Annotated in this window: 51 protein-coding genes, 3 tRNA genes and 1 pseudogene (2 of these 55 only partly in view); 27 read left to right on the forward strand and 28 right to left on the reverse strand. The window is 44.0% G+C overall.

What is annotated here, in order from left to right:
• The 6 genes from NFS34_RS01300 to NFS34_RS01325 form a co-directional block, all read right to left on the reverse strand.
• Window positions 1-320 carry the 5' end (the start) of a ComEC/Rec2 family competence protein gene (locus tag NFS34_RS01300; RefSeq protein WP_251358033.1) on the reverse strand. Its footprint begins 1,078 nt before the window's first position, so only the first 320 of its 1,398 coding nucleotides appear in the window; its start codon is at window positions 318-320; its stop codon lies off the left edge, out of view.
• 242 nt (window positions 321-562) lie between these two features.
• Entirely contained in the window at window positions 563-1,651 is a 1,089-nt protein-coding gene (gene zapE / locus NFS34_RS01305) for a cell division protein ZapE (protein WP_251358034.1), read from the reverse strand.
• A 2-nt stretch (window positions 1,652-1,653) separates the two neighbouring features.
• Entirely contained in the window at window positions 1,654-2,280 is a 627-nt protein-coding gene (locus NFS34_RS01310; protein WP_251358035.1) for an alpha/beta hydrolase, read from the reverse strand.
• A gap of 115 nt (window positions 2,281-2,395) precedes the next feature.
• Complete coding sequence (locus tag NFS34_RS01315) at window positions 2,396-2,755, reverse strand: hypothetical protein (protein ID WP_251358036.1); 360 nt, start codon at window positions 2,753-2,755, stop codon at window positions 2,396-2,398.
• Between the two features lie 228 nt (window positions 2,756-2,983).
• Window positions 2,984-4,420 carry an aldehyde dehydrogenase family protein gene (locus NFS34_RS01320; protein WP_251358037.1) on the reverse strand — a complete coding sequence of 479 codons (1,437 nt, stop codon included), beginning with the start codon at window positions 4,418-4,420 and terminating at the stop codon, window positions 2,984-2,986.
• Between the two features lie 49 nt (window positions 4,421-4,469).
• On the reverse strand, window positions 4,470-6,119 hold the full coding sequence (locus NFS34_RS01325) for an acetolactate synthase large subunit (protein WP_251358038.1): 1,650 nt from the start codon (window positions 6,117-6,119) through the stop codon (window positions 4,470-4,472).
• 213 nt (window positions 6,120-6,332) lie between these two features.
• On the opposite strand from NFS34_RS01325, the gene NFS34_RS01330 reads away from it, so the two are divergent.
• The 3 genes from NFS34_RS01330 to NFS34_RS01340 all read left to right on the forward strand — a co-directional run bounded on the left by NFS34_RS01330 (window position 6,333) and on the right by NFS34_RS01340 (window position 8,733).
• On the forward strand, window positions 6,333-6,962 hold the full coding sequence (locus NFS34_RS01330) for a YhcB family protein (protein WP_251358039.1): 630 nt from the start codon (window positions 6,333-6,335) through the stop codon (window positions 6,960-6,962).
• Window positions 6,963-7,016: 54 nt separating this feature from the next.
• Entirely contained in the window at window positions 7,017-8,225 is a 1,209-nt protein-coding gene (locus NFS34_RS01335; RefSeq protein ID WP_251358040.1) for a S1C family serine protease, read from the forward strand.
• Window positions 8,226-8,370: 145 nt separating this feature from the next.
• Window positions 8,371-8,733, forward strand: a complete 363-nt coding sequence (locus NFS34_RS01340) for a hypothetical protein (RefSeq protein ID WP_251358041.1) — start codon at window positions 8,371-8,373, stop codon at window positions 8,731-8,733.
• Between the two features lie 50 nt (window positions 8,734-8,783).
• Here the strand turns inward: NFS34_RS01340 and murA are convergent, their stop codons facing one another.
• Entirely contained in the window at window positions 8,784-10,043 is a 1,260-nt protein-coding gene (murA, locus tag NFS34_RS01345) for a UDP-N-acetylglucosamine 1-carboxyvinyltransferase (RefSeq protein WP_251358042.1), read from the reverse strand.
• Between the two features lie 33 nt (window positions 10,044-10,076).
• The gene (locus NFS34_RS01350) at window positions 10,077-10,322 is read right to left on the reverse strand and encodes a BolA family protein (RefSeq protein ID WP_251358043.1); all 246 of its coding nucleotides are present in this window, start codon (window positions 10,320-10,322) and stop codon (window positions 10,077-10,079) included.
• 345 nt (window positions 10,323-10,667) lie between these two features.
• Here NFS34_RS01350 and NFS34_RS01355 point away from each other — a divergent pair, with 345 nt between their 5' ends.
• The 11 genes and pseudogenes from NFS34_RS01355 (at window position 10,668) to mgtE (ending at window position 20,066) form a co-directional block, all read left to right on the forward strand.
• Window positions 10,668-11,651 (forward strand): calcium/sodium antiporter, encoded by a 984-nt coding sequence (locus NFS34_RS01355; protein ID WP_251358044.1) that lies wholly within the window; start codon window positions 10,668-10,670, stop codon window positions 11,649-11,651.
• 92 nt (window positions 11,652-11,743) lie between these two features.
• On the forward strand, window positions 11,744-12,715 hold the full coding sequence (locus NFS34_RS01360; protein ID WP_285834435.1) for a KpsF/GutQ family sugar-phosphate isomerase: 972 nt from the start codon (window positions 11,744-11,746) through the stop codon (window positions 12,713-12,715).
• 33 nt (window positions 12,716-12,748) lie between these two features.
• Window positions 12,749-13,306, forward strand: a complete 558-nt coding sequence (gene kdsC, locus NFS34_RS01365; protein ID WP_251358045.1) for a 3-deoxy-manno-octulosonate-8-phosphatase KdsC — start codon at window positions 12,749-12,751, stop codon at window positions 13,304-13,306.
• Window positions 13,307-13,309: 3 nt separating this feature from the next.
• The gene (gene lptC / locus NFS34_RS01370; protein WP_251358046.1) at window positions 13,310-13,864 is read left to right on the forward strand and encodes an LPS export ABC transporter periplasmic protein LptC; all 555 of its coding nucleotides are present in this window, start codon (window positions 13,310-13,312) and stop codon (window positions 13,862-13,864) included.
• Window positions 13,861-14,655, forward strand: coding sequence for an LptA/OstA family protein (locus NFS34_RS01375; protein ID WP_251358047.1), 795 nt, complete (start codon window positions 13,861-13,863; stop codon window positions 14,653-14,655). Before lptC ends, NFS34_RS01375 begins: the two co-directional genes overlap by 4 nt.
• Before the next feature lie 21 nt (window positions 14,656-14,676).
• Window positions 14,677-15,402, forward strand: a complete 726-nt coding sequence (gene lptB, locus NFS34_RS01380) for an LPS export ABC transporter ATP-binding protein (protein ID WP_251358048.1) — start codon at window positions 14,677-14,679, stop codon at window positions 15,400-15,402.
• A gap of 159 nt (window positions 15,403-15,561) precedes the next feature.
• Window positions 15,562-16,932 (forward strand): RNA polymerase factor sigma-54, encoded by a 1,371-nt coding sequence (rpoN, locus tag NFS34_RS01385; RefSeq protein ID WP_251358049.1) that lies wholly within the window; start codon window positions 15,562-15,564, stop codon window positions 16,930-16,932.
• 21 nt (window positions 16,933-16,953) lie between these two features.
• Window positions 16,954-17,241 (forward strand): ribosome hibernation promoting factor, encoded by a 288-nt coding sequence (gene hpf / locus NFS34_RS01390; protein ID WP_251358050.1) that lies wholly within the window; start codon window positions 16,954-16,956, stop codon window positions 17,239-17,241.
• Window positions 17,242-17,249: 8 nt separating this feature from the next.
• Window positions 17,250-17,786: a PTS sugar transporter subunit IIA gene (locus NFS34_RS01395; RefSeq protein ID WP_251358051.1), complete on the forward strand. Its 537-nt coding sequence runs from the start codon at window positions 17,250-17,252 to the stop codon at window positions 17,784-17,786.
• A pseudogene (gene rapZ / locus NFS34_RS01400) lies at window positions 17,767-18,618 on the forward strand (RNase adapter RapZ). Before NFS34_RS01395 ends, rapZ begins: the two are co-directional and overlap by 20 nt.
• A gap of 71 nt (window positions 18,619-18,689) precedes the next feature.
• Window positions 18,690-20,066: a magnesium transporter gene (mgtE, locus tag NFS34_RS01405; protein ID WP_251358052.1), complete on the forward strand. Its 1,377-nt coding sequence runs from the start codon at window positions 18,690-18,692 to the stop codon at window positions 20,064-20,066.
• Window positions 20,067-20,086: 20 nt separating this feature from the next.
• Here the strand turns inward: mgtE and pmbA are convergent, their stop codons facing one another.
• Window positions 20,087-21,460, reverse strand: a complete 1,374-nt coding sequence (gene pmbA / locus NFS34_RS01410; protein WP_251358053.1) for a metalloprotease PmbA — start codon at window positions 21,458-21,460, stop codon at window positions 20,087-20,089.
• Between the two features lie 178 nt (window positions 21,461-21,638).
• Between pmbA and yjgA the strand changes: the two genes are divergently transcribed.
• Complete coding sequence (yjgA, locus tag NFS34_RS01415; protein ID WP_251358054.1) at window positions 21,639-22,157, forward strand: ribosome biogenesis factor YjgA; 519 nt, start codon at window positions 21,639-21,641, stop codon at window positions 22,155-22,157.
• A gap of 4 nt (window positions 22,158-22,161) precedes the next feature.
• Here the strand turns inward: yjgA and tldD are convergent, their stop codons facing one another.
• The 11 genes from tldD to hemA all read right to left on the reverse strand — a co-directional run bounded on the left by tldD (window position 22,162) and on the right by hemA (window position 36,588).
• A complete protein-coding gene (gene tldD, locus NFS34_RS01420; RefSeq protein ID WP_251358055.1) occupies window positions 22,162-23,601 on the reverse strand; it encodes a metalloprotease TldD in 1,440 nt (479 codons plus the stop codon).
• 3 nt (window positions 23,602-23,604) lie between these two features.
• Window positions 23,605-24,408: a carbon-nitrogen hydrolase family protein gene (locus NFS34_RS01425; RefSeq protein WP_251358056.1), complete on the reverse strand. Its 804-nt coding sequence runs from the start codon at window positions 24,406-24,408 to the stop codon at window positions 23,605-23,607.
• The gene (locus NFS34_RS01430; protein ID WP_251358057.1) at window positions 24,405-28,226 is read right to left on the reverse strand and encodes a YhdP family protein; all 3,822 of its coding nucleotides are present in this window, start codon (window positions 28,224-28,226) and stop codon (window positions 24,405-24,407) included. The genes NFS34_RS01425 and NFS34_RS01430 overlap by 4 nt, the downstream gene beginning before the upstream one ends.
• Window positions 28,227-28,229: 3 nt before the next feature.
• Window positions 28,230-29,717 carry a ribonuclease G gene (gene rng / locus NFS34_RS01435; RefSeq protein ID WP_251358058.1) on the reverse strand — a complete coding sequence of 496 codons (1,488 nt, stop codon included), beginning with the start codon at window positions 29,715-29,717 and terminating at the stop codon, window positions 28,230-28,232.
• A gap of 55 nt (window positions 29,718-29,772) precedes the next feature.
• Entirely contained in the window at window positions 29,773-30,372 is a 600-nt protein-coding gene (locus NFS34_RS01440) for a nucleoside triphosphate pyrophosphatase (RefSeq protein WP_285834436.1), read from the reverse strand.
• Between the two features lie 3 nt (window positions 30,373-30,375).
• The gene (gene mreD, locus NFS34_RS01445) at window positions 30,376-30,864 is read right to left on the reverse strand and encodes a rod shape-determining protein MreD (RefSeq protein ID WP_251358060.1); all 489 of its coding nucleotides are present in this window, start codon (window positions 30,862-30,864) and stop codon (window positions 30,376-30,378) included.
• On the reverse strand, window positions 30,861-31,712 hold the full coding sequence (gene mreC / locus NFS34_RS01450; RefSeq protein WP_309296421.1) for a rod shape-determining protein MreC: 852 nt from the start codon (window positions 31,710-31,712) through the stop codon (window positions 30,861-30,863). The genes mreD and mreC overlap by 4 nt, the downstream gene beginning before the upstream one ends.
• Before the next feature lie 108 nt (window positions 31,713-31,820).
• On the reverse strand, window positions 31,821-32,864 hold the full coding sequence (locus NFS34_RS01455) for a rod shape-determining protein (RefSeq protein WP_251358062.1): 1,044 nt from the start codon (window positions 32,862-32,864) through the stop codon (window positions 31,821-31,823).
• A 325-nt stretch (window positions 32,865-33,189) separates the two neighbouring features.
• Window positions 33,190-34,038, reverse strand: a complete 849-nt coding sequence (gene prmC, locus NFS34_RS01460) for a peptide chain release factor N(5)-glutamine methyltransferase (RefSeq protein ID WP_251358063.1) — start codon at window positions 34,036-34,038, stop codon at window positions 33,190-33,192.
• Window positions 34,039-34,090: 52 nt separating this feature from the next.
• Window positions 34,091-35,185 carry a peptide chain release factor 1 gene (prfA, locus tag NFS34_RS01465; RefSeq protein WP_251358064.1) on the reverse strand — a complete coding sequence of 365 codons (1,095 nt, stop codon included), beginning with the start codon at window positions 35,183-35,185 and terminating at the stop codon, window positions 34,091-34,093.
• Between the two features lie 65 nt (window positions 35,186-35,250).
• Window positions 35,251-36,588, reverse strand: a complete 1,338-nt coding sequence (gene hemA, locus NFS34_RS01470) for a glutamyl-tRNA reductase (protein ID WP_251358065.1) — start codon at window positions 36,586-36,588, stop codon at window positions 35,251-35,253.
• A gap of 231 nt (window positions 36,589-36,819) precedes the next feature.
• Between hemA and NFS34_RS01475 the strand changes: the two genes are divergently transcribed.
• From NFS34_RS01475 to NFS34_RS01520, 10 genes are all read left to right on the forward strand, one after another.
• Window positions 36,820-38,868, forward strand: coding sequence for a tetratricopeptide repeat protein (locus NFS34_RS01475; protein ID WP_251358066.1), 2,049 nt, complete (start codon window positions 36,820-36,822; stop codon window positions 38,866-38,868).
• A 17-nt stretch (window positions 38,869-38,885) separates the two neighbouring features.
• Entirely contained in the window at window positions 38,886-39,512 is a 627-nt protein-coding gene (gene lolB, locus NFS34_RS01480; protein WP_251358067.1) for a lipoprotein insertase outer membrane protein LolB, read from the forward strand.
• Window positions 39,513-39,515: 3 nt separating this feature from the next.
• Window positions 39,516-40,409 carry a 4-(cytidine 5'-diphospho)-2-C-methyl-D-erythritol kinase gene (gene ispE / locus NFS34_RS01485; protein ID WP_251358068.1) on the forward strand — a complete coding sequence of 298 codons (894 nt, stop codon included), beginning with the start codon at window positions 39,516-39,518 and terminating at the stop codon, window positions 40,407-40,409.
• Between the two features lie 13 nt (window positions 40,410-40,422).
• Window positions 40,423-40,497, forward strand: a tRNA-Gln gene (locus NFS34_RS01490).
• 102 nt (window positions 40,498-40,599) lie between these two features.
• Entirely contained in the window at window positions 40,600-41,547 is a 948-nt protein-coding gene (locus tag NFS34_RS01495; RefSeq protein WP_251358069.1) for a ribose-phosphate pyrophosphokinase, read from the forward strand.
• A 358-nt stretch (window positions 41,548-41,905) separates the two neighbouring features.
• Window positions 41,906-42,574 (forward strand): 50S ribosomal protein L25/general stress protein Ctc, encoded by a 669-nt coding sequence (locus NFS34_RS01500; RefSeq protein ID WP_251358070.1) that lies wholly within the window; start codon window positions 41,906-41,908, stop codon window positions 42,572-42,574.
• Window positions 42,575-42,620: 46 nt separating this feature from the next.
• Complete coding sequence (gene pth / locus NFS34_RS01505) at window positions 42,621-43,217, forward strand: aminoacyl-tRNA hydrolase (protein WP_251358071.1); 597 nt, start codon at window positions 42,621-42,623, stop codon at window positions 43,215-43,217.
• Window positions 43,218-43,245: 28 nt separating this feature from the next.
• Complete coding sequence (ychF, locus tag NFS34_RS01510; RefSeq protein ID WP_251358072.1) at window positions 43,246-44,337, forward strand: redox-regulated ATPase YchF; 1,092 nt, start codon at window positions 43,246-43,248, stop codon at window positions 44,335-44,337.
• A 256-nt stretch (window positions 44,338-44,593) separates the two neighbouring features.
• Window positions 44,594-44,670 (forward strand) — tRNA-Met (locus NFS34_RS01515).
• Window positions 44,671-44,724: 54 nt separating this feature from the next.
• A tRNA-Ser gene (locus NFS34_RS01520) sits at window positions 44,725-44,815 on the forward strand.
• 60 nt (window positions 44,816-44,875) lie between these two features.
• Here the strand turns inward: NFS34_RS01520 and NFS34_RS01525 are convergent.
• From NFS34_RS01525 to NFS34_RS01535, 3 genes are all read right to left on the reverse strand, one after another.
• Window positions 44,876-47,485: a DEAD/DEAH box helicase gene (locus NFS34_RS01525; RefSeq protein WP_251358073.1), complete on the reverse strand. Its 2,610-nt coding sequence runs from the start codon at window positions 47,483-47,485 to the stop codon at window positions 44,876-44,878.
• 47 nt (window positions 47,486-47,532) lie between these two features.
• A complete protein-coding gene (locus NFS34_RS01530) occupies window positions 47,533-49,062 on the reverse strand; it encodes a site-specific DNA-methyltransferase (RefSeq protein ID WP_251358074.1) in 1,530 nt (509 codons plus the stop codon).
• A gap of 158 nt (window positions 49,063-49,220) precedes the next feature.
• The gene (locus tag NFS34_RS01535) at window positions 49,221-50,966 is read right to left on the reverse strand and encodes a DUF3592 domain-containing protein (RefSeq protein WP_251358075.1); all 1,746 of its coding nucleotides are present in this window, start codon (window positions 50,964-50,966) and stop codon (window positions 49,221-49,223) included.
• 131 nt (window positions 50,967-51,097) lie between these two features.
• On the opposite strand from NFS34_RS01535, the gene fabV reads away from it, so the two are divergent.
• The gene (fabV, locus tag NFS34_RS01540) at window positions 51,098-52,279 is read left to right on the forward strand and encodes an enoyl-ACP reductase FabV (protein WP_251358076.1); all 1,182 of its coding nucleotides are present in this window, start codon (window positions 51,098-51,100) and stop codon (window positions 52,277-52,279) included.
• A gap of 310 nt (window positions 52,280-52,589) precedes the next feature.
• Here the strand turns inward: fabV and NFS34_RS01545 are convergent, their stop codons facing one another.
• From NFS34_RS01545 to mpl, 5 genes are all read right to left on the reverse strand, one after another.
• Window positions 52,590-53,180: an LON peptidase substrate-binding domain-containing protein gene (locus NFS34_RS01545; protein WP_251358077.1), complete on the reverse strand. Its 591-nt coding sequence runs from the start codon at window positions 53,178-53,180 to the stop codon at window positions 52,590-52,592.
• The gene (locus tag NFS34_RS01550) at window positions 53,181-53,978 is read right to left on the reverse strand and encodes an ABC transporter permease (RefSeq protein ID WP_251358078.1); all 798 of its coding nucleotides are present in this window, start codon (window positions 53,976-53,978) and stop codon (window positions 53,181-53,183) included.
• A gap of 2 nt (window positions 53,979-53,980) precedes the next feature.
• Window positions 53,981-54,916, reverse strand: coding sequence for an ABC transporter ATP-binding protein (locus tag NFS34_RS01555; RefSeq protein WP_251358079.1), 936 nt, complete (start codon window positions 54,914-54,916; stop codon window positions 53,981-53,983).
• Between the two features lie 128 nt (window positions 54,917-55,044).
• Window positions 55,045-55,662 (reverse strand): flavin prenyltransferase UbiX, encoded by a 618-nt coding sequence (locus NFS34_RS01560; RefSeq protein WP_251358080.1) that lies wholly within the window; start codon window positions 55,660-55,662, stop codon window positions 55,045-55,047.
• Window positions 55,659-57,017: a UDP-N-acetylmuramate:L-alanyl-gamma-D-glutamyl-meso-diaminopimelate ligase gene (mpl, locus tag NFS34_RS01565; RefSeq protein WP_251358081.1), complete on the reverse strand. Its 1,359-nt coding sequence runs from the start codon at window positions 57,015-57,017 to the stop codon at window positions 55,659-55,661. Before mpl ends, NFS34_RS01560 begins: the two co-directional genes overlap by 4 nt.
• Window positions 57,018-57,314: 297 nt before the next feature.
• Between mpl and NFS34_RS01570 the strand changes: the two genes are divergently transcribed.
• On the forward strand, window positions 57,315-57,671 hold the beginning of the coding sequence (locus tag NFS34_RS01570; protein ID WP_251358082.1) for a 6-phosphofructokinase. 909 nt of this gene lie beyond the right edge of the window; the window shows 357 of its 1,266 coding nt (coding positions 1-357); it begins with the start codon at window positions 57,315-57,317; the stop codon falls past the right edge of the window.

The following is a 57,671-nucleotide window of genomic DNA, read 5'->3' on the forward strand; positions in this document are numbered from 1 at the left end:
CCTTTGTTAGGGCCGCCATCAATGATTACAATGGCTCCTTCTGCTTCGATTAAAGTCGCATCGCCCTGCCCTACGTCCATGAAAAAAACTTTCAGCTGTTGTTTTTCCGATAACTTATCTAGATCGACAAAACCCTCGTGTTTTTTACCTTTAGCGCTGAGCATAGTTTCAGCGGGGACTCTACCCGCAATATTCTGACTTAAATCCACATGTAACCGAGCACCAAGTAGCAGCGATACTTTTCCGCTACTGTGTTGATTATCATCACGATCTTTGAAGAGATAAGTGCCAACTGTTTTTACATACCGTATTGCATCCATTCAAATAAGCTCCCTAGCTAACCTATCAATTAGTATAGTGCGATTTGTAGAATAATCTTCAAACTGAAACTCAAATCTGAATAAAAGTTATCCATTACCCTTTTTTCAGAGAATAACCGGAATTATTATGCTAACAATTAGTCTACTCGTTAGTTGCTGAGGCGAAGGAAAGTGGTTAGAAGCAAACGCTAATTTTTATCGCTTCTCGAAGCTAGGAACAAAGTTTTAGAATCTAAAGTGATTTAAGCTAAATGCTCCTTGGCGAGATAATCTTTGGATTGCATTTCTTGCAAGCGACTGATGGTTCTTTCAAATTCAAAAGCAAGGCCAGTGCCAACGTACAAATTTTCTAACTCAACTTGTGCAGAGATAATCAACTTTACCTGTCGCTCGTAAAACTCGTCAACTAATGCAATAAAACGTCTGGCAGCATCGTTAATCGAATTATCCATTTGCGGGACTTGACTGACGAAAACCGTATTGTAGCGTCTGGATAGCTCAATATAGTCGGCGGCTGAGCGTGGCCCGCCGCAGATAGCATCAAAACTAAACCATGCCAAGTTTTCCGACAGGCGAACCGTATCAATCAAGCGCCCTTCAACTTTTAGCTTACAATGTTGCTCGCCCTTTTCGCCCGAGAGCTTTAAAAAGTATTCATCTAAGGTTTTGCTCGCTTGCTCATTAAGCGGCGTCAGATAGATTTCAGCTTTTTCCAAGGTTCTCAAACGATAATCGGTACCACCATCCACATTCATGATCTGACAATGCTTTTCAATTAAAGCAATCGCTGGCAAAAACCGTTCGCGCTGCAAACCATTCCAATAAAGTTTTTCTGGCGGAATGTTTGAGGTTGCCACCAATACCACGCCACGCTCAAAAAGCTCCTCAAACAAACCGCCTAAAATCATGGCATCGGTAATGTCTTTAACAAAAAATTCGTCAAAACAAATGACCTTGGCTCGCTCAGAAAGCTGATCGGCAATTTTGGTTAAGGGATTTTTTTCACCGGCGAGTTTTTTCAGTTCACCGTGAACTTCATGCATAAAGCGGTGAAAGTGCAAACGGATCTTTTTATCGGTGGTGACGCAGTTAAAAAAGGTATCCATCAAATAGGTTTTTCCGCGGCCCACACCGCCCCACATATAAAGCCCTTTAACCGATTTAGAAGTACCAAACAATTTACTAAAAAAGCCAGTGCCCTTTTGCGCATCCAGCTCTAAAAACACTCGATTTAAAGCTTCCACCGCTTTTTGCTGTGCCTCGTCGGGGCTAAAACCACTGTGTAAATCCTGTTGGTATTTTTCAATAGGGGTTTTGTTAGAAACAGCCATAGCTAAAGGTTTTTCCTTAACGCCGCTTCAAGTTCCTCGCGCAAATCCACCAAGCGACTATGAAAAAAATGTCCCGCAGCTGACATTTTGATAAGTTCTGGTTGCGGCTCTAGCTCATCAACCCAGTCGAATACTGCTTGCGGCTCTACCACTTCATCAGCATCCCCCATCACCACCAACCAAGGACAATTAGGGTGTACAAAGTCATCAAAGCTAAAGCGGTTTACGGGTGGAGCGATGCTGATCAATTGAGCACAGTTTTGTTTATGCGCTTGCAAAGCAGCAATCCACGAGCCGAAGCTAAAGCCCGCTAACCATAATTTACGGTTGGGGTATTCGTTGTTGGCATATTCGATGGCCTTGAGCAGATCCTGCTGCTCGCCACGCCCTTCATCATAAGCTCCCTCGGAATGACCAACGCCGCGAAAATTAAAACGCAGTGAGGGCATCCCTAGGGCAGCTAAAGTACGCGAGATGGTATAAATAACTTTATTGGTCATGGCGCCGCCATGCACCGGATGCGGATGGCAACACACCGCCAGATATTGCTCAGAATCCTGCTCGGGTAGATCCCAAGTGACTTCTAACTGACCAGCGTCGCCTGCAATTAAGGAATGACTTTTATTCACATCAACTCAACGGATATTCCAAATTAGGGTTATTTTCGCACAATTAGCATATTTGTATAGAACAAAAAAAGAGGGCTAAAAGCCCTCAAACCTCATGGAGACACCATTGAAATCGTTATTTGCTTACTTTTTGAGCAACATCTTTGTCACGCTCTGCCTTTTTGGGTAACTTTTCTGTTAAGGCTGATGTGTTGATTTGTGACTGTCGCAAACCCTGATCCTTTCCTAGCACCTTGGCAGCTTCTTTTTTCAAGCGGCTTTTCTTGTCTGCGTCATTCTTAGTTTGGGTATAATCCATTCCACCCTGTTCAACAGGCGAGTTTTGTAAAATCTTCTTACCTTTGAGCTTGATATCAGAGTGAGCTTTCGACTCAGGCTTTTGCTCAGATCCTTTTCGAATATCTTTCGCGGATAGCGACCAATGAGCACCTAAACTCAACAATAACATGCCCACCAGCATCTTCTTAGCTTTCATACTTAATAACCTATTTTGCCTTTGATCCAAGCTTTTACCTTATTGCTATTAAGCCTAACTAAGGCTGGATTGGAAAACTAGGTAGTAGATCGGTCTTCTGTGACTGGCTTTGCGTTTTGCCCAAGCTCATCGTTTTTTTTGTGATTGGCTTAGAAAGCAAAGGTGGACTTGTGCCACCTTTTGTTGTTGAAGAACCATACTAGCCGTTTAACGGCTCAATAACTTGAGCTAAATGTTCGGCGATTTAATCACCATCATTTTGTCAACTTGCATATCGTGAATGGTATAAGGAATACCGCCAGTACCATAGCCCGATTCTTTAAGGCCGGCAAAAGGCATACCGTCAACTCTAAAGGCCGTATGATCGTTAACCATCAAGGCTGAAGCATTGATGTGTTTACGCACATAAAAAGCATTATCAAGATTTGTGGTAAAAACCGCCGCCTGAAAAGAAACTTCAAGGCTGTTGGCGAGCTGAACCGCTTGCTCCATCTGTTCCACTTCATAAATACAAATCACTGGACCGAAAACTTCTTGTTCGCTAACTTGAGCGTCCAAAGGCGGATTTAGCAAAATGGTAGGTTGGTAGCAGGTATCAGAAATTTTATTGCCGCCTGTGATTAGCTTCGCGCCGGCCTTAACCGCTTGCGTTACCCATTCATGAACTCGGTCGCATTCTTTCGGTCGAATCAGCGGTCCAACTTCAGTAGCATCACTCAAGGGATCGCCAACCACTAGCTTTTCTGCCAACTGCTTTAATCCCGCGACAAAAGCATCAGCATGACCTTTTTGCAGATAGATCCTTTGTACCGACACACACACTTGACCCGCATGGTAAAAACCACCTTTGCCCAATAGATTTATGGCATTGTCATAATTAGCATCTGGGTAAACGATTGCTGGCGCAACCCCGCCATGTTCCAAAGCACTACGGGTTCCGGCAGCAAGCTTAGATTTGAGCATCCAACCGACTTTCGCGCTGCCAATAAAACTGAAGAAACTGACCCGCGGATCCGTTACTAATTGAGTCGCGGTGGAATTTTTGTCGCTAATAAAAACCTGACACCAAGCTTCTGGTAAGCCCGCTTCAATTAAAATATCGCGCACCGCAATACAAGATAATGGGGTATCACTGGCCGGTTTAACAATCACAGGGCAACCCGCCGCGACCGCCGCAATCACTTGGTGAATAATTAAATTCAAGGGGTGGTTAAAAGCACTGACCGCGACCACCACACCAATCGGCTCTTTTAGGGTAAAAGCTGCGCGATTAGCACTGTATTGATCGCCGCCCATCGGGATTAAGTCACCGTGCTCATTGCGAATCACCTCAATCGCCAACTGACAGCCATCAATAGCACGATTGACCTCAACTTTTGAATCAAGATAGGGTTTGCCACCTTCGCTAGCCGCCAAATTAGTCAAGTCTTCAACTCTAGAGCGAATAATCTCTGCGGCCTTCTGCAAAATCTGTACCCTTTGATGCACCGTCATCCAATTATCTTTATCCAAATACAAAGCTTCGGCGCTACTGAGGACATCGTCAAGGTGTTGCTCACCAACGGTCGCAATTTCGGCAATAGGGCTTAGATCATAAGGGTTGACCACAGTTAAGGTGCCGGCCTGTGGTAGCTTAGAATTAATTTTTACACCATGTTGCATCATAACAATATCCTTTAATGGCTAATGTTAGTGTTTAGGGTTAAATCAAGAATTAAATCGGGCAGACTATCTTGCCCAGTTTTTCTGTTAACTTAGGGTTCTCATCGTAATCCACTGGCAGCACAATCAACCGTGGCCCGGAATGTTGCAGCGCCTCGTTAAGTACGCCACTAAAGTCCGCCGAGTTTTTCACAAAGTAACCAGTCCAAACAAAAGCTTCAGCCAACTGCATCCAGTCGGGATTGCCAAAGCTTAACGGCGTATGACGGCCAAATTCGGTATCTTGTTTCCACTCAATCAGGCCATAGGCATTATCTTCCCACACTATAGCAATAATGTTGCTATTGAGTCTGCGCGCGGTTTCCATTTCCTGCACATTCATCATAAAGCCAGCATCGCCACAAACCGCAACAATATTACGATCCGGATAAACCAAACTGGCCCCTATCGAGCCAGGCAAAGCAAAACCCATCGAACAAAAGCCGTTCGGGATCAAACAGGTATTGGGTTCATGACAATGATAATGACGCGCGATCCACATTTTATGGGCACCCACATCAGACAATACAATGTCCTCTGGGTTTAGCGCTTTTCTGAGATCCCATAGACACTTTTGCGGTTTAATCTTACCTTCGCTGGTATCGTCTTTATGTTCAGCGAGCTCAACCAACATATCGCGACGCACTGCCTGCTGCTGACTAAAGTCAAAATCAAGCTCATACTCTGCCAAGGCTTCTCGTAACATATCCAAGGCATTAGCTAAATCGCCAATCAGCTCCAACTGAGGGTTATAGTGTTCATCTATTTCAGCCGGTAAAAAATCAATATGGATAATATTCTTATCGGTGTTTTCGTTCCACAAGTGCGGGTGGTATTCCACCATGTCGTAACCGAGCATGATGATCAGATCGGAAGCATCCAAAGCGCAAGCAGTTAAATCCTTGGCTCCTAAACCGATGGTAAAAAGGCAATGTTCGGAATCCAGATCAACCGCGCCTTTGCCCATAAAGGTGCTAATCACGCCAATACCCGTCAGTTCACACAATTGGCGCAGACTGTTACTGGCTCTTTTACGAATGCAGCCATTGCCCGCCACAATGATTGGCCGCTTGGCAGCCACAATTTTTTGAGCCGCCTGCGCCACTACTGATTTGTCGGGGTTCGAGCGGCGATAACGGATTGGTTTTATCGGTGTTTTATCACTCGGCAGATGAGCAATATTTTCCGGCAGCTCGATTAATACCGCACCCGGTTTTTCGGTACGAGCCAAACGCACGGCTTTACGAGTGATTTCAGGGATATTGTCTTGATGGGAAATGCTAACCGCCCATTTGGTCACTGGCTTAAACATTTCCACCACATCCATCGCTTGATGCGACTCCTTATGTAGGCGAGTAGTCGAGCCTTGCCCTGTTAAGACCAACATTGGTGCTCGATCCATATTGGAATTAGCCACTCCAGTAATCAAGTTGGTAGCACCAGGACCTAAAGTGCCTAAACAGCCAGCCGGATTGCCGGTTAAACGACCGTACGCTTCGGCCATAAAAGCAGCGCCTTGCTCATGGCGGGTCAAAATGAATTGGATCTTGTTGGATTTTTCCAAGGACATCATAAAATCCGCATTTTCTTCGCCCGGCACGCCAAAAATGTACTCAATTCCCTCTTCTTCCAAACATTTCACTAATAAATCTGAAGCTTGCACACATCACCTTCTTGGCAAATCGAAAAATCCATTGTAGTCATGAATACCCAAGGATTTCCATTGAATTTTACTATCAAGCAGATAGAATTTGTGGCATTTCTTTACATTTTTTCGAAAAGAATTTGTGTATCATATGGCGAAAGGAGTTACACTTTAATCCGTTAGCAACCATCTTATTTACAATAAAACGGCTTAACATTTGAGGAAGAAGAAATGAACACGGCCTTGATCACTCTAGGAATTCTTATCGCATTGGTTTTGGGATTTTTTGCTGGCCGCTGGCATGGCATGTCAAAACGTAGCAAGCAATTGTCCGACAAATTGGAACAAAAAGAAGAAGAGCTCAGCGAGCTTAAATCCAATGTGAATGAACATTTTTCAGAAACCGCACGACTGTTCACCAACCTAACCGAAGAGTATAAAAGCCTTTATCAACATCTGGCGCAGGGAGCATCCAAACTCAGTGATGAAAGCTTTAAATTGGCCTTAGGTGCGCCCACTGCCGAAAATTTAACTCAAGACACGCAAACTGCGGAAGATCACAAGAACCTTAGCGAACAGTCTGGCTTTAACGAAGAAGTGACCGAAGTGGCTGAAGATGAGATGGTGAGCGAAGACGTTGTACAGCCAGTGGATTATGCCCGCCCCAACAGCTCAGAAGATAATAAAACTCATGCTGAAAGTGATTCAGATGAAAAAAGCGCTAGCGAGCCCGTTATGGAAGAGCAATCGGCAGCAGAAACTACCGATGATTCTAGCTCCGAAAAGTCTGAATTGGATAACAATCAAGAAAATACGGACAAAAAAGATGAACAAGCTAGTAGTAAGCCTGTCTCTTCTTAGTACCAATAAACAATTTCCGTCAGTGACCGCTGGATAACCAATAAGATCCCCATTATGATGAAATTACTTTCAGCTTTAGCTTTTATTGCCAAATACATTCTGATCGGCTTAGGTATCGCCGCCTTGCTGGTGCTTTTGATGCCGGAAAAATTTAATCTAAACCGGTTAATCGATTTTAATAGTCAGACTCAAACTGAAGCCCAAATCCAAGCGCTAAAGCCAACATCCGATCCTGCCACCCTTATCGCCAAAGCAAAAGCAGCAGTGGTCACTTTACAAGTTGGCTCCAAAGCCTACCCGATCAATTCGCGCCAATGTTTTGATAATGTTCGCAATCATAGCTCTGAGCAAAACGCCTGCACTTTTGTCAATAATGGCTCTGGTGTCATTATTGATAAAGAGGGATATCTAATCACCAGTGCTCATGTGGTTACTTTTTCCAGTCGTGGCCAAATTTTCGACCAAGCAGAATCAATCATCGTCAGTTTCAACGATTCAAAGACTCACAGCGCTACCATTGTTGGCATCGATCGCGAGTCAGATTTAGCCTTGCTCAAACTTAATAACCCAAACAATCTAATCGAGCATTTTTTACCTTTAGCCACCAACAAAAATACTCAAGTGGGCGAAACCGTTTACGCCATAGGCACGCCCTATATGGGCTTTGAGCAAACCGTCACCAGCGGCATTATCAGCGCCAAATTTTTTGCCAAGGTGTCTAACTATTTGCAAACCGATGCCCAACTAAGAAGTGGTAACTCTGGCGGCGCCTTAATCAACGCTAATGGCGACTTGATCGGTATTACTCAATTAAGCACTCAAGAAGTTTCTGGCGAGCAACTACTGCAAAACTTCGCCATTACCGCGCCCGATGTGGCGCGAATAGCCTCTCAGCTCAAGCAGTACGGAAAAGTGAAGCGCGGCTGGTTGGGTTTTAGCGGTGATATGAGCATCAACTTGGCTTCCATTAGCCAAGAACGCCAGCTTAATACGCAACAAGTGGCCGAGCTGGAAAGCGCAATCAAACAACTGCCTTTCGGTTTAGGTATTGTGGTTACAGGCCTTCACGCCAATGGCCCCGCCGAACAAGCAGGTTTGCAGCTTTTTGATATTGTCACCAAGGTTAATGAGCTGCCACTGTACAACAGCACCGATCTGCTTGGCGCTATTTGGAATAAAGCACCCGATGATAGGGTTACCGTTACCTATTGGCGCAATGGCCAAGAATTTAAAACTGAAGTAGTGCTAGGAACCAAAAGCTGAGAAAAAATTGCAACCAAACCATCTTAAGATACCAACCATGTAATGATTCTAAGCAATCATCCTCTTTTAGCGACTGTTAATATGGGCTTTAGCATAAAATCAACGCCTTATATTTTTTAGTGTGTTTTTATCAAGCTGTGCATTGTTGGGTAGCCCATCGTTTGAAAGTGATGTTGTTAAAAACGGTGAACTGAAACAATACGCACTTATTTTGAATGGTAAAAGGCCTAATATGGTTCACGATGAATCTCAAATGTTTTGGCCAACTTACTATGATGTTTTTTATAAAATACATGTCTATCAATTAGCTGGGGTAATAACTGAGGGTGATTTCAAAATAACATATAACAATAAGCTACATAACTTAAAATCGTACTCGGGCTCTTTAACATTTACAGAGAATGAAGTAATAATAAACTTGCGTAACTGTCCACATCCTGACAATTGCTTTAATGCTGACTTTAACGGCACTTACAATTTGAAAAATAAAATACAACAAGCCAATTAAGACTGAACTGCTAAAGCTAGGTTGCTATGCGCCACTATTGGAATCTTAAACTAGCCCACCCTACGAATAGACGCGCCAATATTTTGCAGTTTTTCTTCGATGGTTTCATAGCCGCGGTCGATATGATAAATCCGATCCACTAGCGTTTCGCCATCGGCGACTAACCCTGAAATCACCAAACTAGCCGAAGCGCGCAAATCCGTCGCCATCACTTGGGCGCCGGACAATTTTTCCACCCCGCGGCAAATGGCAGTATTACCTTCGATCACAATATCTGCGCCCATCCGCTGCATTTCCAAAACGTGCATAAAGCGATTTTCGAAAATGGTCTCCGTAATGGTGCTGGTGCCTTCGGCAACTGCGTTTAGCGCGCAGAACTGCGCCTGCATATCAGTCGGAAACGCTGGATAAGGCGCGGTTTTAATATTGACCGCTTTGGGGCGCTGGCCTTTCATATCCAACTCGATCCATTCATCGCCGCTTTTCACCTCAGCGCCAGCTTCTCGCAGTTTGACCAAGACCGCATCCAAAATACTAGGGTCGGTATTACGGCACATAATGCGACCACGGGTAATGGCCGCGGCAATCAAATAGGTTCCGGTTTCAATCCGATCCGGTTGAACATCGTGATGACCGCCGTGTAACCTCTCCACACCTTCAATCGTCACTATCGAAGTTCCACCGCCAGAAATTTTCGCACCCATGGTATTTAAGCAGTTGATCATATCGACAACTTCTGGCTCACGCGCGGCATTTTCAATAATGGTCGTGCCTTCGGCTAAGGTAGCAGCCATCACCAAGTTTTCAGTGGCGCCAACACTGACCATATCCATCACGATAGTCGTACCTTGCAAGCGGCCATCGACTCGCGCCTGAATATAACCATGATCCATGTTAATGTTAGCGCCCATCGCTTCAAGGCCCTTGAGGTGCAAATCTACCGGGCGCGAGCCAATCGCACAGCCGCCTGGCAAGGAAACGTCGGCTTTACCAAAACGCGCCACCAAAGGTCCTAAACACAAGATCGAGGCACGCATGGTTTTGACTAGCTCATAAGGTGCTTCGTAGCTATGTACCTTACTGGTATCCATTTCCACTTGATTTTTCTCGCCAATAGTCAACTCGACACCAAGACGACTGAGCAACTCCAAACTGGTAGTAACATCGTTTAAATGTGGCAAATTGCCAATCGACACATGACCATCGCACAATAAAGTTGCCATTAAAATCGGCAATGCCGCATTTTTTGCGCCAGAAATTTTCACGCTGCCATCTAATGGACCTGCATCTTGGATCAATAATTTATCCACGGGTTTACCTCGAATCGTTCAACTTAAGTTGGATTACTGGAAATGTTTTACTTTTTGCCATTCGGCGTCAGTGTAAGCTTTAATGGTTAGAGCGTGAATTGCGCCACTGGCAATATGTTCATTCACCGTGCCATAAACCAATTGTTGGCGCTTGACCGAGCGCAAATCAGCAAAAGCTTCACTTACCACCACCACCGAAAAGTGGCTGCCGTCGCCTTCAACTGTTAGGTGTTGGCAATCGATCTCGGCTTTAATTAGTTGTTCAATCGTTTCTATCATGTCTATTCACTATTGGGATTTAAAGATTGGCTTTTGCAGACGCCATTATAAGCGGTTGGCGAGCACACAATACCGCTCAATTCTGCATAAAGCTGCGAGCAATCTTACAAAGTATGTCATAAAAGTGGCGGAATTTTACCTCAAATCGAAGCTAGAAACACTAATGGTGACAGTCTTTGTGTGAATCAGTTACAATAAGCCATGACAGGACAAGAAGTATCGAGGCAATGATTTGCAACAAAATCGCACTTGCTTTTGTACAACTTGTCCTATTTTATATAGCTATAAATGCATTGGAGTGGTCAAGCCGCTTAAAAAACCTCCAATACAATAATAAGGGTTTTAATGTTAGAAAATCTCGCTTTTCTATTAGTTGGGATAAGCTTACTGGTCTGGAGCGCTGACCGATTTACTGATGGCGCAGCTGCGGTCGCTCGAAATTTCGGCGTATCACGTCTGATCGTGGGGCTTACCATTGTCGCCATTGGTTCTTCATCGCCTGAAATATTCGTCTCGCTGATGGATTCGATTAAAGAATGCCCCGCCGATGTGATCAATTGTGGCCCGCAAATAGCCATTGGTAATGCGATTGGCTCAAATATTGCTAACGTTGCTATGGTATTGGGGATCACAGCACTAGTGCGTCCTTTACTGATCAATTCGAGTACCTTACGCCGCGAGATCCCAATTCTGTTTGCCGTAACCCTATTGGGGTTATTGGTGCTATGGGACTATAAATTAAGTCACTTTGAAGGCTTTTTGCTGCTTGCTACTTTAGTGGTCTATTTTATTTGGCTGGTGCGCCTTGGGATTCAATCGCGTACCAAAGACGACCCTATGCTGGGCGATATTGTCGAAGAATTGCCAGACAAAATGCCTAATGGTAAGGCGATTGTTTATTTAATCATCGGCCTCATTTTATTGGTGATCAGCTCCAATATGTTGATTAAAGGTGCATCCGGTATAGCCGCTTACTTCAACGTATCCGAAACCGTGATCGGCCTTACCATTGTGGCGCTTGGCACCAGCTTGCCGGAATTGGCGGCTTCCATTGCTGGCGTGCTTAAAAACGAATATGAAATTGCTATCGGTAACGTTATCGGCTCTAATATTTTTAACTTATTGGCGGTCCTTGGCATTCCAGCAGCATTAGCAGCGCCAAGCGTCGAGCATAAGATTTTAACCTTGGATTATCCGGTTATGTTTGGCCTGACCATTTCTCTGGCTTTTATGGCCTATGGCTTTAGAGGTCCGGGCAAGATCACGCGCCTCGAAGGAGCCGTGTTATTAGCCGTCTTTATTGGTTATTATATGATTCGCTTCTTCTAACACTTAACGCTAGAAGTCATAAATCATTTATTATCCATGCTTTAGTCGGCCCAAATTAACAACCAGGAACTAGTAAGCAAGCGAGAATACCTATGGCACAGCATCAATTTTTAGCCAGCGCGCAGCGAGTTTTTTCTATCGAAAGCCAAGCTATCCAAGAGCTGGCATCGACTCTGGGCGAACAATTTGAAGCAGCCTGTCAGGATATCTTAGCCTGCCGTGGCAAGGTAGTCGTGATCGGGATGGGTAAATCCGGTCATATCGGTGGCAAAATGGCTGCAACTCTTGCCAGCACTGGTACCGCCGCCTTTTTTGTACATCCAGCCGAAGCTAGCCATGGCGATTTAGGCATGATTAGCGAGCAAGACATTATCATCGCCTTATCCAACTCCGGTGAAACCCACGAAGTTACTGCCTTATTGCCCGTCATTAAGCGACGCGGTATCCGATTAATCTCAATAACTGGCAACCCCAATTCGCAACTGGCCAAAGCCAGCCACATTCACTTAACGGTTAAAGTAGCGCAAGAAGCCTGCCCCCATAATCTAGCGCCGACGGCCTCCACCACCGCAGTTTTAGTGCTTGCCGATGCCATCGCGGTATCGCTACTCGAAGCACGTGGTTTTACCGCGGATGATTTTGCTTTATCGCACCCTGGCGGCAGCTTGGGTAAAAAGTTATTGTTATTGGTGGATGACTTGATGCATTCGGGCAAAGACTTTCCTGCGGTTAAACAAACCGTTTCCGTCAAAGAAGCTTTGCTTGAAATAACCAATAAACGCTTAGGCATGACGGCCGTAGTCAACGAACAGCACCAACTGGAAGGGATTTTTACCGATGGCGATCTACGGCGTAGCCTAGAATTGGGAACCGATATTCTCAACCACAGGATTGGCGAGGTCATGACCCGAGGTTGTAAAACCGTTACACTGGGTACCCTTGCATCCGAAGCAGTCAATATCATGCAGCAACACAGCATTAACGCGCTCATCGTGGTGAATGAACAAAAACAGCCGGTTGGTGCTCTAAATATGCACGATATGCTAAAAGCCGGCGTGGTGTAAAATACCCCTAAACGAAATAGAAGTATTAACTGCATGAATATTAATCCCCAATTGTCCAATTTGTCCGAAGAGCTGCTACAAAAAGCCAGTCAAATTCGCTTGCTGATTTGCGATGTAGATGGAGTTCTGAGTAATGGGCAGGTAATTTTTGGTAATCAGGATGAAGAGCTAAAAACCTTTAACATAAAAGATGGTTTTGGGTTAAAAGCTTTGCAAAATCACGGTATTGGCGTAGCCATTATAACCGGACGCAACTCCAAAATTGTTGAAAGGCGTTGCCAAGAACTGGGCATAGAACACCTGTACCAAGGTCATCTAAACAAAGTCGGTGCCTTTGATGAACTGTGTGAGAAGTTTTCGATTACAGCAAACGAGGTCTGTCACGTAGGTGATGATTTACCCGATCTACCGCTTATTCAAAAGGCTGGACTTGGAGTTGCAGTTAAGGATGCTCATTGGTTTGTGTTGCAGCATGCTGACTGGTCGACCAAACAACTGGGCGGCTTTGGCGCGGTGCGCGAAGTATGCGATTTAATTTTGCATAGCCAACAAAAACTCAAGCCTCTACTCGAATCCTATCTAGGACACTAATCCATGAACTTCTTTAAAGGACGCGCAATACTTTGGTTACTGATCCCCGTAGCCTTTATTGTGGCCTTTCTATGGGATACGTCGGCTCCAACTCAACCAAACTTTATTCAGGAGCCGAGCAACCCAGATTATTTTTTGGTCGATACTCATACCATAGAATTTAGCGAAAACGGACTTGCCGATCGTCAGTTTAAAAGCGATAAAACCTTACATTACCTATTTAAACAAGAAACCAATTTAGAAAATCCGCAATTCAGTTTTACCAACAAAGATAATCAGCAATGGTTTGTGACCGCGCAATCGGCCATCAGTAAAGAAATGACGGAAGAATTATTTCTGAGAGGCCAAGTTAAAGTCAGTTTTGCACAAAGCGATAGCAGTCAGGCGATACTGAATACAGAGCAATTGACCATCGATTTTGCAACCGAAAACGCTTACACTCAAGAAGCTGTAATCTTACAAGATCAATTCTACCAACTCTCGGCGGTCGGTATGAGCATTGATTTTTATGAAAATTTAGTCCATTTTAAATCACAAGTGGTTTCAGAAGAATTATGAAATTGATCCGCCATTACCTCGCTTCTAGTCAATTACTGTCGATGCTATTTTTGACGGGCGTCGCTGTATTACTGTTGAGCTTTAGTCCGTTTCTAGTAGCCGCTCAGTCGGAAAAATCGAACATCCGCTCTGACGAATCTTTTTTGCAAGAAAATAAGTTTATTTATCAAGGCAATGTGCTTTATGAGCATGATAATCTTGAGATCAAAGCCGAAACCTTAATACGCGAAAACAAAGAGCGCAAAAAAGTTACGGTTACGGGTAATCCAGCCAAGGTTTTTTATACCGATAATCAAGGCGAACAGACGGAAATCTTCGCTCCTGCTATTTATTACTGGGAAGATTCGGGAGAAATTCTAGCCAGCGGGCCAATAGATATTAAGCAAACCTCGAAACAAGACCGCTTACGGCTTTTTGGAAACGAGTTAAAAGCCAATCGGCAGGTTTCCTCAGGCTTTAGCTTTAAATTAACAGGCACGCCGACTCGGTTTGAATTACAGCAACCCGGCCTTGAACACATCAAAGCCACGGCCAACAGCTTAAGCTCTAACGGCAAAGGCCGAAAAACCCTGCTCAAAGGCAACGTTAAATTACGTCAAGGTGACTCCTACATGGCCGCTGCAACCATTACCTATGATGGTGAAACGGGCTTGGTCTCGGCTAAGCAAAGTCAGGACGGCAGCCAAAGAGTCGAAACTGAGTTTTTTTGGGATGACGAAAATCAAAAGCCGCCTACAGAGGAAAACCCGCAAGCAAGCGAATCTGAAAATACGGATGACAACAACAATTAACCGAAGTGCCGAGAACTCCTAATGACGATTTTACACGCCCAATCTTTAGCCAAAAGTTATAAAAGCCGTAAAGTGGTTGAAGACGTCAGCTTGCAGGTAGAGCAAGGCTCGGTTGTCGGTTTATTAGGGCCAAATGGTGCTGGTAAAACCACCTCATTTTACATGATTGTGGGCTTGGTGCCTTCCGATTCTGGAAAAATCTTATTGGACAACAAAGACTTAACCAGTGTCGCCATGCACAACCGCGCAAAAATGGGTATTGGTTACCTACCGCAAGAGGCTTCTATTTTTCGCCAATTGTCGGTACAGGATAACATCATGGCAATTTTGCAGCTGCGTAAAGAACTGTCCGACAGTGAGCGCGAAGAAAGACTTGAGCAGCTACTTAAAGAATTTCATATTGAGCATATCAGACGCAGCCTTGGTATGAGCCTTTCGGGCGGTGAGAGACGGCGCGTAGAAATAGCCAGAGCCTTAGCCAACGATCCTAAATTTATTTTATTGGATGAGCCTTTTGCAGGCGTTGATCCTATTTCGGTGATTGAAATCAAGTCGATTATTCAACACCTTAAAGAACGCGGGCTTGGTGTTCTTATCACCGATCACAATGTTCGTGAAACTCTTGATGTTTGTGAACATGCTTACATTGTGGATGCTGGAAACATTATCGCTGAAGGTACACCGCAAGACATTTTAGCCAATAAACTGGTACGCCAGCGCTACCTTGGCGAGCACTTTACAATGTAAATCAGTACCTTATCACTGACTATAACTCTTGCTTAAATAAATCACCCTTGTTTTTAAGATTTTTTGTCCCTATCTATTTAATAAGCACTTGCAAGCCACTTCCCATAGGAGTAACTTGTAACTAAAGGATATAATTTTAAGAGTGGTACTAATTTTTTAATGAGCCTAGAGTTAGACCTACAACTCAAACAACAACTCAAACTGAATCCTCAGTTGCAGCAATCGTTAAAGTTGCTCCAACTTTCGCAACTTGAGCTGACTCAAGAAATTCAACAACAAATATATACTAATCCATTACTCGGACTCGAAGCTGCTTCTGATGAAGCTAGCGAACCTCAAGAATTTGAACCTCTGAGTGCCGACGTCGCTAGCCAACAAACAAACACCGCCGATAGATTGCAGCAATCGGATCATCTGGTGGATTCTACCGATCTGAAAGAGCAATTAGAATTTCAATTACAGCTACACCACCTATCACAATTCGATCTTGAGATTGGTTACTACGTGATTGAGAACCTTAACCGGCAGGGTTTTTTAACGGTTACGCCCAAAGAAGTTTGCCAGCAAATCCTGCGCGATCTAGAACATCATGTGGAGCAAGATGAAGTCATTGCCATTCAGCATCTAATCCAATCTTTTGAACCCAAAGGTTGCGCCTGCCAAGATTTACAAGAATTTTTATTGCTACAATTAAAATCCTATCAAGGTGATAATAAGCCTTTATTAAAGCAGTTGCTGTTAGAGCAATTTCAATCGCTCGCTAATGGGCACTACACTAATATTTTAAACAGCTTAAAAATTAATCAGCGCCAATTAACTGCCTTGCTCGAAAGCTTAAAAGGTTTTAGACAAAGACCTAACGACTATCAATCGGAAGAAAGCAACGACTATATCAGCCCAGATATTAAAGTGGTGCATAAAGATGGTCATTGGCAAGCCGAGCTAATTCAAAAACAACTACCGCGAGTACGGATTAATCAGAAAAATTATGATTTATTAAAGCAATCTGCAAAAAAAGACGATAAAGCCTATTTGCAAAATAAACTCCAGCAAGCGCAATTTTTTATCCGAGCTTTGGAAGCTCGAGAATCTACTTTGCAAAAAGTGGCTAATTATATCGTCAAGCATCAACAGGCTTTTTTTGCAGACGGCGAAGCCGCTTTAAAACCGTTAAAGTTGATGGATTTAGCAGATACTTTAGAACTCCACGAATCAACCATTTCGCGCGCCACCAGTAATAAATACTGTTTGGTTTCCGGAAGAACCATACCTTTAAAATCCCTATTTTCTCATGCCATAAAAAACTCTGAAGGAGGTGAATGCTCTCAAGCAGCCATCAAAAATAAAATTCAACAACTCATCAAAGCGGAGCCTTCCCGCAAACCTTTGAGTGATAATTCGATTGTCCAATTATTGAGCCAACAAGGTATTAGCATTGCTCGGCGCACGGTTGCCAAATACCGCGATGCCCTGCAAATTCCAAGTGCTCATAAGCGCAAGCAGTTATCACATTTACACACATCAACCTAATTCAACAGAAGGAATTCATTTATGCAAATTAACCTAACTGGACGTCATCTTGAAGTTACCGATCCTCTTAAGACTTTTGTTAATGAAAAATTTGCTCGGCTAGAGCGTCATTTCGATCACATTAACAACGTTTACGTCATCCTGAGTGTTGAAAAAGTTAGACAAATTGCTGAAGCTACTTTACACGTTAATGGCGGCGAACTGTTTGCTAATAGTGAAGCCGAAGATATGTACGCAGCAATTGATTTATTAGTTGATAAGTTAGACCGTCAAGTGATAAAACATAAGGAAAAAATGAAGCGCCATTAAGCCCTTTTATGCAAATATCCGAAATCATTGCTCCCGAGCTGTGCAAGCTCGGCGAGCAAGCCTCTAGTCGCAAAAAAGCTTTGCAAGTTGCTGCCAAACATCTTGAGTCATATGAGCCGCAATTAGACGCTTTTACTACCCTAAAAGCGTTAGTCACTCGCGAGCAGCTAGGCTCTACCGCTATTGGTAATGGAGTAGCGTTACCGCATGGTCGCTTAATAGAATGTGACAAACCCATAGCTATTTTACTGACTTTAGACGCTGGGGTTGATTTTGATGCTCCCGATGCGGAACTGGTGAATCTAATATTTTGCTTAATCGTGCCACAACAGTATAATTTTCAGCAGCTAGGCGGACTCAATAGAATAGTCGAAGTCTTTAGCAACAAGGTATTAAGAGCGCAGATGCGCAACGCGCATAATGATGAAGCTTTATTCGATATTATGCACGTTGCGTTAACCCAATACGATCAAGAGCAAGCAAACCTGCAAGCGCCCATTCAAGACAAAAATAAGGATCAACCTAATGAAACTAGTCATTCTTAGCGGACGTTCAGGCTCTGGAAAATCGGTAGCACTCAATGCGCTAGAAGATGCCGGCTACTACTGTATTGACAACTTACCATTAGGGCTAACGCTGGAGGTGGTGAATCGCCACCTGCGAGAAACCGATGCGATTGCCATTAGCGTAGATGCACGTAATCCTTATGATCTCGAACACTTTAATACTGAAATTGAAAAAATCAGACTTTCTTATCCGAAAACAAAAGTCTTGTTTATTGATGCCAATGATTCCACTTTATTAAAACGGTTTAGCGAAACGCGGCGTCGCCACCCGCTGACTCGATTGGGTATTTCCTTACGCGATGCCATGAAAAAAGAAGAAAAGCTGATTACTCCTATTCGAGCCTTAGCTGATCTGGTGATCAATACCACCAACCTAACGCCGCACGAGCTTCGCGAGCAAATTCGTGATCGAGTGACTTCCAGTAGCCACTCAGCTATGGATATTCTCTTTACCTCTTTTGGCTTTAAGCACGGTTCGCCGCAAGATGCCGACTTTGTATTTGACGCTCGCTGCCTACCTAACCCACACTGGGTTCCTGAGCTAAGAGAGTTCACTGGCCGTGATAAGCCAATCCAAGATTATCTTGGCTCTGATGATCAAGTGATGGAGTACCTTTGGCAACTATGAGTATTTTTAGATACTTGGCTACCCGAATTTTCGCGTCAAGGACGTAGCTACTTTACTTTTTCTATTGGTTGCACCGGCGGCAAACACCGCTCGGTCTACCTAATCGAAAAATTAGCCGAGCACTTTAAAGAAACCTATCCCAACGTGCAAATACGCCACCGCCGACTAGACAAACTCGGTTAATCGCAACATTTCATAGCCAGCCAATGGCTAATTAGGTAAAATGTCTTAAAAATCAGACATTAAGTATCGCTATGGCAGATTTGCAAGGACAAAATAGCAAAGAGCAAATTCAGCAATTGAATGAAGCTTTAGAGGGTGGTCAATCTTCCACCTTTGAAAACCTATTGTCTGAATTATTTCCCCCTGACATCGCCTTATTTCTTGAATCCTCACCCCCGAAAATTCGTAACACCGTTTGGGAGCTGATTGAAATTGAGCAACAAGGCGAAGTGCTGCAATACCTTTCTGATGAAGTGCGACAAAACTTTATCGACAATATGCAGCCGCAAGAGTTGGCGGATGTGGTTTCGGAAATGGATACCGATGACGCGGTGGATATTCTCGAGGATCTCTCAGAAAGTCTGAGCTCGCAAGTTCTCAAGCGACTCGATGAACAAAACCGCTCTCAGATCGAGCAAGCGCTCTCTTATCCTGAAGATACCGCCGGCGGTTTGATGAATATCGATACCATTTTGATCCGCCCGCGGGTTTCGGTGGAAGTGGTATTGCGCTATTTGCGGATCCGAGGTGAACTGCCAGAAAATACTGACCAACTCTACGTGGTAAATTCTAGCGATAAATTAATTGGTTCGGTTTCAATTAGCTCAATCTTAACCAACCCGCCGGAAACACCAGTGTTAGAGCTGATCGAAGAACATAATCACACCATTCCCGTGGACATGACCGCTGCGGAAGTGGCACAAATTTTCCAACGCCACGATCTAGTCACCGCCCCGGTCACTGACGAAAATGGCAAGCTCTTGGGCCGGATTACTATTGACGACGTGGTTGACGTGATCGTAGAAGAAGCGGACCATTCTCTGCTGTCAATGGCACGCCTAGATGAATACGAAGATACTTTTGGCTCGATCACCAAAACCGCCAAGCGCCGCGCGATCTGGCTAGGTATTAATTTACTCACGGTTATTTTAGCCGCCTTAGTAATTGGTTTATTTGAAGGCACTATCGCCAAAGTAACGCTACTCGCAGCCTTATTACCGATAGTACCGAGTATGGGCGGTATTGCGGGCACTCAAACCTTAACCCTAGTGATCCGCGGTATGTCCTTAGGCCATATTAGCGAAGGCAACAAATCGTATTTACTCAAAAAAGAACTCGCCGTCAGTATTATCAATGGCGTACTTTGGGCCTTAGTGGTAGCAAGCTTAGTTTACTTTTTCGCAGCCTACAAAAACGTTACTGTAAGCCATTGGCATCTAGCGGTCACCATTGGTGGCGCTATGCTCTTTAATCTGGTTACAGGGGTATTATTCGGTGCTTTACTGCCCATGATCTTAAAAAAGATGGACATAGATCCAGCCATCGCTGGCGGCGTTATCCTTACCACTGTTACTGATGTTGCCGGATTTTTTGCCTTACTCGGACTAGCAACCTACTTCTTTGGCTGAGAAACTTTTTTGGTTTAGGCTTAACTCGCGGTCGCAATGGCCAATCCGTCAATGGCTAAAGAGCCACATAAAATACTGGAGCGGTGATCGACATCTTGGCCACTACTGATAACATTCATCAGCATGTCCGATAAATTGCCAGCAATGGTGATGCCTTGTACAAAATATTGTAGCTCACCATTTTCAAACCAAAAGCCACCTGCGCCGCGCGAATAATTGCCCGTGACTAAATTCACCCCTTGGCCCATTAACTCTGTGACCAAAAGTCCCGTTCCAAGCTCTTTGATCATCTTAGCTTGGTCGGTATCTTGCGCTGAAATCAGAATATTATGGATCCCGCCAGCGCTAGCGGTCGACTCTAAACCCAAGCGCCGTGCTGAATAGCTACTGAGAAAATAGTCTTTTAAGATGCCATCGGCAACAATATCACGGCGGTAAGTGGCAACCCCTTCACTATCATAACTGCAGCTACCAAAACCACCCTGAATAAAAGGATCTTCGGTGATGCTAATAACACCAGAGACAATCTGCTGTCCTTTTTTATCAAGCATAAAAGACGCTTTTTGATATAAGGCTCCACCTTTAAGCGCTGACAATAAATGACTCCAAATACCACGCGCGGTTTCTGGGGTAAAAACCACAGGGAAAGTGCCAGATTTTGCTTTGCCTTGATGCAAACGAGCAAGCACCTTTTCCGCCGCCTGTTGCCCGATCTGCTGCGGGCTTTCAATCTGATGAAAATCACGACTGATGCTGTAATAACCATCGCGCTGCATAGACTCTTGCGGGCCCTCGGCAATCATAGTTGTGGAAAGGCTATAACGGCTGGTATTTTTATCCGCAAAAAAGTCCAAACTATTAGCATAGATGGAAAAAGAGCTATGGCCGTAAACACTCGCCCCTTCCGACTGCTTAATGCTATTGTTAGCCAACGCTACAGCTTCGGTCGCTTGCGCCACCTCAACCAATTGCGGAATTGTTTTCTTGCTTAAATGCGATAAGCCCAAGTCAGGAAAATCAGTCGCTAGACGCTCCTTTTTCGCCAATCCTGCAAAGGGATCGGGCTCAGTGAATCGGGCGATAGCAAGCGCAGCTTTGACGCCCGCCTCTATTCCCGAATGAGTCAAATCATTGATTGATGCAGCACCTTTGCACCCCTTGTAATAGAGGTTTAAGCTTAAGTGACTATCTTGGTTAAACTCTAAAGTTTCTAACTCTTGATTACGAACTTCGATGCTATTGCCAACCGTATGATGACACCAGATTTCCGCTTGTTCAGCTCCGGCCTGCTTGGCCAGTAACAGCGCTTTTTTGACCAAATCGCGGTAGTCTTTTTGGGTCTTGTCTTGTGCTTCAGCCAGCTCGGCTAAAGTTAAGTGCTTACTGTTTCTCATAGGATCGCAAGTTCCATTAGAATAGTTCTCAAGTAGGTGTCAGCTGCAGTGATAATCATAACAAAATATGCTAGCCTATGCTGAAAATTAACTGGTCTTTAGTATTTGATTTTGGTCAATAAAGCCTGCGCCAAAAATATATTTTTCGACCGAAATCGTAGCAAGAGTTAATACCTTTATGAGCCAAGATTCTGACATTGACGCGGAAATAATTTCAAAATCAGAGCAGAAACGCGAAATTCAAGCGATCACAAAATTAGGCGAGCGCTTAATAGCGTTACCTGCTTCGGTGGTGAGCGACTACCCTCTTTCCGAGCTCTGCTTAAAAGCGATTTTAGAAGCACAAAAAATCAAAAGTCATGTGGGTAAAAAGCGCCAGATAAAATTTGTCGGTAAAGTTCTTCGCGACGAAGATTTAGAAGCAATCCAACAGAAACTGCTAGTACTTGATCAACAAAAGCAGCTGGAAAACCGAAAGCTCCACAATATTGAACAGTGGCGGGATAGAATCCTACGCGAAGGTGATAGCGCTTTAAATCAACTTATCATCGAAATCCCTGTGATTGATAGGCAGCATTTACGCCAATTGATGCGCAATGCTCAAAACGAAATCAAAAGGGATAAACCGCCAAAATTTCAGCGTGAAATTTTTCAGTATCTCAAGACTTTTATGGACCAGCTTCCTACTACCAATTAAGCCTTTAGACTTGAGTGCCGCCAACGGTAATTTGATCAATTTTTAAAGTCGGCTGCCCCACACACACGGGAACACTTTGTCCGGCTTTACCACAAACACCAATACCGGGATCTAAGCAGGAGTCATTAGCTACCATACTTACCTTTTTTAAAACTTCAGGGCCGTTACCAATAAGAGTAGCGCCTTTAATCGGTGCTGTTATTTTACCATTTTCAATTAAATAGGCTTCGCTAGCACTAAACACGAAGTTGCCAGAGGTAATATCCACCTGGCCGCCAGCAAAGTTTGGAGCATATACCCCGCGTTTGACGCTTTGGATAATTTCTTCTTTTTCCGACTGACCCGATAACATAAAAGTGTTGGTCATTCTTGGCATTGGCAGGTGGGCGTAGGACTCGCGGCGGCCATTTCCGGTTGGCGTAACCCCCATCAATTTAGCGTTATGCTTATCCTGCATATAGCCTTTGAGTACCCCCTTTTCGATCAACACATTAGTTTGACTTGGCGTACCTTCGTCATCCACGTTAAGCGAACCGCGCATATTCGGTATTGAGCCATCATCAACCACTGTACACAGATCCGAAGCTACTTTCTGGCCAATGCAGTTCGAATAAGCGGAAGAACCCTTGCGATTAAAATCACCTTCTAGTCCATGCCCTACGGCCTCATGTAATAAAACACCGGACCAACCATTACCAAGCACTACGGGCATAGAGCCAGCGGGAGCCTCAATTGCGTCTAAATTTAGCAAGGCTTGATCTACTGCTTGCTGGGCGACCTGCTCTAAATCTTGTGCAATCAAATCTTGCCATAAGTAACGACCACCAATCCCTGCACTGCCACGCTCTCGTTTACCGTTAGACTCAAGAAGCACCGTCACATTTAAACGTACCATGGGCCGAATATCAGCCGCTTGAATGCCATCAGAGGCTACGACTAAAACCGTTTCATCCGACGCCGATAAAGTAATAATAACCTGGGTGATTCTTTCATCCAGTTGCCGCGTTTTTTGATCGAGCGATTGTAGTAACGTAATTTTTTCGGATTGACTGGCGCCTAATAAGGCCGCTTCAGGTGAATACAGTTGCTGATGACTTAGTTGAGTAAAGTCAATTTTTCGCGCTTGACCTTGTCGGCTAACTGAAGTGGCGGCTCGAGTAGCATTTTCTAACTCATGTAAAGTAAAAGCATTGGCATAGGCAAAAGCAGTTTTATCGCCCACAATGGTTCTAACGCCTAAACCTTTGTTAAGATTGAAGCTCGCATCTTTAACCGCTCCATCTTCTAGCTGCCAATATTCTAACGATGCCTTTTGGAAAAAAATATCAGAAAAATCGATTTGATAAGCCGAGATATTATTGATAGTCGCTTCAAGCATTTTTAAATTAAGATCCGACTCTTGAAACAAATTAGCTTCAGCTCTAGTTAGAATTGAACTACTCATAAATTAAATTTTCCGGTGTAAATGCGCAGGGAAGCGACGTCTTATAGTAGCGAGCTTTGATTGCTCAATATTAACCACCAACAAGCCTTCCTCGGCTTCTAAACTAGCCAGCACCTTACCCCAAGGATCGATTGCGAGGCTATGGCCGTAAGTTTGACGACCATTGGCATGGATACCAGTTTGATTAGCGGCAGCCACAAAAAAAAGGTTCTCTACCGCGCGAGTTTTTAATAGCAACTCCCAATGCGCTTGCCCAGTTTTGTAAGTAAAGGCTGAAGGCACTAGCGCCAACTCAACCCCTTGGGATTGGAAATAGCGGTAAAGTTCTGGAAAACGCAAATCATAACAAATACTGATGCCAATTTTTAATCCTGCCACCTCGATAATTTGTGGCTGTTCACCCGCTTGGGTATCCGCCGACTCAAGGTATTGTTCCTGCTCAGAAACTGCCACATCAAACAGATGAATTTTATCATAGTAGCTATCAAGCTGCCCTTGCGAATTGTAGATTAAACAGCGAGCATAAGGTCGCTTTATGTCGTCTGATTGGATCGGAAATGAGCCAGCGACAATCCAGATATTAAGCTCTGCACTTACGCGACTGAGCCAAGCTTGCACCTTGCCTTGGCCTTGCCGCTCTTGATTGGCAAGCTTCTCGGCAGAATGATTCGGCATCAATGCAAAATTCTCAGGCAGTAGCACCAATTGAGCACCTTGTTCTGCGGCCTGTCTTAACAGGGGCTCAATTTTGTTTAGGTTGTGCTCAACATTATTGGAGCCACAGATTTGAATTAATCCCAGCTTCATTGTTGTGGCTCCGGAGTTTCTTGACGTTGCTGCTTGAGCTTTTGCTCTTCAAGTTCTTCTTCGCTAACTTCAATGGTCTTAGACTCTTTTGAAATTTCTTCAACTTTTGGATCTTCTATATTACCCGTTATGCAGTATTTAATACTGGCGACAACATCAATCGCCGGTTCAAAAATTTTACTGACTAAAAACATCACTAAGCCAGTTGTCGGCTCTATCGCCCAGCCAGCTAATATCGGCAAACTTGAACCTAACTTAGGAATAACCGTGACCGTTTGGTTAACCGTTTGCTGATTAAAATCAACGCTACCGCTGATTTCCACATCAGCAGCGGTACCCGCAATCTTCGCTTCTTGCGCAACCATAACACCATTTTCAATTGAAAAACTGCCTTTGATGCTATTGTAGAAAAAGCCATCACTAAAAATATCACTAAAATCCAAAGACAAGCGTCGTGGAATACTTTGCAACGAAAACAGGCTGAATATTCTTGCTTTACGGTCACTCAAATTTCTTATTACCCCTTTGCCAGCATTAATCACCAAACTACCGTTGGTTTTAGCCAATTCGAAATCCGTCAGCTCACCCGGCCACATAAGTTTAGCTTCACCTTTAGTGGCAGTATCGCCAACATCACCAGTCATTTCCCAGTAGTCTAACAAGCCCTGTGGACTCGGAATGTCAAAGTTAATATTAAGGTTGCTTTGCTGCTTATCCATGCTGCCATTCAAAGCCAAAGAGACTTGATTGCTAATAACAGCATCGCCAGTAATTTTTAAATCATCACCTACAAGCTCACTCTTAGCCTTTAAAGGGCCAAACTTATAACCATTAACACTACAATTTTCGCAGCTTAAGCGCCATTTATCATAGTCAGCTAAATTCATCTCAAACTTTTGATCGGATAGCGATTCAAAGGGCTCTAACTGCAAGTTTAAATATTCAAAATTTATTTCACGCTGCCCATTCGATAATTTACGATAATTAGCTCTGGCTTGCTCTGAAAAAAGGTTTAGCCGAAGATCTTCTCCAGAGCTGGCGATATCATTGATCCTAACGTTAGTAAAGGTTTGTCCAGCCACCTGCAGCTCTGGACTGGTTAGGGTAATATCATTTAGCCACGGCGGCCAAGCCTGCTCTCCAGTTTCCGAAGGTCCTAATTTAAAAAGTAGTACCCACTCTTTAAGAATAATTTTGTCAAAGTAACCGGCTATACTCACCCCGTTCTCGGGAGTATTGACGGTCTGGGTAGCCATTCGTCCTAATTGCACCTTGCCATTAACCTGCTCACTGTTTTCTTCATCTAAGTCCAATTCAAGTTTGAACTGATCGCCTAAAACGCCCCTTAGATTAAGGTTAGTTCCACTTTTTAGCAAAGTAAACAATAGCGGTTTCTCTTCGGCTAACGCTTTGGAAATAATATCAGGGCCATAAATTCGAGTTCCTTTTAAATCGGAACGTACGACCAAGGACTCATTCGGTTCATCTTCTTTATCCACCACGTAAAACAAATCCAAACTGCTAGTCCCTGCAAGCAGCTCAGGCGATTTTGGTAAAAAGTGATCAAGAAGATTTTGCCCATGAACATGGCCGCGCGCAGAAATTTCTAATAAATTATCGGCCTTAGTAAATTCGTCAATTTTCAAATCTACCGTAAAAGGTTGTTGAAAAACTTCTGCGGTAACATTTTTGGTATAGGCGCCATTTTCGGTAAATACCAGCTGCCCATTCACATTATCGGCTTCGAGCTGATAGGGGATCCCAGAAATGATATTTCCGCTAAAATCTATCTGGCCTCTGACTTTAGGCTTAATGTCATCGACTAGTAGAATGTCTAAATCTAGATCGAGGCTAACTGTTTTATCGTATTTAATTTCCAGTAATTCTCGACCGAGTAAATCCAGCATTGGCGAGGTTTCATAAATTTGCCGGTAACTTGAATAGCCTGACTGTCCTTTAACTTCAATTTGCAATCGCTGATCATCAGCCTTCAGGTTATCGATGATCGCCCTGCCTGATTGTAATTCTGCTCCAAAAAGGTTTCCCCGCAAGGCGTCAACCTCGAGCCTTTCATTATCAAAAATTGCGATAGCATCAATACCGTTTGCTTTTGGCCAGTCTTGCTCAAATTTAAAGGTCGCGTCATTGGCAAACGCCGTGATTTGAAACTGGCCATCAGAATTAATATAAGGAAAGCCCGCCGCATCTCCTCGGAAAAGCAACTTTGCTTTGTCAACCGTTCCGCTTAATAGCGCTTGGTCTAAGTATTCTAACGTTTTCTTAGGAAACGAACCGTTGCGCGGCCAGTAACGATAGAGCTTCGCAATATCGATATCTCTAGCTTCTGCTTGCAAGCTTAAATTAAGCGGTTCAAAATCAATTTTACCTCTTAAAATCGCCGTAACGTCAGCATTTTTGAGATGCAAACTCTCAATATCCACACGTTTGAAATTTGTTAGATCAAAACTACCCGCAACGTCCAAATTTTCAAGAGGAATAATTTCTTTAAACAACTTAGGCCAGCTCAAACTCGAATTTTGAGCAGATACTTGATAATGCCAAAGCCCCTGTTCACCAAATAAAAGTAGTTTATCTAAGCTGATTGAAGGTATCTCTTGCCGCCCCTTAAAGACAAAGTCACGTACCTGCAGTTCACCACCAATTGGTTTTATTTCGTTATTTTCTGTTACCAATTTCAGCTCTGCTTTTTCTACAAACCCAGCTGCGTCAAATTGATTCATCTGAGCATATAATTTTGGCTCAACAAAAGGTGCTACTACCTTACTGATAAAGCCTAGTGATAAATTACTAATGCTAATATCGTAACGATCGCCTTGAGCCAAGTTTTCGATTCTAGCTTCCAAATGAGTCTTGGGTTTATCCGCCTGGATTTGCTCCGGCGCTTCAATCAACAATGACTCACTCGAGAGGCTCAATATATTCGAGTTTCGCGCTAGATTTAGGACTAAGTTGAGCTGTTCTGCTGCACCGTCTGCAGTTTGATTATCCATTTCAATACGGCCTTGCGATAATAGTCCATCATCTATCGTTAACCAATGACGATAATTTGCCGTTTTAAAGACTTCTAACTTATCATTGTCTATTAACAAGCCTAACTTCTGCAGATTAATATTGGTTAGATTAAGGTAGTTAGTTACTTGATAACTAGGATTTACAAATAGATTTTTGCTTTCAATAACCAGCCGACCATTACTGAATAGCTCGCCATTAGAATCTAACAATAACTGTTTTAAATGATTGTGTTGCTTTATTGTTAACTGTGAAATGGTTTGACTAACCTGATTATCATCATTACTAAGATTCAGCCGAATATTAGCTAAACTGATAAATTCATGATCGAGAACTTCTGGATTCTTTTCTAAAAAGTTAATCACTTTATCAAAGTCAAAACTGCTAGTTTTTGTCGTTTCTAAAAATTGGTAATCAATAATTACATCATTGGCGATTACGTTTTTAGTAGCTGGATAACCCGTATACAAGGTTTTCCATAAGTCCAATTCGAGTTTATTGTTCTGACTAGTAATGGCGACATTGGCGGTTTGATTTTTCCATTCAAGCTGCTCCACCAACACTTGAGGATGGAAGCCACTCCAATCCACTTTTAATGATTGATAATTCAGTTCGCCGCCAATGTAAGATTCGACAAAGCTTATAACCTGCTCTTTTTTACCCAAAAAATAGGGCAATGAAAATTTTAATAAGGATAGTAGTAAAACTAAAATGATTATGACTAACGACAATAACCAAATGGTTTTGGTGATGAGCTTTGAAAGAAATTTACTCGCAGACGATGGCATGCGTTAGATCAAAACCACATCAAATTGATCAGAGCTGTACAGTGCTTCGGCTTGGAGGCGTATTGGTTTTCCAATATCGCCCTCGAGCTCTGCTAAGCTATTAGCCTCTTCATCGAGTAAAGACTCGACCACTTCCTGACTGGCTAGAACTAAAAATTTCTGTACTTCGTAAGCCCTTGCTGCACGACTAATTTCGCGAAAGATTTCATAGCACACCGTTACCGAAGTTTTCACAAAACCACGACCATTACACTGCTGACAAGGCTCACACATCAAGTGCTCCAAGGATTCACGCGAACGCTTTCGGGTCATTTCAACCAAGCCTAAAGAAGAAACCTCGGTAATCTGAGTTTTCACTTGATCTCTGTCTAGTGCTTTTTCTAGTGTCCTTAAAACTTGACGTTTATGTTCGGTATCTTGCATATCAATAAAATCAACAATGATGATGCCACCTAGATTTCGTAGTCGCAGTTGCCGCGCTAAAGCGTTCGCCGCTTCAAGGTTGGTTCTAAAAATGGTCTCCTCTAGCGTTTTATGACCGACAAAAGCTCCTGTGTTAACGTCGATGGTAGTCATCGCTTCGGTTTGATCGACAATCAAATAACCACCTGACTTTAATTGGACTTTACGCTCCAACGCTTTTTTGATTTCATCTTCAATATTGTATAAGTCAAAAATGGGGCGCTCACCCTGATATAGTTCGACTCGACTCAATAGTTCTGGTGAAAACTTTTTTATAAAGCTGCTGATTCGATCTTTCGCTTGCGCATTATCAATTCTGATCCTTTCGATATCATCAGCGAGGGTGTCGCGCATAATTCTCAATTCAAGTTTGAGATCTTCATGAATCAGGCCCGGAGCTTTAACTTTTTTCGAATTCGATTCGATTGCACTCCACAGCTTATTTAAAAAATCACTATCCCTTTTTAGCTCCCTTTCTTCCACCTTTTCCGCTGCGGTACGAATAATGTAACCGTATTTTGCATTGTTTTTATCGCTAAGCAATTCCCGTAAGCGCGCCCTTTCTTCTTCATCAGCGATCCTTTGCGACACCCCAATATGTTTATAGTCGGGCATCAACACTAAGTAACGCGACGGAATAGTAATATGGGTAGTTAACCGTGCGCCTTTAGTGCCAAGCGGGTCTTTAATGACTTGTACCACAATTTTTTGACCCACGCGAAGCAAGGTTGCAATATCGGTATTGTGGGTATTTTGTAGCACCTCTTGTTGTAACTCTGGCGCTTCTTGGTTTAAGTCTTGAGCCGTAAAAATATCTGCCACATGCAAAAATGCTGCTTTTTCTTGACCGATATCCACAAACGCTGCTTGCATTCCGGGCATCACACGACTAACAATTCCTTTGTAGATATTTCCTACAATACCGCGATTGGCTGAGCGCTCTAGGTGCACCTCTTGCAACATACCATTTTCCACCACCGCCACGCGGTTTTCCTGCGGAGTGATGTTAATTAAAATTTCTTCGCGCATAGGAGTTAAGATATTTCTTGAAATTCAAAAGCTTGAACCTAGTTTAGCAACTATTTTATAAGCTCAATAGGTATTTTATTTGGAATCTATCCAAAAGTTCTCGCGTTTCTTTGAGTGGCAGTCCCATCACGCCACTGTAACTTCCTTCGATTCGAGCAATTAGACTAGCAGCCACACCCTGAATCGCATATGAACCAGCCTTTCCAAGCGATTCTTGCGTTTGGCAATAGGCTTTGATTTGTGATTCGGTTAGCGTCTCGAACGTCACTCTAGTGATCGAGGTAGCTTGTGCTCTTTGCTTTTGATCCAACATATAAATGCTGGTGAAGACCTGATGGGTTTTCCCTGATAATAACCTTAAGGTCGCTGCGGCGTCGGTCAAGTTTTTTGGTTTACCAAGGCATTTATCCTGCAACACCACAATGGTATCAGCGGCTAACAAGGGCTTATCTAAAGATCCGACTTTGGCGACTGCATTGTGCGCTTTACCTTCGGCTAGCCGTTGAACGTATTCCAGCGGTGTTTCTTGTGAATCTTGAGTCTCATCAAAATCGTTAATAACTTGAACAAAGTCTACACCTAGCTGAGTCAACAATTCTTGCCTTCTAGGCGAAGCTGAAGCGAGATAGAGTTGCGAGTAAAGAGCGCCAGACAAAGCTTAGTTGACCCTCAAAAAACCGCTAAAATTGCGCAGAAGCAAATATAGCCAAGGCCACAATAAGCCATTGATAATCACCGAAGGCCAAGCCATGGTTTCTTCAGATTTTCCTGTCAGGCGAATCAACCAAAAGCTGATCATAATATAAATAAGACTTAAAAAAGCCACCATTAACGCTTGTTTCCATAGCGGGAAAAGGCGGATCCGTTGCTGCAGTAATTTTATGATGAAAGTTGTTAAGGCTAGGGCAAAACTGTGGACGCCCAAGCTGGTGCCCAATAAAACATCCAACAGTAAACCGCATACAAAAGCCCAAAAAAGCCCAACCCTTTCTGGCGCTCTTATGCTCCAATAGCTAAGTACCAACATGACCCAGGCTGGTCGCCATAACTGCCATGCATCCGGCAATGGAAACAAGGTCATGACCATCGCCAAAGCTAAGCTTAAACCAATAAACCAGCTACCTTTTCTATAGTTAGCTTGGCTCATTGCTGATCTTCCTTGGCAGGATCTGCAGCTTCAAGTGGCTTATTCCACAACAAGAGCACGTGATTAGCAGTGTTAATATTGGCGGTTGGCTCCGCGATCACCTGAGCATAAGGCTGATCATTTTTCTTAGTCACAGAAACCACCTTTGCCACCGGAAACCCGTCTGGAAACTTTTCTCCCAGACCCGAACTTAGTAAAACGTCGCCCTGTTGAATATCGATGGTATTGGGTAAATGCATCAAATTAAGGTTTATGCCATTGCCTTGAGCTATCGCCCGAATGCCGTTACGGTTATTTTTTATCGGGATCGCGTGCTTGGGATCGGTAATTAAAATGATTCGGCTGGTATTATTCGACACCTCAACAACCTGCCCCATGACTCCATCAGCATCAACTACTGCTTGGCCTAAATACACATCATCAATCGAACCTTTATTGATCACAATTTCTTGCGAATAGTTATTACTATTTACGTCTATCAGCTCGGCAATCAAACGTTTGCCGCGAAGCTTGCGCGACGAGCCTAGCAATGAACGCAGTCTAGCATTATCCGACTCAAGCCCAATCAAGCGTTGATTTTGCGCTCGCAAGATCAAAACTTCATCTTTAAGCTCTTGATTCTCTTCTAAAAGTTCACTGCGACTGACAATGTTACTATCCGCCCAACTGCTCAGCTCGCTGGGCAGATTTGCTACATAATAAATCGGTAAAGTCAGGGTGGAAAAGGTGCTGCGAATACTGTTGAGGTACTGGTAACGGTGATCCAAAATCATTAAACCACTCGATAGCAGCAGCACAATCAACAGCTGTATAACTAACGAAGGCCCTTGCGTAAAAATGGTTTTAATTGGACTTACCTCAAACTAAATTTAAATTCAGGCTAAACGGCTTAAATATTCACAACTCTCAGATATAAAAAATCGGGCAATAGGCCCGATTTGTATAGTAGCGCCTTACTATTCCGCTGAAAATAGGTCGCCAGAATGTTCTTCTAAAGTTTCTAGAATTTTACCACCACCGCGCGCAACGCAAGTCAGTGGATCTTCAGCCACGATCACTGGCAAACCCGTTTCTTCCATTAATAAACGATCCAAATCACGAATTAAGGCACCACCACCAGTGAGCACCATACCACGCTCGGAAATATCCGCTGCTAATTCTGGCGGCGACTGCTCTAGCACCGCTTTAACCGCGCGCACAATACCGTGCAACGGATTTTGTAGCGACTCTAAGACTTCATTCGAATTAATGGTGAAGCTTCTGGGAATACCTTCAGCCAGATTACGACCACGCACATCCAATTCGCGAACTTCAGTGCCCGGATAAGCAGTACCTATCTCATGCTTAATCCGCTCAGCGGTTGCTTCACCGATCACAGTGCCATAGTTACGGCGTATATATTCGATGATGGCTTCGTCAAAGCGGTCGCCACCAATCCGTACCGAGTCAGAATACACCACGCCATTCAGAGACAAAATGGCAATTTCGGTAGTACCACCACCAATATCCACCACCATAGAGCCGCGCGCTTCACCTACGGGTAAACCTGCGCCCACCGCTGCTGCTACTGGCTCTTCCACCAAATGTACTTCACGCGCACCAGCACCCAAAGCTGATTCCTTAATCGCACGACGCTCTACCTGAGTCGAGCCGCAAGGTACACAAATCAACACTCGTGGGCTAGGACGGAAAAAAGTATTGTCGTGGATTTTACGGATAAAGTGCTGCAGCATTTTTTCAGTCACTTCAAAATCTGCAATAACACCATCTTTCAAAGGACGAATGGCAACAATATTGCCTGGAGTACGGCCTAGCATTCGTTTAGCCGCTTCACCAACCGCCGCGATGGATTTCACTCCACCGGGATTATTTTGACGAATAGCAACGACCGAAGGTTCGTCCAAGACAATCCCTTGGTCGCGAACGTAGATCAGTGTATTTGCTGTCCCCAAATCAATCGACAAGTCTGTCGAAAACATACCGCGTAATTTTTTAAACATAGAAAGGAGTAATCCCAGTACAGAAATTTTTTAATTAAACAACCAATAAAAAACTTGAAACTTGGAGTTTTAGGTACGCTTTTGTGTCGCCATTTTGTGGTCGCGAACCCTTTAAATCACTAGCTTTTGAGCTTTTTTAGTTAATCGCGCTACTCTAACAATAGTCACTCAATCGAGCAAGCTAAAAACCTGCTTTGCGGCTATTTTTTAACGTTTTCACTCGAATTGAGTTTGTTAAAGAACAATACTCCAACCAGTAGACAAAACATTTGCCAACTAATTCAATTTATCCCCAATAAAAACCTAAAATCCCATTTCCAAACTTCTAGTTTTGGCTTGGCTGCAACCAACCAGCGGTTACCCGATCATTGCCACTCAAATCTTGATAGGTTACCAGCTGCGAAAAGCCATGCTGCGCCATAATCGCTCGAACCTGCTCGCCCTGTTCAAACCCGTGTTCAAACATCAGGTAACCTTGTGGTTTTAGATAGCGACGAGCCTGCTGACAAATGGTTTTTATATCGGCCAAACCGGAATCTGCGGCTACTAAAGCTTGGTAAGGCTCAAAGCTCAAATCCGTTAAATGAGGATCGCCCGCTTCAACATAAGGCGGATTGGAGACAATCAGATCCAAATTGCCATAAGGCCAATTATCAAGCCACGAGTTATGGACCAGCTGCACATTTGTTAATTGATGGCGAACTCGATTTGTAAGCGCGACCTGCAAAGCTTTTTCACTAAAATCTACTGCAAAAACAGTAGCTTGAGACCGTTCAGCAGCAATCGCTAAAGCAATAGCGCCAGTTCCTGTGCCTAGATCGGCGATTCGAAAATGTTGGCTTTTGGGGATTTGTTTTAGTGCCAACTCAACCAGTAACTCGGTTTCGGGACGAGGGATAAGTGTATCCGGAGTAACCTGTAAATCCAGCGACCAAAACTCTTTATAACCAACTAAATAAGCAAAAGGTTCGCCACCAATACGTCGCTGAATTAAGTCCTGAAATAGCTGAAACTGCTCGCTGGAAAGCTTTTTATCGTTCCAAGTTAAAACCCAAGTTCGAGATTCACCTAACAGATGCGCTAATAAAGATTCAGCTTCGAACTTACTACGAATATCAGGCAAGCCGCTCAATGCCTCGCAAGCTTGCTCAATCGCCTTATCAATTCTTATCAAGCACAGTTCCTGCTACATTCCTGCGAAAGCCAGATCAGCCAAATTTGTTCGATTAGTGGGCATTATCCGCCAACGCTGCCAACTGATCCGCTTGGTTTTCCGCCACCAAAGGCTCGATAATCTGGTCGATATCCCCTTCCATAATTTCATCAAGCTTATACAAAGTCAGATTGATGCGATGATCGGTCATACGTCCTTGCGGATAATTATAAGTACGAATGCGATCGGAACGATCGCCCGTTCCCACCAAATTACGGCGCATTTCAGTCTGCTCACTCTGCGCTTTGGCATCTTCAGCAGCCTGGATCCGCGCCTGTAACATCGCCATTGCTTTGGCTTTATTTTTGTGTTGCGAGCGCTCGTCCTGACATTCCACCACGACCCCTGTAGGCAAGTGAGTCAAACGAATCGCTGAATCGGTTTTGTTGACGTGCTGACCACCAGCACCTGACGCGCGAAAAGTATCCACCCGTAAATCTGCCGGATTAATCTCCACTGCATCCACCGCATCCGCTTCTGGCATAATGGCCACGGTACATGCGGACGTATGAATTCTGCCTTGGGATTCGGTTTCCGGAACTCGCTGTACTCGGTGCGCACCAGACTCAAACTTCAAGCGCGAATAGACCATATCGCCGCTAATGCGCAAAATAATCTCTTTATAACCGCCCTGTTCACTGCGATTTTCATTCATCACTTCTACTTGCCAGCGCTTTTTCTCAGCATACTTAGAGTACATTCGAAACAAATCGCCCACAAAAATTGCCGCCTCATCACCGCCGGTACCCGCACGGATCTCAAGAAAGGTATTCTTTTCATCGTTCGGATCTTTAGGTAACAAGAGTTTTTGTAAGTCCACTTCCAGTTTTTCAAGCAAACTCTTATTGGCCTTTAATTCTTCCTGCGCCATGTCGCGCATATCCGGATCTTCATCCGCCAACATTTCTTCGGCGGTGTCTATCGCTTCTAATGCTTCTTGATACTTTTGAAAGCCCGCGACCACATCTTCCAAGGTCGAATATTCCTTGGATAAATCGCGAAATTTATTTTGATCGGAGATAACATCAGGATCGCCCAACAGTGCCGCCAATTCCTCATGGCGATCAACTAAACCTTGTAACTTTTCTATCACCGATTCTTGTAACATGGGCTATTATTCACCTTATCTATTTGATTTTATTGATATATTTTTAGCTTAAACAACCAAAGCGATTAATCATTTTTATCCAACTGATCCTGATCCAAATTAAACATTTCGCGCGTAGTGGTATCTGCATCCAACGGTTGCTTTGGCTCCTGCGGGTTGCTCTGTTGTGAGGCGCGCAACCAAACCAAGGGTTGATGTAAAAATTTCTTCATTAAGCGATGACTCAACTCTTCCATCACCGCCTCAGGGCTTAATTCACTTTCTTGATTTTGCATCTGAGCACGCGCTCTTTGCAACTCATTAGCGACAATCGACTGATATTTATTGTGTAAATCACGTACCGTATCATGCTGCTTTTGGTGTTCGCGCCATTGCATAAAGTCCGCAACTAAAGGCGTTAAAATCCCCTCGGCCTGCTTTGCAGCCTGTTGCCGCGCCTGCATATTTTCCTGGATCACCCCTTCAAGATCGTCCACCGTATAGAGATAAACATCGTCCAGCTCAGCCACTGAAGCTTCAATATCCCGCGGTACGGCCAGATCCACCATAAAAATACTTTTACGACGACGCTTTTTCAAGGCAGCTTCGACCATTCCTTTGCCAATAATGGGTAACATACTACCCGTCGAGCTGATCACAATGTCCGCTTGATGAAAGTAATGTGGGATAGCTTCGAGACTTATCGCCTGCCCAGAAAACTCACGGGCCAATTTCTGCGCATTAGCCAAAGTTCGATTAGCCATAATCATCTGCGACACTTGGTGTTGCGCTAAATGCCGCGCTGCCAATTCAATGGTCTCACCAGCTCCCACAAACAATACCGTCAACTTCGAAAAATCGCTAAAAATATGCTTAGCCAAATTCACCGCCGCATAAGCCACCGACACCGGATTGGTACCAATGTCAGTTTCATGACGCACTTTTTTCGCCGCTGAGAAAGCCTTTTGGAACAAACGCTCCAGATCTTTACCAACAGTTCCGGCACGCTTGGCCTTCTGATAGACCGCTTTGAGTTGCCCTAAAATTTGCGGCTCGCCCAACACCATCGAATCAAGGCCACTGGCGACCCGCATAATATGTAGCACCGCATCACTTTCCAGATGACGATATAAATAAGGCTTTAAGTCACCATCAAAGTTAGCGTAATCGGCCAGCCACTGGGCAATCGCTACTTCCAACGCCTGACCATCTAAACTCGATGCCTTAACGTAAAACTCCACCCGATTACAGGTAGATAAAATTGCCGTTTCCACTTCCAGTTGCTGCCCATTGGCCAACTGCTGTTGTAACCGCAGACGCAGATCTGCCATCGCTTGCGCTAGTTGGTGTTCGGCAAACGCAGCTTTTTCACGCACCGCCACAGGGGCAGTTTTATGATTAATTCCTAATGCAATCAATGACATAAAAGAAGGAGAATGGTTAGATTTTTCGGCTATTTCAGTTAAGTGGCGCGAATTATATCATCGGCATCGACAGACTGCGACCTTAGCTCAAGATTAGCCTAATTGGCAATCGATAGGATTAGCCGCAAAGCGCCAATTATTTAACAAACTTTATACCTAAGCAGATGCTCAAGCAGTGTAAAACTGCTAATCTACACCATATCTTTAAAAAACCTAATTGATGCTTTACCTTTGAAAACTATCGCCGCTCATATCATGTTGCTAATTGGCAGCCTTTTGCTGTTGGGACTATCCGCTTGCGCTACTTCCCCTAAAATTCTACCGGATAACACCGCTCAAACCCCAAGGTCCAAGCAAGCACCCAAAGCGCAAATCCAACACTTGAGCGCAGATCAAAGAAGCCAACTATACTACTCAATACTATTGGCGAAAGTTGCCGAACAAAAAGGTTTTTTAGGTATCGCTCGCAGCAATATTGACGATGCTTTAAATAAAACTCAAAGCTCAGAGCTCGCTAGCCATAGCGCGCGCCTCGCCCTCTATCAAAAAGACTACAAAGCCGCCCAACGGTCGCTTAAACTCTGGCAACAATCAAACCCCAACAGTAGCGGCCCTTTAAAAGTCGCCGTTTTAATCGCCATTCACCAAGCACGAGAAGAGCAAGCTTACGAACTCTTAAGCCAATTATTCGATCAGCATTTCGCTAATCAAGCCTCGCACAGCGAACAAAAAGAACTTATCCTTAGTGCCGATGAGCAGTTTAAACAGCTTATTCAAATGGCCTTTTATCAAGCGCCGGACAATTTTGAATTGGAACGCCAACTGCAGGTGTTTGCTCATTTATTAGAGCGTTATAACCTCGCAAACCCTAATCACTTGCCTTCGGCCATGACTACCGAGGCTTTTTTAAAACTAAAGAGTCGCTCTCCTCTGTCCGAATTGGATCGCATTCATCAACTGCTCGATGCCAGCCTTGCATTAGCTCCTGATTTTGTCGGTGCCATCAATACTAAAAATCAAGCGCTAGGACTACTATCGCAAGAGAAAAGCTCGGAGTACCTAACCCAATTGGCGAAAAACCAAGCTTTCAGCAAGCAGCAGTTATCTCACCTTGCCAATATCGCTTATAAACAAAAAAATTATCAAAGCGCCATTATCGCCTTTGAACGCATTTTAGAAGCCGAACCGGATAACCTAGAAGCACGTTTTTTATTGGCAGGCAGTCACTATGGCGCAGCCAATTACGAAGAAAGTTTAGCCCTCTTTTATCAGCTCTCGCTCGAGGACTACCGTAAGGAATCTTCCAGCTTTTATTGTGGCGATTCAGCCGAACGCGTTCATGACGAGATCAAAAGTTTAAGCTGTTATGACATGGTGCCGGTTGGTCGATTTTTTATCCAAGCGCGTCACCGCCTTGCGCAAATTTTTGCAGACAAAGGTATGTTCAAGCAAGGCGCTAAAAGTTTGGAAACCGCTCAATCTTTAGTCGATTTCAACCAACGTCAGTTATTGTTAAAGTATGAAATTAACTATTTGATTGAGCATCAGCAGTTTAGTTTAGCCAAAAACCGCCTTGATAATGCCATTCAATTAGAGCCGCACAATAATATTATTTATTACTTACAATTATTGTTAGCCGATAAAACTCTAAGCACTCCAAACTTTCTTAAACTTTCCGCCAAACTGCGGGCGCAAAGTCCCGATCTCGAATTGCGTAAAGAAGTCATTTTCACCAGTATTGAACTACTGAATCAAAAGGGACAAGAGCCACTCATTCTTGATATTTTAAATCAGGAAGTAGCCCAATATCCTAAGGATACGGATATTCGGTATGCCCGTGCCATGAGTGCTAGCTTGTTAAAGGATTTTTCGCAAACCGAAAGGGACCTACGCTACCTGCTAACGCTTGATCCGGAGCATACCAACGCACAAAATGCCTTGGGTTATACGCTTGCAGATCAAAACCGCAACTTGATGGAAGCACAACAACTCATAGAAGCCGCCTATTACAAAGAACCCGATAACAGCGCCGTTTTAGACTCGATGGGCTGGATCCAATACCGGTTGGGTAACTTAGAAAAAGCCCTCTTTTACATCGAAAAGTCCTATGCCAAAGCCAAAGCAGCAGAAATTGCAGCTCATTATGGCGAAATCTTGTGGCAACTTGGACGGCAGCAAAAAGCCAAAAACATTTGGCAAAAAGCCTTGCAACAAGAACCCAATAATCATTATATTCTGGAAACCTTGGCGCGCTTTCCAGAAGCGCACGTCAGCCCCTAAAACCAATAACAAGCGATATGCAAAAACTATTGAACTTAAAAGCGCTATTCATCTTCTGTTGCCTGCTCGCTATCAGCGCTTGTGATCAACAAAGAGTGTTGCAAGAGACTACTGAGTGGGACGACCCACTGTGGCAAGCACATTATCAAGCATTAAAACCCATCCAAAACTTTTCCCTAAAAGGTCGGATTGGGATCAGCAATCCTCGCGATAGTTTTTCCAGCAACTTTCGCTGGCAACAAAATGCTCACCAAGATTTTCAATTCAGAATGTATGGTGCTTTGGGCAACACCTATTTATTAATGAACTCCAAAATCAACTGGAGCACCATTGAAACTGGTGATGATCAATTTTTTGAAGGCCCGAATGCCGAACAGTTGGTAGCAAACAGCATGGGCTGGCAATTGCCTTTAAATTATTTATCTGACTGGATCAAAGGAGTGCCCACAGGTGTTGGTCGAGATAAAATCAAAATCAATGCCGACGGTACCTTACAATCCTTAACTTATCCATCAGGCCAGCGCATTTTTCAGGTCAGTTTCGAGCGTTATGGCCAATTTTCGGGTAAAGCGATGCCGACTAAAATCCGTATTTTAGAAGCAGACAATAAATTATTATTGTCGATTCGTGATTGGACTTTCTAAAAGATGAGGTTTACTCATCCGGCGGGATTTATCGACGCTGACGGTTTTAGCTACTGGCCTGCACCAATTAAGCTCAATTTAGAGCTGCGCATTTTGGGCCAGCGAGATGATGGCTACCATGAGTTACAAACGCTCTTCCAATTGCTGGATATTGGTGATGAGCTGTGGATCAAGGCCAATAATACTGCCGACATTGGTTTATCGACCGACTACGCCGAGGTAGCAGCTGAAGATAACTTGGTGGTTAAGGCTGCCAAAGCCTTAAGAGCCACTGCTGGGCAAAACGTTAGCCTTGGCGCACATCTCAAGCTTAACAAGCGGATGCCTTCGGGCGCAGGGCTCGGCGGCGGCAGCTCAGACGCCGCAACCACCTTAATCGCGCTTAATCAACTTTGGAGTCTGAACCTATCCAACGCTGAACTGTGTGCAATTGGCGCGACGCTCGGCGCTGACGTGCCGGTTTTTGTTAATGGTTACAGCGCTTGGGCAACGGGGATCGGCGAAGTTTTGACCAAGGCGCAGATCCCTGAAAAGCACTTTGTAATTGTCTATCCTGACTGCGCCATCAACACAGCCAAAATTTTTTCGCATCCAGCGTTGACAAGAGACAACAAACCGATTAAATTACGCGCCTCTCGCCCAGAGGTGGACTTGAAAAACTTAGGTTACAACGTTTTTCAAGCGCTGGTTTCTAAGCTTTATCCGGCGGTCAAAGAAGCAATCGAGTTTCTTAACCAATACGGCAAAGCAACCCTAACGGGAACTGGTAGCAGCGTCTTCTTATCCTTTGACAATGCGCGAGAAGCCAGTAAAATATCGGCACTGTGCAAGCAGCGCTGGTTAACTCTAGAAGCCAAGGGTATCAACAGCTCTCCGCTGACTCTAACTGGCCAATAGAGACGCTAAAAATAGGGGTATCGCCAAGTGGTAAGGCAGCGGCTTTTGATGCCGCCATTCGTTGGTTCAAATCCAGCTACCCCTGCCATTTTCTCTTCAAAAATCAGCTCAATTGCTTGTCCTGTTAGCTATACAATAGCGTTTTATTTCAATCACTGATTGTTTTTTAGTATTTTTGGGGCCTTTATTCATGTCTGACTTGATGCTGTTTAGTGGTAACGCCACACCAGATCTCGCCGCTCGTATCTCTAATTATTTAAACGTACCCTTGGGTAACATCACCACTAATCGCTTTAGCGATGGCGAATGTAGCGTCGAAGTCATGGAAAATGTCCGTGGTAAAGACGTTTTTATTATCCAATCCACCTGTGCCCCGACTAATGACAACTTAATGGAGTTGATCATTATGGCTGACGCCCTAAAGCGTGCCTCGGCCAAGCGAATTACCGCCGTTATCCCTTATTATGGCTATGCTCGCCAAGATCGCCGCGTACGCTCGGCGCGGGTGCCAATAAGCGCCAAAGTGGTCGCCGACATGATCAGTGGCGTCGGCTTTGACCGCGTACTGACGGTGGATTTACACGCCGATCAGATCCAGGGCTTTTTCAATATTCCAGTAGATAACGTTTACGCCACGCCAGTATTGCTCGAACACATCATGCAAGGTGCCAGCGAAAATCTCATGGTGGTATCTCCCGACGTTGGCGGTGTAGTGCGCGCCCGCGCTATCGCTAAATTGCTTGATGATGCCGATTTATCGATTATTGATAAACGTCGCCCGCGTGCTAATGAAGTTAGCGTTATGAACATTATCGGTGATGTGACTGGTCGCGACTGTGTCATTGTGGACGATATGGTAGATACCGCTGGCACTCTATGCCAAGCAGCGCAAGCGCTAAAAGATCACGGCGCAAAGAGCGTTTCAGCCTACGCCACCCACCCAGTATTATCCGGTAAAGCCATTGATAATATTAACAATTCTGGTCTTGATCGTTTGGTGATCACCAACACAATCCCGCTTTCAGAAGCTGCCCAAAACTGCGATCGTATCGAAATTTTAGACTTATCGCCGCTGCTGGGCGAGTCGATTCGGCGGGTCAATACGGAAGAGTCAATCTCCAAGATGTTTTTAGATTAAAGAATCCCTTGTCATTCACCACGGGCACTTCCTTTAGTCGCCCGTGAAAGCGCGAATCCACTATATTCCGCTAGATAGTTAGACCAACTCTCCGCTTTCGCGCAAGAGAACCTAATTTATTATTAGCTGTATTTGCCTCTAACTGAAAAAAATTCGCCACCATTTCGCTCTTAATCTTCAAAAATCGCCCCAAAAGCCTTATTTTCACCAGTCAAACACTAGCTTAACGACTCCAGATCGGTGTATAATCGCGCTCCCTTTTTATGGGGCTTTTTATTGGCTGATGACTGGTCGCAAGTCATCAACCTGTTTATTAACACTCATTACTCACCCAATATGGGTTAATTAGGAGATTACAATGAGCGATTTTACGTTAAATGCTACCAAGCGTAGCGATATAGGGAAAGGTGCGAGCCGCCGCCTACGTCGTGAAGCTAACATGATCCCTGCTGTTGTTTACGGCGGCAAGGAAGATGCCACTTCAATTACCTTAAGCCACAACCAAGTGATCCGTTTCTTGGAAGAAGAGTCTTTCTACTCTTCAATCATCAACTTGGATATCGAAGGCGAAGTTGAAGAAGTGTTATTAAAAGACCTACAACGTCACCCTTTCAAGCCAAAAGTATTGCACATGGACTTGAAGCGCATCGTTCGTGGTCAAGAAATGCACGCTAACGTTCCATTGCACTTCAACAACGAAGAAGATGCACCTGGCGTTAAAGAAGGCGGCGTAGTATCGCACCAAATCACTTCGGTTGAAGTTATCTGTATGCCACGTCACTTGCCTGAGTACATCTCAGTTGACATGGGCGCTGTTGAAATGGGTGGCGTAGTTCACTTATCTGAAATCAGCTTGCCTGAAGGTGTTCGTTTAGCTGCATTTGAACAAGATGACGCACAAGATCTTACTGTTGCTAATATCGTTCCTCCTACTGTTTCTGCTTCTAGCGACGATGAAGAAGCTGAAGAAGCGGCAGCGGAAGAGCCAGCAGCAGACGCTGAAGAAGAAGCAGGCGACGAAGAGTAATTCTTCTGCGCCTGACGTTAGACTCGAATCAGAAGATTCAATCACTATGTCTAGCATCAAGCTAATTGTGGGCCTGGCTAATCCAGGCTCACAATATCAAGATACCCGCCATAACGCTGGCGCCTGGTATGTCCAAGAGCTCGCCAGAGCCTATCATATCCAACTGAAAACCGAATCGAAATTCCACGGCCTGTTTGGCAAGGGATTGATTGGCGATCATGAAGTAAAACTGCTAATTCCAAGCACCTTTATGAATTTAAGTGGCAAATCGATCCAAGCAGTTGCTAACTTTTATAAAATCCAGTCCGAAGAAATTTTAGTTGCACATGATGAGCTGGATATTGAGCCGGGCACCTTGAAGCTTAAAAAAGGTGGCGGTCATGGCGGCCATAATGGATTAAGAGATACCATCAGCAAACTCGCGAACAATAAGAACTTTCTGCGTCTGCGCGTGGGCATTGGCCACCCAGGTCACAAATCGAAAGTCACGGGCTATGTGCTGAATAAACCGAGTGCTGATGAAAAAAATGCCATCAATATCGCGATTGATGAAGCAGTTCGAGAAACCCCAACCCTATTAAAAGGCGAATGGGATCTGGCGGTGCAGCGCTTGCATAGCCTAGAGTCACCATTGGCCCAATAACTAACCAGTTAATGACAAGAGAAGTATCATGCCACTAAATTGCGGAATCGTAGGCTTACCCAACGTGGGCAAATCCACCTTATTTAACGCTCTAACGGACGCGGGGATCGATGCCGCCAACTACCCATTCTGTACCATCGAGCCTAATACTGGCGTGGTACCGATTCCAGATCCGCGACTCGATGCCCTTTCCGCCATTGTCGATCCTGAACGTGTTTTGCCAGCCACCATGGAATTTGTGGACATCGCGGGGCTAGTCGCTGGCGCTTCCAAAGGCGAAGGCCTAGGCAATAAATTCCTTGCCAATATCCGTGAAACTCACGCCATTGCGCACGTAGTACGCTGCTTTGACAATGATGACGTGGTACACGTGGCGGGCAAGGTCGATCCGCTTGCCGATATTGAAATTATCAATACCGAATTAGCCTTAGCCGATCTGGAAGCGGTAGAAAAACGCATACTAAAAACCACTAAAGTTGCTAAAAGTGGCGATAAAGAAGCCAAAGCTGAATTGATAATTTTGGAAAAAGCCAAAGCTTGTCTTGACGAAGGTGATGCTTTAAGAAGCCTTGATTGGGATAAAGATGAAAAGAAAATCTTATCCAGATTCCAACTCATCACCACCAAGCCGACCATGTATATCGCCAACGTCAGTGAAGACGGTTTTGAGAGTAATCCGCTTCTGGATCAAGTTAGAGACTTTGCCACCAAAGAAAATGCCGAAGTAGTGCCCATTTGCGCTTCTATTGAGTCAGAAATTGCCGCTTTGGACGACGAAGACAAAGCCGACTTCCTAGCCGATCTAGGCCAAGAAGAGCCAGGGCTTAATCGCGTGATTCGTGCTGGTTACAGCCTATTAAACCTGCAAACCTACTTCACCGCAGGTAAAAAAGAAGTACGCGCTTGGCAAGTCAAAATCGGCGCCACGGCCCCGCAAGCGGCCGGCGTTATCCACACTGACTTTGAAAAAGGCTTTATCCGCGCCGAAGTCACCGCCTATGATGATTATATCGCTGGCAATGGCGAAGCAGGCGCCAAAGAAGCCGGCAAATGGCGCCTAGAAGGCAAAGACTATATCGTGCAAGATGGTGACGTGATGCACTTTAGATTTAACGTTTAAAATTTGCTGGTCATTGCGCGCCATTGACAACAATGGCGCGGTAATCTCTTGTAATAAAGCTAGCGTCATCCCCGTCTAGCCAAAGGAAATCCCTTTAGGGAAAAGTGAGAATCCGCTAATCCCAGCAGCTAACATCAAGAGGTTACTTGATCGCTAACGCGTCCCATTATAATGAGTAAAAAATAACTGATGGTTTTACCGCTTTAGGCTTGACAAAAAGCCCCAAAATCACCAAAATACGCGCCACTGAATTTATGGCTATGTAGCTCAGCTGGTTAGAGCACAGCATTCATAATGCTGGGGTCGGTGGTTCAAGTCCACCCATAGCTACCATATTGTTTTAATGGTTTCCTAATGCTTCCAGTTAGGGTATCATTTCGCAAATTCGGAGAGGTGACAGAGCGGCCGAATGTACCGGTCTTGAAAACCGGCGTGGGTTAATAGCCCACCGTGGGTTCAAATCCCACCCTCTCCGCCATATAAAAAAGTCGAAAGACTACAAAGCCCGCTAATTAGCGGGCTTTTTTGTGAGTTTTGATTATCCAACCTTCTTTTTTAATTGATCTTGCAGACTTAATCCGTTTTTGATCTTCTCAGCCATGAGAAATATCCCACGCCCATTACTTTTCTCTTCCCAGAGCTTCCCAACCAATTCCTTTTGCTTAGTATCAGGATCATTGATCAAATGGGCACCTTTGTATTCAACTACAAAAATACGACCATCGGTTAGTTTAACGACGAAGTCGGGGTAAAACCATCCAGTAGCTTTGGCAATCTTAAAAGAACTTTCCTTTCGGTTTTCTAAATTGCGTACCCAAAACTCCACTTCAGGCAGGCGATCGATCAGCATGGCACACTCAGCTTCTTCGCCAGAGTCTTTAAGCTCACCAACTCGATGATTGCCATAGTAATGCTTTTGAAACTGATAAGCCCCCCTGTACACCTTGGTGGCAGGATAAGCATTTACCGGAAAATCAAAGTCGAACTGGTTATCAGCACTTGAAACCACAACTTCAGGATCATTAAACAAATACTGCTGGAAACACTGCTCTTTGGCAGATAAATAATGCTGTTTGATTTTTTCACGAATAGCTTTCGCCAAACGATATTTCGCACGTACCAATTGCGCCAGTGAATAGTCTTTTCGCTGCAAATCCACAACTTGCCGAATAAATTCTATCCTAACCAATTGACTAATCGATTTATCCCTTACCTCTTTATCCAGCCACAATACCAAAAGCTTTTCATCCCACTCGGTAGTTAGCCCAGCTAATTGATAAGTAGCCTCTTCTTGTTGAACTTGCCATTTATACACTCCTTTATCGACATCGTGCTCAGTAGTAACCACAGTTTCTTCTGCATTAAATTCACTAATGGTTAGCTCTGCTGAAAAGTCCAACAAGCTCCAGCCGCCGATCTCCAAAGGTAAATCATGATCCAATAAATCCAGCTCGCCTTGATACTCTAAAGACAATCGCGGAACCTTAAATGCTTTTCCTTGCAAAGCAGGGCTATCAAGCCTTTGTTTTACTTGTTTTTGATAGTCGAGTTGTTTTTTGATGTCTTTTTGCTGTTTTTTGGCAATGGCCTGCATCAAAATTTCTTGCTCAATATCATTCAAGGCTTCTGAAACCGTAACCTTTGTATGTCCGGCACTAGTTTTTTCAATGGTAACTTTATCTTTGACTGACTCATCAAGTAGTCCTTGATCAAAGGCTTCTAGTTCAAACTCCACCGCTGGAACTTCGGTTTCCTCGAGACTATCGTTCAACTCCAGCTGTGGCGCTTGCAGGTTATCGTCAACTTCTTCCGCGGCGAAGCCTAACCCTTCAACCAGCGCATCTTTAAGCTCAGTTGCTGCTTTAATAAAATTGGGCTCGCAAATATGCGCATAAGCCTTGTTCAAGGCCTCGCTGGAACGCTTAGTTGCATAAGGCATCCGCAAAACCCGCCCTAACAATTGCTCTACATCCGTTGAGCTTTTGATATTGGCAACCGAGCAAAAAACGTAAGCAAAAGAACAGTCCCATCCCTCTTTTAATGCTTTAACGGTAATCACATAATCAATCGGGCACTTAGGATCAAACAAATCAATCCCATCGAGTTCCTGCTGATTGCCCGTCACCACCGCAATTTTTTCTTCTGCAACTTGCTCATTCTCGATTAAATGCTGCTTTAAGATTTCAGCAGTAACTTCCTGATCTTTATTTTGTGCCTGAAACAACACAATGGGCCGAATATACTGTTTATCATTCAGTGCTTCCTTTGCCAAAATTTCGCGCTCGCTAATGGCTCCTGACACGGAAGCCTGCCAACTTTTGTGGGTACTTAACTTAATCGGCAACTTAATCATATCTTCGTTTTTAAGCGCCGAAGCAGAAACGCTGAATAGCACATTCGAGCGTGGCTTGGGCGTTGCGGTATATTCGATAATGCAAGCCGGATTGATTCGCTCTTGCATATCGCGCGTAAGCCCCGTCACCGCATTATGCGCCTCATCCACAATCATCAGGGGGTTATACAAATACAATAAATTGGCAAAAGAGAATTTCACCTTGCCGCTCTCGTCTTTTTCAAGTCCATCGATGGCCTGTACATTTGGGATCGCCGCGAAATGGGCTTCCAGATGCTCGTTGTGGGCATAAACCTTACGACCTTCGGTATTAGAAATACGTAAGGTCTGAATGGTGGAAATAATAATACAGGCAGAGCCTTTAAAATCGATTGGACGGACCTGTGCAAATTCGGAAATATCAAAAACCCGTACTCGCCCATCAAATTCATCGTCTAACACTTGTCGATAGGGGTGGGCAGGATTTTTTAAAGCCTTTAAGGTCTGCTCCCGAATAGCTTTTGAGGGTACAAACCAGATCGCCACGGGAAAATCCCTCTCCAAATAGCTATGGCTGGCCATTTTAATGGTGTGTGAAGCCAAAATGGTTTTACCGCCGCCCGTGGGGATGCGAATACAGGCATAAGGGACATCAGGTAGGTTTTTTAGTGGAAAATAAGCACTTTGGTATTTCCCCAGCTGAATATTTTTAGTTGCTACTTCAAAAGCGCTTTTGGCACTACTAGTTTCGCGGGTTTTCTCTAAAAAAGTTCTTAGCGTTTTTAGAGCTGCTTTTTGATATTTTTTTAATTGCATTGTTGTTCTAATTTCCTTTGTATTTTCCTTCTAACTTCAGCTATTTATCACGCCTTAATATCATAAGGCGTTTGTTTAAAGGTGATGTTATGTTGCTCTAATTTCGCTTGCCCAATGCGGCAGGACTCGCCATAAACAACCCATTCGCCATTAAAATCAGGCGCTTCATGTTTAAGAGTATCCAATAGTTGTTTTAAAATTGCGCGAGTTAATACATTACCATTTTGCGGCTTTTTATCGCCCAAAACGCCGTTATAGAGCAAAAAATAGGTCTTCTCACCTTCAAAGCCCAATAAAGGCGATTTCGGATTAGCGGGATTAGTCATGGGTTTGCCCGTTTCGGCGAACCAAATATGTGCCGCTAAAGGTGCAAATTTGATATTGGCGTTAATAAGGCCTTCTTCATCAAACACGGTTTCGCCAAGCTGGTAAAAACGAAAACCACCACCACCTTGCCAATCCACTGCTTTGGAAATGCCGCCCTGCTCGCCATCCACCACTTTTTGTAAGCGCGGCTGACAATGGGTTTTAGCATGTTCGCCTAGCTCAATGCCGATATATCTTCGATGCATTTTATGGGCGACTGCGGCTGTAGTGCCTGAGCCTAAGAAAGAGTCTAATATCAAATCATTCATATTAGTATGTAATGATAAAATAGTTCTAATTAAATTTTCTGGCTTTGGGTAGTCAAAATCATCTTCCTCAATTCCTAAAGCTATTTGCTCATCTTTAGCAGCCTTGTTTGTGCCAACATCATAAAGGAAAGATCTTAGGACTTTACCATCCTTTGGCTGATAAACCCTATGGTGTATTGTCCATTCGTTCTTTTTATTTTTGACTAATCTAACAGAGCCTTGCTTTAACATTTCCAAAACAACTTCTTTAGACTTTTGAGAGTAAACTTTCAAGGAACTTCCATCAGGACAATCAATTTCAAAAACTATTGGATTCTGGAGGGATTTCCTAGATAAAGTATCCCAATAATACCTAAGGCCATTATCATCAATTTCCTTATATCTTTTAAGGTAATCATCATCATAAGGAACTCGCCACTTTAACTTGTGAACATTCTTGTCTCTTTTTTTCGCATATCCTATAGCGTAATCATGATCTATTGCAAAGTATCTAGAATCATTACCCCCACCTTTTCTTTTTCTCCATACAAAGTCCCCTAGATAGTTACTTCGTCCAAACACTTCATCCATAATAACTTTGCAATAATGTGCTTCATTATCGTCCAGCGTCACCCAAATACTGCCATCCTCAGCCAATAGTTCCCTTAACAACTCCAAACGCGGATACATCATATTCAGCCATTGGCTGTGCTCTAGGTTGTCGTCGTAATGTTCAAAGGCACTTTTAGTGTTATAAGGTGGGTCGATAAAGATACATTTCACCTTGCCTGCGTAATAAGGCAATAAAGCCTTTAGCGCATCCAAGTTATCGCCTTGGATCAACATATTTTCAGTATATGGATCGCCGTAAGACAGCTTGGTTTGTTCTTCTAATAAACGATAGGGCACCTGACTAGCTTTAACTCGTGCCTTATCGTCATCTAACCATTGCAGTAATGGCATCTAGTTTCCTCTTTTTATTGGTCTTATCATCTTAAAAAATAACCCCTCGCACGGTTAGATTCAAAAATCTACGCAGAGGGGTCTTGTTGGTCTTACTATAAAAGAGTTGGCGGCTTGGTTTCAACTATTTACTGCTCCATAGTAATCACCCAGTAAATTTATGCTTCGGTGTAATTTAATTCACTTTTTAGTTGTTCGATAAAGGCTTCGACATCACCTTTTACCTTGAGGTTTTTCGCAATGGTATGTTTATTGCCATCATTGGTGTGGACTAGGATGTTATAAAACTTGGTATTGCCGCTACTGGCTTGAGAAATGGTATTGAATTTCTTTATCGCGGCTTTAGGGATAGTGATGGTTCTACCAAAAGCTAAATGGCCCGACTGATAATGAAGATTGGAGCCATCGACAAAGACTCGGCTTTTATAGAGCGCAGCGCGCAATCCGATAATCGCTAACAGACCGCCGATTAAACCAAAAATGATCGGGAATAAAATAATGGCGCCATGCCAATACACGCCTAATCCTATCGCCACAAACACTAGTCCAAACACTGCCATCATCGACCAAGTCAGACTATTCAAGCGCGGGAAATAATACTCGATACCGCTATTATTGTAGGATTTTACCACACCTAGTTGAGTCCAATCGCCGCGTGCAGTGCTTTGGTAAAAGCTTGACTGAGTTGAACTTGAGGAGCTAAACAAGTCGCTGTCAGCTGCTTCAAGACTGGCTTTTTCTTGCTCACTCAATGGGAAAGCCGGAATATCAAACTCCAGTTTCAGATCGGGGCCTTGTTGCTCGCTATCGACCGACAAGCGCCATAAATATTGCGATCGGCTGTTGCTATCATCGCTGGGTTTAAGGTTATCAGGAAGGTTAAATTGAAAGTTGATTGGATTGCTATTGAGATCCACTCTTTGCGTATCTTCCCACAGTATTTTCTCTCTAGTCGAACGATTTTTGCCGGAGCCTGATTGGTATTTATGAATCGAGGCGATCTTAATAATCGCTACCGACTGAGTAAACTGGGCTTGCGCTGTATTTTCCAATTGCAAATGACCTTGATTAAGCGCACCAATTTTTAAGCGCCCAGCATCAAGATAAAGTTTACTTTGGCCGAATTTTTTGTGCCGCGAGTAAAGCACCAAAAACCAAGCGATCAAGCCCAAGCCGATCAAAGGAAACAGCAGAATTAGCAAGCCCCAATATTCTCCCTTATGCCAAATTTCAGGTATCGCGAAAATCGCTACGGGTATAGACACAAGATTCCAAAATAAGGCAAAAATCCCGATAGTAATAAAACTCGATTTACTATTGGGTTTAAAGTAATCGCCCTGCCATTCTTTTTTCCATAGCCAAGGCTGATCAACAAACTGCTGTTGATAGGCGGCTTCTTGCTTAAGTTTTTTGGCACCCCAAAAACCAGCAAAAATAATCCCGCCGCCAGCGCCGCCAAAGGCCAATAGAAATATAGAGCCGAAACCTAACATCGACCAACGAATATTTTTGTCGATCACCGCTTCGCTGGGGTTATCGGGATTGTAATAGGCGGTGACGGTTTGATTATTGCGCTTTATTCTGGCAAGTTTTTGATAAAAATCTTGTTGGTATGAACCAATGTTATCGCTGCCGGAATGAAAATTCAGTTGCTTAGAAGTGTAGACGCTACCATTAACTTGATATTGAAACTGGCCTTTAACGCCATAGGTAGTTGAGCCATCGCTGTGCGAAACGGTTTGTTCAAGGCTAATAAGTGTCGCTTGCGTTGGTTGCCAGCTGGATGCGCCCCATGCTTGGTAAACCGTTGTTAATTGCCATAAAAATATGCCAACACCTGCCAGAAGAAAGACGCTACCAAATAGAGTGAGGCACCCCAGTCCTTTTTTATGGTCGTTTGCCATCAGTTGATTTTAGGTTATAAAGACTAAGCTTATGATTTTTCACCATATTATCTTTGGTTGTACCTCTTTGCCAATAAAAAGGGGTACAATAGCGCCAATTTTATGTTATCGACGATAATTCGGAGACAATTATGGTTATCAAGCCCAAGGTTAGAGGCTTTATCTGCACCGCATCACACCCCAAAGGCTGCGTCGCGCACGTGCAGGAACAAATCGATTATATTCAACAACAAATTACCGAAGTGCCTGCCAATGCGCCCAAAAATGTATTGGTGATTGGCTCTTCTACCGGCTATGGTCTTGCCTCGCGCTTGGTAGCGGCTTTTGGTTATGGCGCCAAAACCTTAGGTTTATTTTTTGAAAAAGAAGCCAGCGAGCGTAAAACGGGCACTGCCGGTTGGTATAACAACCGTGGTTTTGAGATTGCTGCGGATAAAGCTGGGCTTTGGCATAAAAGCATCAATGGCGATGCTTTTTCGCATCAAGCTAAAATCGATGCCATCAACATTATTAAAGAACAGATGGGTAAAATCGATCTGGTAGTTTATTCGCTAGCTTCACCGCGCCGCCAAGATCCCGACTCTGCCGAAATCTACAAGTCAGTGTTAAAACCGATCGGCGAAGCAGTCACAGAAAAAACCTTAAACACCGATAAGGGCGAAGTTCACGAAGTTTCGATTGATCCAGCAACCGAAGAAGATATCCAAAACACCATTAAAGTCATGGGTGGCCAAGACTGGGAGTTATGGATGAATGCTTTGGATGAAGCTGGTGTTCTAGCCGAGGGCGTAAAAACGGTAGCCTACACCTATATCGGTAAAAAGCTTACTTGGCCAATTTACGGTCATGCCACTATCGGTAAAGCCAAAGAAGATTTAGATCGCGCCTCGCATGCCATTCATGAGACATTGCAAACAAAATATAATGGCACTGCTAACGTTGCGGTACTAAAAGCGGTTGTGACTCAAGCCAGCTCGGCCATTCCAGTGATGCCACTCTACATCTCATTGCTGTATAAAGTGATGAAAGAAGCGGGCGTGCATGAAAATCCTGTTGAGCAAATCAAAGGACTCATTCACGATCAAATGGTCAATGGCGAAGCAATTTATGACGATACTCGTCGCTTCCGTTTAGACTTAAAAGAGCTGGACGATGCGATCCAAGATAAGGTCGAAGCCCTTTGGGCGCAAGCATCGACCGAAAACATCACCGAGATCTCCGATTACGCTGGCTACAAGCATGAATTCTTTAAGTTATTTGGTTTTGAAGTCGATGGCGTTGATTACGAAGAAGACTTAGATCCTCGGATCTAGCAATTGGTCGATTAGCCAAGCGCCAAGAAGTCACTTCTTGGCGCTTTTTTGTGTTGGGATTATTTACAATCGACCATGATAGGCCTCGAATATGTCAGAGGCAATATATTCCACTTCAATTAAATCAAATAGTTAGCAGAGTTGGCACACTTTATGCTTCTTACTAGACTGTGAGCACAAGCAAGTGCTGACTATCCCCGGTTAATGGCGTACAACTACCCCGTACAACATTAACCAATCAATGCGCAAGCCATTGGCCCATCCAACTGGATGGGCATTTTTTTGCGAGAAAGGATAAAAGAGCCGAAAACTATTTTAGCCAGCTAAGCATTTGATACAAAATCGCTTGGCGCAAGGCTAAGTCGGGAGTTTCTAAAATGGCTTGCTTTTGCCGCTCACCAATGGGCATATATTCGGTTAAGCGCTCCATCACAAAGCCCAGTTCAGTCCATTTGTCTGGCTGGTCAATAATTTCCACTTCCGGATGCTGTGATAAATCGGCTAATAGACTACTCAGCTCCGAGGATTCGTTTCCTAGATTTTGCTGTGTCATGGGTTCGAGCCAAGAAACGTTGGCGGTTAGCAAACCAGACTCTAGGGATTGCATGCTATTAATTTGAAAACGCCTTTGGCCAAGACAAACAATTTTTAGCAAGCCAGATTCGGTTTGATCAAAGTCGATAATCTCTACATAAGTTCCAGTGGTAAACGGGCTTGCAGGGACTCCAACTTCGTTACCTTTTTTAATCAAACACACACCAAAGCCTTGTGCTTTGCTTAGTTGCTCAGAAATCATTTGCAGATAGCGTTGCTCGAAAATTTGCAGCCGCAACACGCTATCTGGAAACACCACCCGGCTGAGTGGGAAAATTGGAATAACGCTGTTTTTAGTAAAATCCATTTAAGAGCGCAGGCCTTTTCCTTTTTCCAAAAGGTACAAACAGATGCTGCTAAGGACGATAATAAAAACAAAAATCAAACCAAAAGCAACGCCAATGGAAATATCCGATTTACCTAAAAAACCGTAACGAAAAGCGTTAACCATATAAATGATAGGGTTAGCTTTGGACACCGCCTGCCAAAAATCTGGTAGCAGTTGGATCGAATAGAAAACACCGCCGAGGTAAGTTAGGGGTGTTAAGACGAAGGTTGGAATAATTGAAATATCGTCAAAAGATTTTGCAAACAAGGCATTAAGAAAGCCTGCAAGCGCAAACAAAATCGAAGTCAGGATCACCACACTGAAAACCACAAAAAGGTTATGAATCATGACTTTATCGATGAAAAACAGCGACACACCGGTTACGATAATGCCCGTCAATAAACCGCGCAACACACCGCCGCCAACAAAACCAGCAAGAATCACCCAGTTAGGCACAGGCGAAATCATCATCTCTTCAATTGAGCGTTGGTATTTTGCGCTAAAAAATGAGGACACTACGTTGGAATAGGAGTTAGTGATAACCGACATCATAATGAGCCCTGGCACAATAAACTCCATATAAGGCAAGCCATCCATAGTCCCAACTCGCGAGCCAATCAGATTGCCAAAAATCACAAAATACAGACTCATGGTGATCGCTGGCGGCAAAATGGTTTGTACCCAAATGCGCATAAAGCGGGTGATTTCTTTTTGGATAATGGTCTGAAAAGCAACCCAGTTAGAGCCTTCGATTGGCGTGGTATTAATATTTTGCATAACTATTGCTCCACCTTATTAGCTGCGCCATTTTCCACCATGCGCACAAACAACTCTTCCAACCGATTGGCCTTGTTGCGCATACTTAAAACGGTAATATCTTGCTCACTCAAAGCTGCGAAAACGCCATTCACACCAACTCCTTTTTTGACATCCACTTCCAAAGTACTATCATCGCGCCGACGAATATCATAACCGGCAAAAGTGGGCAATTGCTCCGGCAATTGCTGTGTATCCAAGACGAAAGTTTCCATATCGAGCTGCGCCAGTAGCGCTTTCATACTGGTGTTTTGAACGATTTCGCCATGATTAATAATGGCAATATTACGGCATAAACTTTCCGCTTCTTCTAAATAGTGAGTGGTCAATACAATAGTGGTTCCTTGTTCATTCAAACGTTGCATAAAGTCCCACATAGAGCGTCTTAGCTCGATATCAACACCCGCAGTTGGCTCATCCAAAATTAACAGCTTTGGACTATGGATCAAGCCACGGGCAATCATTAAGCGCCGTTTCATGCCGCCGGATAATTCGCGTGCGGCATTATTGCGCTTATCCCATAAACCCAGCTCTTCAAGCAAAGGTTGCGAGCGCAACTTAGCCTCTTTGCGCGAAATGCCGTAGTAACCCGCCTGCTGCAACACAATCTGCTCAACGCCCTCAAACATATTGAAGTTAAATTCTTGCGGCACCAAACCAAGATTTTGTTTCGCCTGCGCTAAGTCAGTGTCGATATCATGACCAAACACTTGTACCTTGCCGGAGCTTTTATTGACTAAGGAGCTAATAATGCCAATGGCGGTGGATTTACCGGCGCCATTAGGTCCTAGCAAAGCGAAAAAGTCACCTTGCTCGACCTCTAAATCAATTCCTTTTAAGGCTTGAGTACCGCCGGCATAGGTTTTGTGTAAATTTGTAATGGATAATGCTTTTGTCATTTTTTAAAACTCATATATCTTGTCATTGCGGAGGAGAAGCGACTGAAGCAATCTCATAGTTTAAGTTTCTAATCTCTCGAGATTGCCACGCCATTGTTATCGATGGCTCGCAATGATCATATTAAATATTAATTACCGCTATAACCCCAACGATGCCCTAATTTGTGATCCAGATCCAAATGATCCAGTATTCGCGCCACCACAAAATCAATCAAGTCATCAATCGAGTTAGGCTGATTATAAAAGCCTGGAGAAGCGGGCAATATGGTTGCACCAACTTCCGATAATCGGGTCATATTTTGCAAATGAATGGTGTTGTATGGCGTTTCTCTGGGCACTAACAACAACTGACCGCGCTCTTTTAACACTACATCCGCCGCCCGCTCGATTAAATTATCCGAAGCACCATTGGCAATCGCGCTTAAGGTTCCAGTTGAGCAAGGACAGATAATCATTTGCTTGGGCGCAGACGAACCACTGGCTACAGGCGACATCCAGTTATCGTTAGAAAACGCCTGAATATAACCTTCTTTTAGGCCAAGCTGTTCAGTTAATTCTTTTTCCACCACGCTCGGCGCTTTCTTGACCTGAATATCACACTCGGTCGCCAAGACCACCCGCGCCGCACTGGATAGCATCAAATAGCAATGCTCATAATAATTGGCTAATTGTTCAATTAAGCGTAAGGCATAGGGCGCGCCGGAAGCGCCAGTAATCGCTAGGGTGATCGCTTTTTGTTTATTCATGCTTGATCCGCAATATTATCCAACAACTTTTGATGAATCCCACCAAAACCGCCATTAGACATCACTAGAATTTTATCGGTTGATTTTACCACGTTTTGCACAGCATTTAAGATAGCATCCACCTCTGGCAAAATTTGCAAATCAGTAAATTGTGCTATTTGCTCGGCTGGGAATTGCCAATCAAATTCAGCGGGCTTATGGATGATGACCTGATCGGCGAGTTTTAAAGACTCCAGCAAAGTGTCTTTATGAATGCCTGAGCGCATGGTGGCGGAGCGCAAATCAACAATGGCAATGATCTTGTCGTCACCAACTTTAGCTCTAAAACCTGCAAGAGTGGTTTCAATCGCCGTGGGATGATGAGCAAAATCATCATAAACCTCAATTCCTTTTACCGAACCTTTAAGCTCCATACGGCGTTTGACGTTTTCAAACTGGGCTAAAGCGTCGCAACCATGACTCGCCGGTACGCCGGCATGACGCGCCGCGGCAATCGCTGCTAAAGCGTTGTTGGCATTGTGCAACCCTATCAGCGACCAATTGACCTCGCCCTGCTTTTGGCCTTGAAAATAGACTTCAAAAGCACTGGCATCCTCTTTTAGTAAATTATAAGACCAGCCCTGTTCGGACAAGGTCAGCTCCGAATGGGACCATAAACCTTGCTCGATAACGTCTTGCAATTGACGTTCCGTTTCGGGGTAAATCACCAAACCATTGCTCGGCACAATACGGATCACATGATGAAATTGCTTTTGAATCGCTTTTAAATCGTCGAAAATATCCGCATGATCAAATTCCAAATTGTTCATGATCAAAGTGCGGGGGCGATAATGCACAAACTTGGAACGCTTATCAAAAAAGGCGGTGTCGTACTCATCTGCTTCCACCACAAAAAAAGGCGAATCGGTTAAACGCGCCGACAAGCCAAAATTTTCTGGAATGCCACCGATTAAAAATCCGGGCTGCAAATTAGCATATTGCAAAATCCAAGCCAGCATACTGGCGGTCGTGGTTTTGCCATGAGTTCCTGCAGCAGCCAACACCCACTTATCGTGAATGATATTTTCCGCCAGCCACTGCGGGCCTGAGCGGTAATTTAATCCTTGCTCCAGCACATATTCCACCGACGGGTTGCCACGCGACATGGCATTTCCGATAACCACGCAATCGGTTTGCTCAGGTATCAATTGAGGATCAAAGCCTTGAATCAGCTCAATGCCCTGCTCTTCGAGCTGAGTGCTCATCGGCGGATAGACGTTGGCATCACTACCGCTAACGCTGATCCCTTGCTGCTTGGCGAGCAAAGCGATTCCGCCCATAAAAGTTCCGCAGATCCCTAGAATATGAATGTGCATTAATTAATTTGATAAGATTTGGATGAATTATTGGCCTAATCATAAGCCAAGCGGCTTTTTGCGTCATCTTTTCGAGCGAGAAAAGGCGAAATAATGTAGAATCGCCGTAATTTGAATAGATTGCCCATGGAATGATTGAGTTCCGTCTTGAGCATTGAAAATGGCAAGACAAAACTTTTGCAAAGTGACGACTTTAGTCCACTAAATGAGGAGCTTTTAATAAAATTTTAACGCCGCCATTTCATGCGGAATAGGAAATCAAGCATTTCGATAGCACAATATTATAGGAAACTTCCCATGGCTAAGAAAAAATACAACGCCTTTTATGCCCAATCCGGCGGCGTAACGGCTGTAATTAATGCTACCGCTTGCGGCGTTATTGAAACCGCCCGCAAATCAAAAAATATCGGCAAGGTTTACGCTGGCCGTAATGGGATTATCGGCGCGCTACGCGAAGAGCTTATCGACACTAGCAAAGAGTCAAAAAAAGACATTGCAGCACTAAAGCATACGCCATCGGGTGCTTTCGGTTCTTGCCGCTATAAGTTAAAAAGCATCGAACAAAATCAAGCTGAGTATGAGCGTCTAATCGAGGTTTTTAAGGCTCACGATATTCGTTATTTTTTCTACAATGGCGGTGGCGACTCGCAAGAC

It is taken from the genome of Kangiella sp. TOML190, from assembly GCF_023706045.1.
GTDB lineage: Bacteria > Pseudomonadota > Gammaproteobacteria > Enterobacterales > Kangiellaceae > Kangiella.

Excerpts from the sequence above, each read along its gene's own strand:
- zapE (WP_251358034.1), bottom strand. The coding sequence starts at position 1,651 with ATGGCTGTTTCTAACAAAACCCCTATTGAAAAATACCAACAGGATTTA.
- NFS34_RS01315 (WP_251358036.1), bottom strand. The coding sequence starts at position 2,755 with ATGAAAGCTAAGAAGATGCTGGTGGGCATGTTATTGTTGAGTTTAGGT.
- NFS34_RS01320 (WP_251358037.1), bottom strand. The coding sequence starts at position 4,420 with ATGATGCAACATGGTGTAAAAATTAATTCTAAGCTACCACAGGCCGGC.
- NFS34_RS01330 (WP_251358039.1), top strand. The coding sequence starts at position 6,333 with ATGAACACGGCCTTGATCACTCTAGGAATTCTTATCGCATTGGTTTTG.
- NFS34_RS01335 (WP_251358040.1), top strand. The coding sequence starts at position 7,017 with ATGATGAAATTACTTTCAGCTTTAGCTTTTATTGCCAAATACATTCTG.
- NFS34_RS01350 (WP_251358043.1), bottom strand. The coding sequence starts at position 10,322 with ATGATAGAAACGATTGAACAACTAATTAAAGCCGAGATCGATTGCCAA.
- NFS34_RS01355 (WP_251358044.1), top strand. The coding sequence starts at position 10,668 with ATGTTAGAAAATCTCGCTTTTCTATTAGTTGGGATAAGCTTACTGGTC.
- NFS34_RS01360 (WP_285834435.1), top strand. The coding sequence starts at position 11,744 with ATGGCACAGCATCAATTTTTAGCCAGCGCGCAGCGAGTTTTTTCTATC.
- kdsC (WP_251358045.1), top strand. The coding sequence starts at position 12,749 with ATGAATATTAATCCCCAATTGTCCAATTTGTCCGAAGAGCTGCTACAA.
- lptC (WP_251358046.1), top strand. The coding sequence starts at position 13,310 with ATGAACTTCTTTAAAGGACGCGCAATACTTTGGTTACTGATCCCCGTA.
- NFS34_RS01375 (WP_251358047.1), top strand. The coding sequence starts at position 13,861 with ATGAAATTGATCCGCCATTACCTCGCTTCTAGTCAATTACTGTCGATG.
- lptB (WP_251358048.1), top strand. The coding sequence starts at position 14,677 with ATGACGATTTTACACGCCCAATCTTTAGCCAAAAGTTATAAAAGCCGT.
- rpoN (WP_251358049.1), top strand. The coding sequence starts at position 15,562 with ATGAGCCTAGAGTTAGACCTACAACTCAAACAACAACTCAAACTGAAT.
- hpf (WP_251358050.1), top strand. The coding sequence starts at position 16,954 with ATGCAAATTAACCTAACTGGACGTCATCTTGAAGTTACCGATCCTCTT.
- NFS34_RS01395 (WP_251358051.1), top strand. The coding sequence starts at position 17,250 with ATGCAAATATCCGAAATCATTGCTCCCGAGCTGTGCAAGCTCGGCGAG.
- mgtE (WP_251358052.1), top strand. The coding sequence starts at position 18,690 with ATGGCAGATTTGCAAGGACAAAATAGCAAAGAGCAAATTCAGCAATTG.
- pmbA (WP_251358053.1), bottom strand. The coding sequence starts at position 21,460 with ATGAGAAACAGTAAGCACTTAACTTTAGCCGAGCTGGCTGAAGCACAA.
- yjgA (WP_251358054.1), top strand. The coding sequence starts at position 21,639 with ATGAGCCAAGATTCTGACATTGACGCGGAAATAATTTCAAAATCAGAG.
- tldD (WP_251358055.1), bottom strand. The coding sequence starts at position 23,601 with ATGAGTAGTTCAATTCTAACTAGAGCTGAAGCTAATTTGTTTCAAGAG.
- NFS34_RS01425 (WP_251358056.1), bottom strand. The coding sequence starts at position 24,408 with ATGAAGCTGGGATTAATTCAAATCTGTGGCTCCAATAATGTTGAGCAC.
- NFS34_RS01430 (WP_251358057.1), bottom strand. The coding sequence starts at position 28,226 with ATGCCATCGTCTGCGAGTAAATTTCTTTCAAAGCTCATCACCAAAACC.
- rng (WP_251358058.1), bottom strand. The coding sequence starts at position 29,717 with ATGCGCGAAGAAATTTTAATTAACATCACTCCGCAGGAAAACCGCGTG.
- mreD (WP_251358060.1), bottom strand. The coding sequence starts at position 30,864 with ATGAGCCAAGCTAACTATAGAAAAGGTAGCTGGTTTATTGGTTTAAGC.
- NFS34_RS01455 (WP_251358062.1), bottom strand. The coding sequence starts at position 32,864 with ATGTTTAAAAAATTACGCGGTATGTTTTCGACAGACTTGTCGATTGAT.
- prfA (WP_251358064.1), bottom strand. The coding sequence starts at position 35,185 with ATGTTACAAGAATCGGTGATAGAAAAGTTACAAGGTTTAGTTGATCGC.
- hemA (WP_251358065.1), bottom strand. The coding sequence starts at position 36,588 with ATGTCATTGATTGCATTAGGAATTAATCATAAAACTGCCCCTGTGGCG.
- lolB (WP_251358067.1), top strand. The coding sequence starts at position 38,886 with ATGCAAAAACTATTGAACTTAAAAGCGCTATTCATCTTCTGTTGCCTG.
- ispE (WP_251358068.1), top strand. The coding sequence starts at position 39,516 with ATGAGGTTTACTCATCCGGCGGGATTTATCGACGCTGACGGTTTTAGC.
- NFS34_RS01495 (WP_251358069.1), top strand. The coding sequence starts at position 40,600 with ATGTCTGACTTGATGCTGTTTAGTGGTAACGCCACACCAGATCTCGCC.
- NFS34_RS01500 (WP_251358070.1), top strand. The coding sequence starts at position 41,906 with ATGAGCGATTTTACGTTAAATGCTACCAAGCGTAGCGATATAGGGAAA.
- pth (WP_251358071.1), top strand. The coding sequence starts at position 42,621 with ATGTCTAGCATCAAGCTAATTGTGGGCCTGGCTAATCCAGGCTCACAA.
- ychF (WP_251358072.1), top strand. The coding sequence starts at position 43,246 with ATGCCACTAAATTGCGGAATCGTAGGCTTACCCAACGTGGGCAAATCC.
- NFS34_RS01525 (WP_251358073.1), bottom strand. The coding sequence starts at position 47,485 with ATGCAATTAAAAAAATATCAAAAAGCAGCTCTAAAAACGCTAAGAACT.
- NFS34_RS01530 (WP_251358074.1), bottom strand. The coding sequence starts at position 49,062 with ATGCCATTACTGCAATGGTTAGATGACGATAAGGCACGAGTTAAAGCT.
- NFS34_RS01535 (WP_251358075.1), bottom strand. The coding sequence starts at position 50,966 with ATGGCAAACGACCATAAAAAAGGACTGGGGTGCCTCACTCTATTTGGT.
- fabV (WP_251358076.1), top strand. The coding sequence starts at position 51,098 with ATGGTTATCAAGCCCAAGGTTAGAGGCTTTATCTGCACCGCATCACAC.
- NFS34_RS01545 (WP_251358077.1), bottom strand. The coding sequence starts at position 53,180 with ATGGATTTTACTAAAAACAGCGTTATTCCAATTTTCCCACTCAGCCGG.
- NFS34_RS01550 (WP_251358078.1), bottom strand. The coding sequence starts at position 53,978 with ATGCAAAATATTAATACCACGCCAATCGAAGGCTCTAACTGGGTTGCT.
- NFS34_RS01555 (WP_251358079.1), bottom strand. The coding sequence starts at position 54,916 with ATGACAAAAGCATTATCCATTACAAATTTACACAAAACCTATGCCGGC.
- NFS34_RS01560 (WP_251358080.1), bottom strand. The coding sequence starts at position 55,662 with ATGAATAAACAAAAAGCGATCACCCTAGCGATTACTGGCGCTTCCGGC.
- mpl (WP_251358081.1), bottom strand. The coding sequence starts at position 57,017 with ATGCACATTCATATTCTAGGGATCTGCGGAACTTTTATGGGCGGAATC.